The sequence below is a fragment of the Nostoc sp. XA010 genome (assembly GCF_020829625.1).
In the GTDB taxonomy this organism is placed as follows: Bacteria; Cyanobacteriota; Cyanobacteriia; order Cyanobacteriales; family Nostocaceae; genus Nostoc.
The window spans coordinates 115,343-173,013 of sequence record NZ_JAIVFX010000002.1 but is presented as its reverse complement, the minus strand read 5'-3'; the positions used below and the strand labels follow the sequence as shown (position 1 = coordinate 173,013).

General features: G+C 42.1%; 53 protein-coding genes and 2 pseudogenes (1 of these 55 cut by a window edge). 19 read left to right on the top strand and 36 right to left on the bottom strand.

Annotation, left to right across the window (positions count from 1 at the left end; all coding sequences use genetic code 11):
* Positions 1–203: 203 nt before the first annotated feature.
* Positions 204–716, bottom strand: a complete 513-nt coding sequence (locus LC608_RS03650; RefSeq protein WP_229552224.1) for a DUF6174 domain-containing protein — start codon at positions 714–716, stop codon at positions 204–206.
* Between the two features lie 246 nt (positions 717–962).
* On the opposite strand from LC608_RS03650, the gene LC608_RS03645 reads away from it, so the two are divergent.
* Entirely contained in the window at positions 963–1,148 is a 186-nt protein-coding gene (locus LC608_RS03645; RefSeq protein WP_229552223.1) for a DDE transposase family protein, read from the top strand.
* A gap of 78 nt (positions 1,149–1,226) precedes the next feature.
* On the opposite strand, the gene ctpC is transcribed toward LC608_RS03645, so the two are convergent.
* Together ctpC and ispG are read right to left on the bottom strand one after the other, a co-directional pair.
* Positions 1,227–2,510, bottom strand: a complete 1,284-nt coding sequence (gene ctpC / locus LC608_RS03640; protein WP_229552222.1) for a carboxyl-terminal processing protease CtpC — start codon at positions 2,508–2,510, stop codon at positions 1,227–1,229.
* Between the two features lie 252 nt (positions 2,511–2,762).
* Positions 2,763–3,989 carry a (E)-4-hydroxy-3-methylbut-2-enyl-diphosphate synthase gene (ispG, locus tag LC608_RS03635; RefSeq protein WP_229552221.1) on the bottom strand — a complete coding sequence of 409 codons (1,227 nt, stop codon included), beginning with the start codon at positions 3,987–3,989 and terminating at the stop codon, positions 2,763–2,765.
* 382 nt (positions 3,990–4,371) lie between these two features.
* On the opposite strand from ispG, the gene LC608_RS03630 reads away from it, so the two are divergent.
* Complete coding sequence (locus tag LC608_RS03630) at positions 4,372–5,415, top strand: isochorismatase (protein WP_229552220.1); 1,044 nt, start codon at positions 4,372–4,374, stop codon at positions 5,413–5,415.
* A 154-nt stretch (positions 5,416–5,569) separates the two neighbouring features.
* Here LC608_RS03630 and LC608_RS03625 read toward each other — a convergent pair whose 3' ends face one another.
* Positions 5,570–6,463 (bottom strand): M23 family metallopeptidase, encoded by an 894-nt coding sequence (locus LC608_RS03625; protein ID WP_229552219.1) that lies wholly within the window; start codon positions 6,461–6,463, stop codon positions 5,570–5,572.
* A 261-nt stretch (positions 6,464–6,724) separates the two neighbouring features.
* Between LC608_RS03625 and LC608_RS03620 the strand changes: the two genes are divergently transcribed.
* The gene (locus LC608_RS03620) at positions 6,725–7,933 is read left to right on the top strand and encodes an HhoA/HhoB/HtrA family serine endopeptidase (protein WP_229552218.1); all 1,209 of its coding nucleotides are present in this window, start codon (positions 6,725–6,727) and stop codon (positions 7,931–7,933) included.
* A 241-nt stretch (positions 7,934–8,174) separates the two neighbouring features.
* On the opposite strand, the gene LC608_RS03615 is transcribed toward LC608_RS03620, so the two are convergent.
* The 3 genes from LC608_RS03615 to ispD all read right to left on the bottom strand — a co-directional run bounded on the left by LC608_RS03615 (position 8,175) and on the right by ispD (position 10,189).
* Entirely contained in the window at positions 8,175–8,522 is a 348-nt protein-coding gene (locus LC608_RS03615; RefSeq protein ID WP_118162998.1) for a DUF760 domain-containing protein, read from the bottom strand.
* Positions 8,523–8,720: 198 nt separating this feature from the next.
* Entirely contained in the window at positions 8,721–9,257 is a 537-nt protein-coding gene (scpB, locus tag LC608_RS03610; protein WP_229552217.1) for an SMC-Scp complex subunit ScpB, read from the bottom strand.
* A 248-nt stretch (positions 9,258–9,505) separates the two neighbouring features.
* The gene (gene ispD / locus LC608_RS03605) at positions 9,506–10,189 is read right to left on the bottom strand and encodes a 2-C-methyl-D-erythritol 4-phosphate cytidylyltransferase (protein WP_229552216.1); all 684 of its coding nucleotides are present in this window, start codon (positions 10,187–10,189) and stop codon (positions 9,506–9,508) included.
* A gap of 69 nt (positions 10,190–10,258) precedes the next feature.
* Between ispD and LC608_RS03600 the strand changes: the two genes are divergently transcribed.
* Positions 10,259–11,218: a glycosyltransferase family 9 protein gene (locus LC608_RS03600; RefSeq protein WP_229552215.1), complete on the top strand. Its 960-nt coding sequence runs from the start codon at positions 10,259–10,261 to the stop codon at positions 11,216–11,218.
* 235 nt (positions 11,219–11,453) lie between these two features.
* Here LC608_RS03600 and LC608_RS03595 read toward each other — a convergent pair whose 3' ends face one another.
* On the bottom strand, positions 11,454–11,939 hold the full coding sequence (locus LC608_RS03595; protein WP_229552214.1) for a CRR6 family NdhI maturation factor: 486 nt from the start codon (positions 11,937–11,939) through the stop codon (positions 11,454–11,456).
* 647 nt (positions 11,940–12,586) lie between these two features.
* Between LC608_RS03595 and LC608_RS03590 the strand changes: the two genes are divergently transcribed.
* Entirely contained in the window at positions 12,587–13,033 is a 447-nt protein-coding gene (locus tag LC608_RS03590; protein ID WP_229552213.1) for a Fur family transcriptional regulator, read from the top strand.
* Positions 13,034–13,121: 88 nt separating this feature from the next.
* Here the strand turns inward: LC608_RS03590 and LC608_RS03585 are convergent, their stop codons facing one another.
* On the bottom strand, positions 13,122–13,535 hold the full coding sequence (locus LC608_RS03585) for a pentapeptide repeat-containing protein (RefSeq protein ID WP_229552212.1): 414 nt from the start codon (positions 13,533–13,535) through the stop codon (positions 13,122–13,124).
* A 589-nt stretch (positions 13,536–14,124) separates the two neighbouring features.
* On the opposite strand from LC608_RS03585, the gene LC608_RS03580 reads away from it, so the two are divergent.
* Together LC608_RS03580 and LC608_RS03575 are read left to right on the top strand one after the other, a co-directional pair.
* On the top strand, positions 14,125–15,897 hold the full coding sequence (locus LC608_RS03580; RefSeq protein ID WP_229552211.1) for a DUF3685 domain-containing protein: 1,773 nt from the start codon (positions 14,125–14,127) through the stop codon (positions 15,895–15,897).
* Positions 15,898–15,968: 71 nt separating this feature from the next.
* Positions 15,969–16,676, top strand: coding sequence for a diacylglycerol/polyprenol kinase family protein (locus tag LC608_RS03575; RefSeq protein ID WP_229552210.1), 708 nt, complete (start codon positions 15,969–15,971; stop codon positions 16,674–16,676).
* A gap of 364 nt (positions 16,677–17,040) precedes the next feature.
* Here LC608_RS03575 and LC608_RS03570 read toward each other — a convergent pair whose 3' ends face one another.
* The 4 genes from LC608_RS03570 to LC608_RS03555 all read right to left on the bottom strand — a co-directional run bounded on the left by LC608_RS03570 (position 17,041) and on the right by LC608_RS03555 (position 21,573).
* Positions 17,041–18,495, bottom strand: a complete 1,455-nt coding sequence (locus LC608_RS03570; protein ID WP_229552209.1) for an NAD(P)/FAD-dependent oxidoreductase — start codon at positions 18,493–18,495, stop codon at positions 17,041–17,043.
* A 141-nt stretch (positions 18,496–18,636) separates the two neighbouring features.
* Entirely contained in the window at positions 18,637–19,719 is a 1,083-nt protein-coding gene (gene cobD / locus LC608_RS03565) for a threonine-phosphate decarboxylase CobD (protein ID WP_229552208.1), read from the bottom strand.
* A gap of 26 nt (positions 19,720–19,745) precedes the next feature.
* Positions 19,746–20,030 (bottom strand): HU family DNA-binding protein, encoded by a 285-nt coding sequence (locus LC608_RS03560; protein WP_010998076.1) that lies wholly within the window; start codon positions 20,028–20,030, stop codon positions 19,746–19,748.
* An 898-nt stretch (positions 20,031–20,928) separates the two neighbouring features.
* Positions 20,929–21,573: a Uma2 family endonuclease gene (locus tag LC608_RS03555; protein WP_229552207.1), complete on the bottom strand. Its 645-nt coding sequence runs from the start codon at positions 21,571–21,573 to the stop codon at positions 20,929–20,931.
* A gap of 444 nt (positions 21,574–22,017) precedes the next feature.
* On the opposite strand from LC608_RS03555, the gene LC608_RS03550 reads away from it, so the two are divergent.
* Entirely contained in the window at positions 22,018–22,638 is a 621-nt protein-coding gene (locus LC608_RS03550; protein ID WP_229552206.1) for a Uma2 family endonuclease, read from the top strand.
* Positions 22,639–22,664: 26 nt separating this feature from the next.
* On the opposite strand, the pseudogene LC608_RS03545 reads toward LC608_RS03550, so the two are convergent.
* The 6 genes and pseudogenes from LC608_RS03545 to pilM form a co-directional block, all read right to left on the bottom strand.
* Positions 22,665–22,963, bottom strand: a pseudogene (locus tag LC608_RS03545) (Uma2 family endonuclease); the annotation flags it as partial.
* A gap of 211 nt (positions 22,964–23,174) precedes the next feature.
* The gene (locus LC608_RS03540) at positions 23,175–23,417 is read right to left on the bottom strand and encodes a DUF2281 domain-containing protein (RefSeq protein WP_229552205.1); all 243 of its coding nucleotides are present in this window, start codon (positions 23,415–23,417) and stop codon (positions 23,175–23,177) included.
* Positions 23,418–23,582: 165 nt separating this feature from the next.
* Entirely contained in the window at positions 23,583–25,952 is a 2,370-nt protein-coding gene (locus LC608_RS03535; protein WP_229552204.1) for a type IV pilus secretin family protein, read from the bottom strand.
* A 229-nt stretch (positions 25,953–26,181) separates the two neighbouring features.
* On the bottom strand, positions 26,182–26,961 hold the full coding sequence (locus LC608_RS03530; protein WP_229552203.1) for a pilus assembly protein PilO: 780 nt from the start codon (positions 26,959–26,961) through the stop codon (positions 26,182–26,184).
* A complete protein-coding gene (locus LC608_RS03525; RefSeq protein WP_229552202.1) occupies positions 26,958–27,734 on the bottom strand; it encodes a PilN domain-containing protein in 777 nt (258 codons plus the stop codon). Before LC608_RS03525 ends, LC608_RS03530 begins: the two co-directional genes overlap by 4 nt.
* 4 nt (positions 27,735–27,738) lie before the next feature.
* Complete coding sequence (gene pilM / locus LC608_RS03520) at positions 27,739–28,845, bottom strand: type IV pilus assembly protein PilM (RefSeq protein WP_229552201.1); 1,107 nt, start codon at positions 28,843–28,845, stop codon at positions 27,739–27,741.
* A 155-nt stretch (positions 28,846–29,000) separates the two neighbouring features.
* Between pilM and LC608_RS03515 the strand changes: the two genes are divergently transcribed.
* Complete coding sequence (locus LC608_RS03515; RefSeq protein ID WP_229552200.1) at positions 29,001–30,299, top strand: sugar ABC transporter substrate-binding protein; 1,299 nt, start codon at positions 29,001–29,003, stop codon at positions 30,297–30,299.
* A gap of 112 nt (positions 30,300–30,411) precedes the next feature.
* Here the strand turns inward: LC608_RS03515 and LC608_RS03510 are convergent, their stop codons facing one another.
* The 3 genes from LC608_RS03510 to LC608_RS03500 form a co-directional block, all read right to left on the bottom strand.
* Positions 30,412–31,695: a folylpolyglutamate synthase/dihydrofolate synthase family protein gene (locus LC608_RS03510; protein WP_229552199.1), complete on the bottom strand. Its 1,284-nt coding sequence runs from the start codon at positions 31,693–31,695 to the stop codon at positions 30,412–30,414.
* 193 nt (positions 31,696–31,888) lie between these two features.
* A complete protein-coding gene (locus tag LC608_RS03505; protein ID WP_012411301.1) occupies positions 31,889–32,014 on the bottom strand; it encodes a photosystem II protein Y in 126 nt (41 codons plus the stop codon).
* A gap of 270 nt (positions 32,015–32,284) precedes the next feature.
* Positions 32,285–32,812, bottom strand: coding sequence for a gamma carbonic anhydrase family protein (locus tag LC608_RS03500; RefSeq protein WP_229552198.1), 528 nt, complete (start codon positions 32,810–32,812; stop codon positions 32,285–32,287).
* Between the two features lie 239 nt (positions 32,813–33,051).
* On the opposite strand from LC608_RS03500, the gene LC608_RS03495 reads away from it, so the two are divergent.
* The 6 genes and pseudogenes from LC608_RS03495 to LC608_RS03470 all read left to right on the top strand — a co-directional run bounded on the left by LC608_RS03495 (position 33,052) and on the right by LC608_RS03470 (position 39,286).
* Complete coding sequence (locus tag LC608_RS03495) at positions 33,052–33,564, top strand: TIGR02652 family protein (protein ID WP_229552197.1); 513 nt, start codon at positions 33,052–33,054, stop codon at positions 33,562–33,564.
* A gap of 79 nt (positions 33,565–33,643) precedes the next feature.
* Positions 33,644–34,087 carry a VOC family protein gene (locus tag LC608_RS03490; protein ID WP_229552196.1) on the top strand — a complete coding sequence of 148 codons (444 nt, stop codon included), beginning with the start codon at positions 33,644–33,646 and terminating at the stop codon, positions 34,085–34,087.
* 146 nt (positions 34,088–34,233) lie between these two features.
* Positions 34,234–37,098, top strand: a complete 2,865-nt coding sequence (locus LC608_RS03485) for a pitrilysin family protein (RefSeq protein WP_229552195.1) — start codon at positions 34,234–34,236, stop codon at positions 37,096–37,098.
* Between the two features lie 133 nt (positions 37,099–37,231).
* A pseudogene (locus LC608_RS03480) lies at positions 37,232–37,371 on the top strand (copper-binding protein); the annotation flags it as partial.
* Positions 37,372–37,649: 278 nt separating this feature from the next.
* Positions 37,650–38,477: a type I methionyl aminopeptidase gene (gene map / locus LC608_RS03475; protein ID WP_229552194.1), complete on the top strand. Its 828-nt coding sequence runs from the start codon at positions 37,650–37,652 to the stop codon at positions 38,475–38,477.
* Between the two features lie 443 nt (positions 38,478–38,920).
* A complete protein-coding gene (locus tag LC608_RS03470) occupies positions 38,921–39,286 on the top strand; it encodes a hypothetical protein (protein ID WP_229552193.1) in 366 nt (121 codons plus the stop codon).
* A 186-nt stretch (positions 39,287–39,472) separates the two neighbouring features.
* Here LC608_RS03470 and LC608_RS03465 read toward each other — a convergent pair whose 3' ends face one another.
* A complete protein-coding gene (locus LC608_RS03465; protein ID WP_229552192.1) occupies positions 39,473–40,654 on the bottom strand; it encodes a hypothetical protein in 1,182 nt (393 codons plus the stop codon).
* Between the two features lie 356 nt (positions 40,655–41,010).
* Between LC608_RS03465 and LC608_RS03460 the strand changes: the two genes are divergently transcribed.
* Positions 41,011–42,408, top strand: a complete 1,398-nt coding sequence (locus LC608_RS03460; RefSeq protein WP_229552191.1) for an amidase — start codon at positions 41,011–41,013, stop codon at positions 42,406–42,408.
* A gap of 8 nt (positions 42,409–42,416) precedes the next feature.
* Positions 42,417–43,121, top strand: a complete 705-nt coding sequence (locus LC608_RS03455) for a Crp/Fnr family transcriptional regulator (protein WP_229552190.1) — start codon at positions 42,417–42,419, stop codon at positions 43,119–43,121.
* A gap of 75 nt (positions 43,122–43,196) precedes the next feature.
* Here the strand turns inward: LC608_RS03455 and LC608_RS03450 are convergent, their stop codons facing one another.
* From LC608_RS03450 to LC608_RS03430, 5 genes are all read right to left on the bottom strand, one after another.
* Positions 43,197–43,688, bottom strand: a complete 492-nt coding sequence (locus tag LC608_RS03450) for a hypothetical protein (RefSeq protein ID WP_229552189.1) — start codon at positions 43,686–43,688, stop codon at positions 43,197–43,199.
* 21 nt (positions 43,689–43,709) lie between these two features.
* Positions 43,710–44,057 (bottom strand): cupin domain-containing protein, encoded by a 348-nt coding sequence (locus tag LC608_RS03445; protein WP_229552188.1) that lies wholly within the window; start codon positions 44,055–44,057, stop codon positions 43,710–43,712.
* 95 nt (positions 44,058–44,152) lie between these two features.
* Positions 44,153–44,926 carry a cyclopropane-fatty-acyl-phospholipid synthase family protein gene (locus LC608_RS03440; protein ID WP_229552187.1) on the bottom strand — a complete coding sequence of 258 codons (774 nt, stop codon included), beginning with the start codon at positions 44,924–44,926 and terminating at the stop codon, positions 44,153–44,155.
* 83 nt (positions 44,927–45,009) lie between these two features.
* A complete protein-coding gene (locus LC608_RS03435) occupies positions 45,010–45,549 on the bottom strand; it encodes a GNAT family N-acetyltransferase (protein WP_229552186.1) in 540 nt (179 codons plus the stop codon).
* A gap of 40 nt (positions 45,550–45,589) precedes the next feature.
* On the bottom strand, positions 45,590–46,387 hold the full coding sequence (locus tag LC608_RS03430; RefSeq protein WP_229552185.1) for an EndoU domain-containing protein: 798 nt from the start codon (positions 46,385–46,387) through the stop codon (positions 45,590–45,592).
* A gap of 350 nt (positions 46,388–46,737) precedes the next feature.
* Here LC608_RS03430 and LC608_RS03425 point away from each other — a divergent pair, with 350 nt between their 5' ends.
* The gene (locus LC608_RS03425) at positions 46,738–47,184 is read left to right on the top strand and encodes a thioesterase family protein (protein ID WP_229552184.1); all 447 of its coding nucleotides are present in this window, start codon (positions 46,738–46,740) and stop codon (positions 47,182–47,184) included.
* On the opposite strand, the gene LC608_RS03420 is transcribed toward LC608_RS03425, so the two are convergent.
* From LC608_RS03420 to menA, 3 genes are read right to left on the bottom strand one after another with little or no spacing between them, the layout of a single operon-like run.
* A complete protein-coding gene (locus LC608_RS03420; RefSeq protein WP_229552564.1) occupies positions 47,177–48,559 on the bottom strand; it encodes a 2-succinylbenzoate--CoA ligase in 1,383 nt (460 codons plus the stop codon). The two genes, LC608_RS03425 and LC608_RS03420, sit on opposite strands and share 8 nt — an antisense overlap.
* Positions 48,544–49,617, bottom strand: coding sequence for an o-succinylbenzoate synthase (locus LC608_RS03415; RefSeq protein WP_229552183.1), 1,074 nt, complete (start codon positions 49,615–49,617; stop codon positions 48,544–48,546). Before LC608_RS03415 ends, LC608_RS03420 begins: the two co-directional genes overlap by 16 nt.
* A gap of 51 nt (positions 49,618–49,668) precedes the next feature.
* Positions 49,669–50,565, bottom strand: coding sequence for a 2-carboxy-1,4-naphthoquinone phytyltransferase (gene menA, locus LC608_RS03410; protein ID WP_229552182.1), 897 nt, complete (start codon positions 50,563–50,565; stop codon positions 49,669–49,671).
* A 406-nt stretch (positions 50,566–50,971) separates the two neighbouring features.
* Between menA and LC608_RS03405 the strand changes: the two genes are divergently transcribed.
* Complete coding sequence (locus LC608_RS03405) at positions 50,972–52,384, top strand: isochorismate synthase MenF (RefSeq protein WP_229552181.1); 1,413 nt, start codon at positions 50,972–50,974, stop codon at positions 52,382–52,384.
* Positions 52,385–52,453: 69 nt separating this feature from the next.
* On the opposite strand, the gene LC608_RS03400 is transcribed toward LC608_RS03405, so the two are convergent.
* The 5 genes from LC608_RS03400 to LC608_RS03380 all read right to left on the bottom strand — a co-directional run.
* On the bottom strand, positions 52,454–52,627 hold the full coding sequence (locus LC608_RS03400) for a hypothetical protein (RefSeq protein WP_229552180.1): 174 nt from the start codon (positions 52,625–52,627) through the stop codon (positions 52,454–52,456).
* A 2-nt stretch (positions 52,628–52,629) separates the two neighbouring features.
* Positions 52,630–53,103: a type II toxin-antitoxin system VapC family toxin gene (locus tag LC608_RS03395; RefSeq protein WP_229552563.1), complete on the bottom strand. Its 474-nt coding sequence runs from the start codon at positions 53,101–53,103 to the stop codon at positions 52,630–52,632.
* Between the two features lie 281 nt (positions 53,104–53,384).
* The gene (locus tag LC608_RS03390) at positions 53,385–54,692 is read right to left on the bottom strand and encodes a glutamate-5-semialdehyde dehydrogenase (protein WP_229552179.1); all 1,308 of its coding nucleotides are present in this window, start codon (positions 54,690–54,692) and stop codon (positions 53,385–53,387) included.
* A gap of 908 nt (positions 54,693–55,600) precedes the next feature.
* Positions 55,601–55,744, bottom strand: coding sequence for a hypothetical protein (locus LC608_RS03385; protein WP_229552178.1), 144 nt, complete (start codon positions 55,742–55,744; stop codon positions 55,601–55,603).
* Positions 55,745–55,832: 88 nt separating this feature from the next.
* Positions 55,833–57,671, bottom strand: partial view of an ATP-binding protein gene (locus LC608_RS03380; protein ID WP_229552177.1) — the 3' portion only. The gene runs 453 nt beyond the window's last position; 1,839 of the gene's 2,292 nt are visible here — the last part of the coding sequence; its start codon lies beyond the right edge, outside the window — the gene reads right to left on this strand; the stop codon is at positions 55,833–55,835.

The window sequence follows — 57,671 nt, the reverse complement described above, 5'->3', positions numbered from 1 at the left end:
ATAGAAACTTAAACGCTAGCAATTAATAAACCTTTTGCAAAAGTCAAAAAATCAGGAATGTCATTTTGAGCGGAACTCAGGGGAGAGAAAATTTTCACTACATGTTTCGCTCCGCTCAAGATGACAATTTAAGCATTTATGCAAGATAAGGTAAGTATACTTATTGCTTTAATCTCTAATTTTCTGTTTGCAGTGGTAGCTATTTAATTACCTTTAATTACCTTAAAATTCTCAATGGTGAGATATCTTTCTTCATCAGCTATCTGACTGTTGTAATCGATATCAATTTGGGTTGGATAGCCAAATCTTGCATTGTACCGCACATTCAGGCTGAAGGCTTTACGGTTGATAGCATCTTGAATCACATCAAACAGTTTAGGAATTGTGTTGTAATTCTGAAAGTATTCTCGATTAACTGGTTTACCTGTAGCTACAGAAGTGATGGAAGTTGTTTGACCATTACGTACTTTAATTACTACTGGTCCCCTAGCATCGCCTATACAAAAGCAACTATTGCTGAGTTCATAACTATAGTTGTAAATATTTTGCTGATTCCAGAAACGGCGATTAAATTCTAATCGCTGTTCTGCTCGCCTTAAATTCAAGTTATTATTCGGTGGCGATTGTGCTATCTCTATGGGAGATTTAGACATTACTGGTAGGTTCAGTCCGAAAGATAGCAATAACCCGGCACTGATAATCATAGGTAAACGCATATCAATTCCTTAAATTTCAGAAGTATTATATATAATACTTTCTCCACTTATTTAAGTACACTTTATATTTTTATTAAAATTCATTAGTAGGTAGACAAGCGCAAATAGCAAATTTATGACTGTAAAGAACTGGTTGGTGAGTGTAGTCTATAGCTAAATCAGATCCGATGTAATCGCATACACGCGAGAATATTTTCTCTATGCCGTAGAATTTTTACTGGAAAAAACAAATGTTTTATTTCAAGTATGAATGATTCACAAACTTGGTATATTGTCAAGCGCTCTGCTGGTAATTGCGAAATTGCCTCCAGCGATAAAGTTGGAGACGATAATGTAGAGATTATAGAACAGTGGGGGCCTTTTAGTTCGCAAGAAGAAGCGATCGCTCGGCGTGTCGGACTTATTAGGGCTGGAAAGTGCCAACCAGTTTAAGTTAGGAGTTAGGAGTTCACAATGATGGTTTTTATTCCTAACTCCTCACTATTCACTCCTAACTTTATTCCCAACTCTTCATTTTTCTGCTGTGGCTGCGCCCTTAGCAGCTATTTTTTTACCTATTATGTCTACTGCTTTAGCGAATTGGGGATCTGCTAAAGTAGCGAGTTTGTCACGTTCATGAAGCCACAAGTCCTGCATTTGGGCTTTGGTCAAATCTACCTTCACATCTGGACTAATACCTTTATGATTAATATCAGTACCGTTGGGGGTGTAGTAATGAGCAATTGTTACCGCCAATCCTGAGCCATCTTCTAAGGGACGCACCGATTGCACTAGTCCCTTACCAAAGGTTTGAGTACCAACCAAAGTAGCACGCTTGTTGTCCTGCAAAGCCCCTGAGAGGATTTCACTTGCACTGGCTGAACCTTTATCTACCAGCACCACCAACGGTTTATTCGTCAAGGCGCGTCCGTTTGCTTCTTCTTTTTCAGCTTCTCCTTGGCGTTCAACGGTGGAGACAATTTTACCTTTATCTATCCACATCCGAGCAATGTCTATACTGGAGAAGAGTAAGCCGCCTGGATTACCACGCAGATCCAAAATATATCCAGCTACCTGTTTGGTTTCTAAATCCTTGATAGCAGTTTGCATTTCTTTACCAGCATTGGCGCTGAACTGGTTCAGGCGAATGTAGCCAAGATTACCTGCTGGAGTTTTCTTTTGGGAATATTTAACTGGATGAATTTCAATCCGCGCCCGTTTGATGTCAAACTGTTTTGTCTGACCGTCGCGCCCAATCGTTAAGCTGACTTGCGTTCCTGCTTCACCTCGAATCAGGGATACTGCCTGATTAGTATCCATCCCCTTGGTATTTTTGCCGTTGATTTTGAGGATGACATCTTTTGCCAAAACACCAGCTTTATAAGCTGGTGTATCTTCGATTGGCGCAATTACAACCAATTGCTTGGTTTTTTCATCCTGGCTGATCGTGATCCCAATCCCTGTCAATTCCCCAGAGGTATCCACTTGCATATTCTTGAATTCTGCTGGGTCCATAAACCGGGTGTATGGGTCATCTAGCTTTTTGAGCATTTCCCGAATGGACTTATACGCTTCCTGCGGATTACTGTAGGACTTGCTTAAGTATTCTTTACGAACAGCCTGCCAGTCTACTTGATTAAAAGTACCATCTACGTAATTGCGGTATATATTTTGCCAAACTTCGTCTACCAATTGTTTAGGACTTGCTTTAAATAAAGCCTGACCTCGCGAATGAATGCCAAGGCTAGTAACAGCGATCGTGGAGAGTGTCACTGCCGTAGCACCCAAAACAAGCCTACTTTTTGTAATCACCATAATGACAGCTGCGTCAGAGGGAAAATATATAGTCAGTATGCTCAATCTAACACAGGCTACTACTGTGCAGACCGAGTATGTATCCTTAATTTAAACAAAATACTTGACAATCCGGCGAACTTGATGGTTTATACAAAATCTTTGTGAGTGGGGAGTCGGGAATCGGGATAGGCACAGGAGGCAGAAGTTCTTCAGTTTTGAATTTTGAATTGATTTCTCCCCCTACTCCCTACTCCCCACTCTCCCAACCCCTTACGGTTCTACCCAGCGTTCATCTCCCTTAATGAGGTTAATTAATTCCTCTACACCTTTATCTTCTGGGACTTTTTTAATTTCCTCTCTGCCACGATACAGAGAAATATAACCAGGTGTTTTGCCAACATAACCATAGTCGGCATCCGCCATTTCTCCGGGACCATTGACAATACAACCCATAACCGCTATGTCAAGACCAGTTAAGTGTTTAGTGGCTTCCCGAACTTTGTGCAGCACTTCCTCTAAGTTAAACAAAGTGCGTCCACAGGAAGGACAAGCGACGTATTCCACCATCGTTTTTCGCAATCCTAAAGCTTGAAGAATGCTATAACAGACAGGAATTTCTTTTTCTGGCGCTTCTGTAAGTGAGACGCGAATTGTATCGCCAATGCCATCAGCAAGTAAGGTAGCAATACCCGCCGTGGATTTAATTCGCCCGTATTCGCCATCACCGGCTTCGGTAACGCCTAAATGTAGCGGATAATCCATACCCAGTTCATCCATGCGCTTGGCAATCAAGCGATAGGCGGCTAGCATCACTGGTACTCGTGAGGCTTTCATGGAAATTACCAAGTTGCGGAAATCCAAAGATTCACAGATGCGAATGAATTCTATAGCAGATTCCACCATGCCTTCTGGGGTGTCACCGTAGGTAAATAGCATCCTTTCAGCGAGAGAACCATGATTTACCCCAATTCGCATCGATTTACCTTGATCGCGCAAAGAGACGACCAAAGGTTCTAAGGTTTCGCGGATTTTTTCGCCAATTTCGTCAAATTCGGCTTTAGTATACTCGGTTCGATTGACGTTGGGCTTTTCAAAGACATATAACCCCGGATTAATCCGCACTTTTTCTATGTGCTTGGATACTTCCAGAGCGATTTTTAGCCCGTTGTGATGGACATCAGCCACAATGGGCACATCTTGGTAAGTTTTAATTAATTTTTGTTTAATTTCTGCTAATGCTTTAGCATGAGCCATACTCGGCACTGTGACGCGGACAATTTCGCAGCCTATTTCGTGCAGACGACGAATACCAGCTACGGAACCATCAATATCAAGGGTGTCTTCGTTAATCATTGACTGCACTACAACAGGGAAGCCACCGCCAATGGTGACATTTCCCACCTTTACAGGACGGGTTTTACGCCGCTTGATAGTTGTATCAAAGGTAGGTTGGCTGGATGTAGTATTTGAAGTATCTACTATGGGCAGAGTTTGCATAACCTGATTAGGTAAATTTGCTGTCGTTAAAATATCAGATTTGATAAATCTCTGTTTCCCAGATTGCCACAGGTGGTGGCTCTTTGGGGCGATTAATATAGAAAAAAAGGAAAATAAGACAGGCAAAGAAATAAAGAGCAATTTAAAGGTTTTGCTAATTTATAAAGATATATTGCTAAAAAATCTTTTTAATTGAGTAGCTTGAGTGCGATCGCGCAGGTTTCACAGTAAAGCTTAATGAAGCGATCGCTTTATTGCTGAGTCATAAGAGCGATCGCTAAAATTATGTTTTTATAATACAAACATACTATCTAGTGTGGGCTTGAGAAAATTTCGGGATTGAAATCATAGATGTTATTACAGAATAAAAGCGGCTGTAATTATGAACACCCAAATAACCCCTCAACTACTAATTCCCCCACACTTTAACCCTGAAGAAGTGGGCGAAATCTGGCGTGTACCTTATCAAGAACGTGCCGCCGAAGCTGAAATCTGGGCAAAACAACACGATATCAAACCTGCATCTTTAGATAAAAGCCGGATTTGCTTACTATTAATTGATGTCCAAAACACCTTCTGCATCCCTGGATTTGAATTATTTGTAGGTGGAAAATCTGGGAAAGGAGCGGTGGATGATAATGTCAGATTATGTGAGTTTATTTATCGCAACTTGGGAGTAATTACAAAAATTGTACCTACTCTAGATACCCACACAGCAACACAAATTTTCCATCCGATCTTTTGGGTGAATGCCGTCGGAGAACATCCTACTCCAGCAGCTACTAACATTACCCCAAAAGATATCGAGCAAGGTATTTGGAAAGTTAATCCAGCAGTTGCTGACACTGTTACTAATGGGGATTATGAATTATTAAAAAAACATACTTACCATTACGTTAAGCAACTCAGTCAAGACGGTAAATATCCCCTGACAGTTTGGCCTTATCACTCTATGTTGGGTGGTATTGGTCATGCTTTAGTTTCATCAGTAGAAGAAGCCATATTTTTCCACGGGATTGCTCGTCAGAGTCAGACGCAATTTGAAATTAAAGGTGAAAATCCCTTAACAGAAAACTATTCCATCTTGCGTCCAGAGGTGTTAGAAGATTTTCAGCAACGTCCACTTGCTCTAAAGAATACTCGCCTGATTAAACAACTTTTAGAATATGATGCAATAATTATTGGTGGTCAAGCTAAAAGTCATTGCGTCGCTTGGACAATTGACGATTTATTAACAGAAATTAAACAGGTAGATGCCACCCTTGCTCAAAAAATCTATTTGTTAGAAGATTCTACTTCGCCTGTTGTTGTTCCCGGTGTTGTGGACTACACAGAACAGGCAGATGCGGCATTTGCAAGATTTGCAGAGGCAGGAATGCACATTGTAAAATCTAGCGAAAATATAGCATCTTTTTTTAACGCATAGGCGCTTCTCTACGTTCGCGTAGCGTGTCGCAGACAGACGCTACGCGTAGCTTGCTTCCCCGTAGGGGTACGCCTTCCCGCAGGGTAGGATCGCAAAGGTTTCGCAGAGGAACACAGAGATTTCCTTTGCGATCTTCTGCATTTCAAAACAAACCTCATTTTTTGAAATAACCCTTTGGATCTTCTGCTACCCAACCCAGAGATGAGCTAGAACGAACTTCAAAATGGAGGTGCGGTTGACTAGAGGTTGGTTGTCCGCTAGTGCCTACGGTTCCCAGTAAGTCTCCTTTTTTTACTTGTTGACCGACAGTAACCTTGATGCTGTCAAGCTGGGCATAGCGGCTTTGGAGTCCGCCAGTGTGGTTAATAATGACCAACTTGCCATAAGAACCTTGGTCATTAGCAAAGGCTATGGTTCCAGGCGCGATCGCTAGCACATCTCCACCAACTGGTGCTAATAAATCAACACCACTGTGGAAGAAAACTTGACCTGTAGCAGGATTAATTTGCCAGCCGTAAGCTAATCCCACATTTGCCACTTCCCCCAAAGGATATCCAGATAAGGATGCACGGTTTGGCGTACCTGCATCAGTAGGTAAAGGGGACTTAGTTACAACACCATTGGGCGACCAATTTACCCCCGGAACAAACACAATTCTGGGGTTTTGTTGGCAGCCATTCACCTCAAAAAGGCTATCAGCACGAACTTTGTATTGTGCCGCTACTTGTCGCCAAGTTTGACCACGAGGTACTTCGACTACAATCCCATTGTAGGGAGGAATTTGAAGTACACTCCCAACGGCTGCGATTGCACCGCTCTGCAAAGCTGGATTCATGCCGATAATAGTTGTAGGTATGAGATTGTAGCGTTGCGCTATGCTCTCCAAAGTTTCGCCACGAACAACTTTATGGCGTTGGAAGCGAGATAGGGCTGGAGTTGGGCAATCACCCACAGCAGCTTTGGCACTGTTGATGTTTGGCAGTATGGATACTAAGCTCAAGGCGCTAACTAAGCTACAGAGAATCAGTTGACGAAAGGGTAAAGTCATGTATACAGGTCAAGAGCGCATTAACTTTAAATTTTAAATGGGAAAAGTGGGGAGTGGGGGAACGAGGGAGCAGGGGAGCAGTTCTTGCTGGGGGCAAAGGGAAGAATAAAAATTACCTTTTTCCCCTCTGATCCAAGCTTTGTGCCCCTCCGCCTCTTGTGCCCAATCCCTAATTCCTCGTAAATTGATCTGTCCACTTGCCGTTAGCTTGACTACACTTAGAAATTAGCAACTGCATTTCTGTCCTTAAGCAGAATGATTATGAAGTTATCCTTAAAGCAACTGGCGATTTATGTATTTTTACTGCTGTTTGGCTGTGGTGCAGGTTTATTTGGCAGTCGCTATCTCCTGCTCAAAAATTCTTCGTTCCTACAGTTAAAAAATGTAACAATGGCTTCGCCTCCAGAATCTGTAGTGCCAAATTCTTCTAACGGAGCGATTGGGGCTACTGGGGGTGATAATGTGAATTTTATTGCAACGGCAGTGCAAAAAGTTGGTCCGGCTGTGGTGCGAATTAACGCCACTCGCAAAGTCGCCAATCCTATCTCTGACGCTTTGAAAAATCCCCTCTTGCGGCGATTCTTTGGAGAGGATGAGCAACCAATTCCCCAAGAACGCATTGAGCGCGGTACAGGATCGGGATTTATTTTGAGCGAAGATGGAAAATTACTCACCAACGCTCATGTGGTAGCTGATACAGATACAGTACAAGTCACCCTCAAGGATGGTCGGAGTCTAGAGGGGAAGGTGGTAGGAGTTGATTCGGTGACAGATGTGGCGGTGGTAAAAATAAAAGCAAATCATTTACCGACAGTGAAGTTAGGCAATTCGCAAAACTTAATACCAGGACAATGGGCGATCGCTATTGGCAATCCTCTTGGTTTAGATAATACTGTCACTATCGGCATTGTCAGCGCTACAGACCGCACCAGCACTCAAGTTGGTGTTCCAGATAAGCGAGTCAGCTTTATCCAAACTGATGCCGCAATTAATCCTGGTAATTCTGGTGGCCCCTTGTTAAACGCCCAAGGCGAAGTGATTGGTGTTAACACTGCCATCCGCGCTGATGCTCAAGGACTTGGTTTCGCCATCCCGATTGAAACCGCCGCCCGCATTGCTAATGAACTTTTTACCAAAGGGCGTGTGCAACATCCCTTTTTGGGTATTGAAATGGCAGACCTTTCTCCCACTAGAAAACAGCAGATTAATCAAGAAAATCAGATCAATATTCAACAGGATGCTGGGATTGTAATTAAAGGAGTCACAGATGATTCCCCAGCCAAGCGTGGAGGACTGCTTCCAGGAGACGTGATTCAAAAAGTTAACGGTAAACCAGTCAAAATCTCAGCCCAAGTCCAGAAGCTCGTAGAGTCCAGCACAGTTGGCGACATCTTAGTGATCGAAGTCAACCGTAGCGGTAAAATTCAAACCTTCAAAGTCCAATCAGGAGCTTATCCTGAAAGGAAGTAGTCAAAATAATTCGTAATTGCAAGACGCTTTCTAAGATACGCTGCGCCTAGCTCGCTTCTTTGCAGGAGTAAGCGAATTTGCTACCGCTACGTAATCAGTGGAAGCTTTAACTCTCCACAAGTATCTTGTTAACCACTGAATTAAAAATTCAGTGTGGGCTACTGTAACCTTTTGAATTACGAATTACGAACTACAAATTAGTAATTATTTGGTCAATAGTTCCAGAATATTTGACTACTAACTATTGACCATTAGACAAATGCTCTAACTGCATTCTTTGTTCCATCTGGCGCAGAAAATACCCTGTCATCATGGCCGACGCTAGAAGCCCAGCTAAATTCTCCCGATCTGTTGTGATTTGCACATTGAAATTTTCTGGCGGGAGCATTCCCACAAGCCCTTGGACATTTTGCGAGATGATTTGTTTAATTTCGGGGCTGGCGGACTGAGCAATCCTGGCTAAAACATCAGGAGACTGATGCTGTAGATATTTGAGTAACTGATTGGGGTATTGCTCAGAGTGGTCTGAAAGAAGTTGATTAGGGTGTTCCTCAGAGTTGTCATTTAAAAAGTCAGGATTAAACACCATTGGCAGTTTTATTTTAGCTTAATTGCTAACTCCACTTTAAACCATAGTACAAGGGTAGCGCATTCACCACAGGTATAAGTCAAGAGGAGGGGAGTGGGGCAGAAGAGGCAGAGGGGCAGGGGGCAGGGGGCAGGGGAAAGAGGTAATTTTTATTTTCTCCCTTGCCCCCAGAACTGCTCCTGGCTTCCTCCCCAGTCCCTACTCCCCACTCCCCACTCCCTCCAGTTCTAGTTCTAGTTGTTCTTCCTTCTGGCTAGTGGAAAGTATTTGGGGGAGTTGTTCGATTTGGAAATATTGATGAAATTTTGGGGTTACTTGAAGTGAATAGGAGCGAGAATCGCTGTCTCGACGCTTGTGGATGAAACCAAGTTCTACGAGTTCTGGAACGTGCTGATATACTCCTGAACCGCGCAGGTTAATCAAGTCGCTCTGGAGTATGGGACTATTTAGGGCGATCGCAGCTAAAGTCCGCAATGCACCTACACCCAATTCTACTGGTATCATCGTTTGCACTAAGTCATGAAAATCAGACCGTAGTTGCAAACTGTAACCATCTGAAGTTTCTACTACCTCTAAGGCGCTATCTCGGTGGGCATAGTTGTCCATTAGTTCAATTATGCCTTCTTTGACAGTGGCGCGATCGCACGCGGCATACTCGGCAATTTCGCCGAGCGACAAGGGTTTACCCTTTAAATACAGAATTGCTTCTATCTTTGTCGCTGTGGCTGTAATCATTTAGTTATTAGTCATTTTTCATTAGTTATTAGTCATTTTTCATTGGTCATTAGTCATTTGTCATTGGTCATTAGTACATGACAACTAACAATCAACAAGTGTGTGGCATTATATCTTAAATTGTCAAAATATTGTTTGAAACTCTCAAATTGGGAATTGGGCATGGGGCATTAGTTATTCCAACCCTGCCTCCCCTGCCTCCCCTGCCTCCCCTGCTCCCTGCTCCCTGCTCCCCACCCCCCACTTTCTCAAAAGCCTCTAGTTGTGAGAATAAATTCTGCGATCGCTAAATCTTGGGGAGTTGTCACTTTTAAATTTGTCTCTTCTCCCTCGACAATCCGCACTTCAATACCACATTTTTCAAATAAAGCCGCGTCGTCAGTTACTTCCCAGCCTTGACGGACACCTTCAGCGTGGCACTGTTTCAACAATTTGACATCAAATCCTTGGGGGGTTTGTGCCGCCCATAATTGCCGTCTATCAGGTGTTTTTTGAATTATGCCTTGTTCATCGACAACTTTAATGGTGTCTTTAACGGGTACACCAGCAATTAAACCGGGACAGTGGCGAATGGCTTGGGCACAAGAGTTAAATAAATCTGGTGTGGCCAGGCATCTAGCCCCATCATGAATCAACACTTGTTCTGCGGCTACTGGTAACGCCTGCAAGCCATTGTAAACAGATTCTTGGCGGGTGGAACCACCTGTAATCAATTCCACTGGTTTAGTCAGCTTCAAATCGGCGAGAATTGCGTTGAAGTCTGGCCAATCCGTAGGTTGGGAAATAATTCCGATCCAATTGATTGTACTGGCGGCTTCTGCGGCTAATAAAGTCCAGGCAATAATTGGTTGCGATCGCACAAGTAGCAGGAGTTTATTGCGGTTACTCCCCATTCTTTTTCCGGTTCCCGCAGCTGGAATTAGTAAATACACAGAATTCCTCAATCTTTAAGCTATATATTTTCCCCTAAAATAGGGAGCGAGTAAGCGTCAATAAATATTATGCGAGTAGTAGCCCTTGTACCTGGCGGAATTGGCGACCAAATTCTCTTTTTTCCGACTCTAGATGACCTCAAGCGCAATTACCCTAATGCTCAGATAGATGTCGTTGTTGAACCCCGGTCAAAGGCTGCCTATCGAGTGAGCAAGTCAGTTCACGAGGTACTGGCCTTTGATTTTCAAGACCGTAACAGTCTGGCAGATTGGGGTAACTTGGTGGGGACAATTCGCGATCGCGAATACGATGTTGCCATTGCTGTTAAGCAAAATTGGTTGATGGGTCTTTTAGTCTGGTTGACGGGAATTCCCACACGCATTGGCTACCAAGGCAAAGGAGCGGTTTTTCTTACCCATGCTGTGCCATTTAAACCATCCCAGTATGCGGCGGCAGTATATCATGATTTGCTGCAACCATTAACCATAAAAACCCCTGTCCCAGAATTAGCTGTAAATGTGCCAAAAACAGATATTGACTGGGCAGAAAAGGAACAAAAACGCTTAGGCGTGCATGAAACAGGTTATATCTTGATTCATGGCGGTTCTGGCCAGTTATCCCAGGATAAAGAACTGGATAAAATCTACCCTGTCCAGAAGTGGCACCAAATTATTCAAAACTTCCAAGATAAGCAACCCGATCTGCCTGTGGTGGTCATTAAGGGAGTTGACGATGAGCAGTTTGTGCGATCGCTTCTGGGGTCTTCTCCAGATATCAAAGTGACTGCCCCAGATGATATTGGTAAGTTAGCTGCCATAATTGCCGGGGCAAATCTGATGTTGTCTACTGATAGTGCGGCACTACAACTGAGTGTTGCAGTCCAAACCTATACCATCGCCCTATTTGGCCCCACTGATCCAGCGAAGTTGTTGCCGAAAAACGATAAATTCCTGGCCATTGAATCCCCCACGGGAAAAACGGCGGATGTTTCACCAAACGCAGTTTTGGAGAGAATTTGGGGCGGCTAAACCAGCAGTTTGTCTCAACTTCTGCAATCAGTCTATTGGATATCCAATATAGTTATGGGTTTGTTGAATGACCGCAAAACCTGGATGTGACAGCTAGATTTTGCGGTTATTCTGAAGAAGAATACAAAATTCAGAATACAGAAGTCAGAATCAAGACGTTCTTTATGAGACGCTGCGCTATCCACCAGTCGCTTAATCTTCTTCTGAATTCTGGCTCCTGACACCTGAATTCTTATTAAAATATCTCAAAAAAAGCATCCTCTAATTCATAACCCAGCATTTGGGCCATCGACTTCAGCCGTGAGAGGCTAGGGATGTTTTGTTGTTTGAGCCAATCACCTAAAATAAAGATTTTGTGCATCAAGAATATTTCTAAGGCTTCAGGATTGTATTGAATGCCTTCTTTGGAACTGAACTGGTGTGGTACAAGCATGGCGCTATAACGAGCAAATTCTCCAGCTTTCCAATCTAGTAAAAATGGCAACCAAGGATATTTGGCATCTAGGCGCACAAACCACAGCCGCACCTCTGGAATTTCTGAGAGTTCCCGTGGATCGCCAGGTTCGAGTTCATAATTGATATCAAAGCGTAGCTGCTGTTCATGGGATGCGGCCCCCTCTTGCAGCAGTTGTTCAATCACCGTTGACGCAGGCGACAGATCCAGATTGTTAATGAAGTCATTATTGAGTGCGATCGCAATTGTCTTTGATTCAGCAGCCACTTTTTTGATGCTCAACTGTAGGATCGACAATCTACAGTAGCAGCTTTCAGGCATTGACGCTAGATTGACCTTTAGGAATAAATTAGTATTTATCAATACTTTATTTGCTGATAATTGGTCAACCTATACAAGGTCTATACACAAGTCTGACCTCCTCTAATTTATTTGATAGTTTTGCTTAGTTTCCGCTTGTTATCAAAAATATACATCTAGTTGCTAGCCTTGATATGAGGAGATGGCGGTGCCTGGGGCGGGCTACGCCTACGCCACTCACGTATACCGAATTTTTAAAGTTAAATGTTACTTTTGTAATGGCGATAAATACTTGCCTTTAACTAAAAAATTACTACACGATTAATATGGTGTGACATTAAAATTAGCCTACTTGGGGCAGGCGTTACCTTTCCCTAGGTGGACATTTACAGCAATTTTAAGTTAAAGTTGTAATGAGTTTGTTTTAGATTAAGGTCTGACAAAGTAGCCGTCAATAAGCAAAAAAATCATTATCGTAACCTGTAACTTCCGCAGCATCAAAAGCCAAAACACAAGTACAGGTAGAAAAAGTGGTATGCAATATCATTGCATATATTAAATAAGCAATAAACATTTAACTGGGAAAATTCCCTCAACAGTTAAGAAGCTGTAATATGCAAAAACAAACAATTTCTACAAAACCAATTCGTTCCCTAGAAGATGCGCTTGACCAGTGCCAAATTCTGGGTATGCGCGTCAGCCGTCAGCGTCGCTTTATTCTGGAATTACTTTGGCAAGCAAATGAACATCTTTCTGCTAGAGAGATTTACGATCGCTTGAACCACCAAGGCAAAGATATCGGTCATACTTCTGTCTATCAAAATTTAGAAGCATTATCTAGTCAAGGCATCATTGAGTGTATTGAACGCTGTGATGGGCGTTTGTACGGCAATATCAGTGATTCTCACAGTCATGTAAACTGTATAGATACAAATCAAATTCTTGATGTTCATGTGGAATTGCCAGAAGAGTTAATCCGCAAAATTGAAGAAGAAACAGGAGTGCGAATTACTGACTACAGTATTAACTTTGTTGGCTACCGTAATCCGCAAGAGGAGTAGAGAGGAGGGGAGGCAGGGGAAGCAGGGGAAGAAGACTATTGATTGATTCTGAGCAATGCCCAATGCCCAATGCCCTATTCCCTATTCCCTATTCCCCAATAGAATTATTACCAAAAATTGTCTCATCATCGACATCATCATATAAATCTTCTGGTAAAATTGTGCCTTCGGAGCTTTCAATTAGCCCGATCGCAGGGAGTTTGTTCCAATTATTATCTGTATTTGTCGAAATTTTAACGGTGTTTAAGAAAGGCTGCTGCGATGCCTGCGGCGGTAAACTACGCAAATGTTTCAATCTTTGAAACAATTGGGAGAAGAAAGCATCATTATCGCTGGCTAATTTTTTATTAGCCTCAGGGAGAATGCCATCAAATAAGCAGGCGTTAGTGAGATTAGCAGAATTAAGATTTGTTCCCATAAGATTTGCTTGTTGCAGGTTTGCCCCGATTAACTCTGCATTGGATAAGTTTGTCTGCTCAAGATTTACCCCAGTTAAAATCACCTAAACCGTATAGTTTAAAAATCTGGCTCGTATCACGCTCGCGCAAGTCCCTAATGTCAATTTTTTTTACGTAGACGCATACTCCTACGGAGAAGCAAGCTACGCGGAGCGTCTCGTAGAGAAGCGGCTTGCCGCAGGCTACCACAGAGACGCAGAGCAAACACAGAGAAGAAAACAATGCTTAACTGATTGGCACTGAGTTAGCAATTTCAACTCAGCAGTCACAGCCTCAGCACAAAAATATTCTCCTAACTTAATATGCGAAAACTAAATTAAACTTTTCTGCGCGGCAGTTGCTACAACGAGGGGAACCCCCGCAACGCGCTGCCTTGCCTCTTTGGCTGTGGGTGAGGTATCCGAACCCTGAATTTTAAAGTAACTGCCCAAAGTTGACAAAAACTAGTTTTTCTATAACCAGGTTCTGACTCAATCACAGCGCTCGTTTCTAAATCAGCTAGCTGTTGCTGCGCCCATGTCTTTAAATCAACTGGTTTAACAGCGAAAACAGGTAACAATGGGAAAGACAAAGTTTTATGTCAAAGCTGTTTTCTGATTGGTAAAAAACAGTGCTTATGTAATTGAGTAGACTATGAGCGATCGCCCTTTAAAATTATTGTTAATCGACCAAGACCCAATTTTTCGTCTGGGATTACGGGTAGCTCTGGAAGCAATTCCTAACCTAGAAGTAACAGGAGTGGTAGAAACTGATACTGCTGCCTTGCAGATTTTAGCAGAAATTGCCCAAGAAGACCCAAATCAGGTAAATCTGGTGGTTTTGGAATTCGGTAATGGTCGCTCCATCACCAGTCAACAGCTAGGTTTACAATTCTGTCGGCAACTCAGAGCCTTATATCCCAACCTGCCAATTTTGCTTCTCAGTTCTATTCAAGAACAAGGACTGCTATTGGCTGCGAAATCTATTGGTATTAATGGCTACTGCCCCAAAGGTACAGCACTTCCTGAATTAGTCGCCGCCATGCAAAAAGTTGCAAATGGTGGTTGCTATTGGTTCCAGGACACGCAAGCAATAATAACTCCTAACTCCTCACTCCTAACTCCTAACTTCCCACTCCCCACTCCCCACTCCCAACTTCCCTTCTCTAAACTCCGAAATAATTTACGTTTGTCAGGAATTGCACATATTGAAGCTACCCTAGGTGCAGTAACAGCACAATTACAAGTTCCAGGACTACCAGTATTAGATCGAGCAATTCTAGCTGGACAGAGGCGAGAACTGCTAGCGGCTCGTTGGTTGCTAAATCGATTGTTGGTTTCATCACAAGAAAAGCAAGAAGAAGATATTCCCGTTGCAGATGAGCCGCCTATAACTCCTTGGTTGAGTAATGCCATTCAACCAAGGCAAACTGTGCCATCTTTACTTAGTCCGGGAACACTACAATCTGCATTATTTACATCTTGTGTTACTAAACTTCAATTTCCTTTACGAAATGTCACAGATATACCTTTAGAAATCGACATATTTCGTGAAGATAAAAAACGAGAATTACTTTATCTTATCCTGCAAAAACTAGCTGAACAGTTGGATGAATTACGTGCTTCTCAAATAGATATAAATCAATTATATGAGGTCAAAGTTAGCTTATTACGCGAGTTATGGCAAGCAGCAATTACAGATTTTTTTGGAAAGTTTTCTCGGATAGAATTAGAAAATCAAAACATAGAAATTGTTAATTATTTATTACTAAGTATAGAAGTTGTTCAAAGAGATATTCTTAATAAGATTCCGTTAGTTTGCGAGTTGTATTCCTATCTAATGTTTCAAACAGAATTGAACATTGATAATACCTCCTATCCAGTAATCAGTGCCGAAGCTAAGTCCCAAGCATTAATGATTTTAGAGAACTTGTTGATTCAGGTAGCGAATGGGGTAGTGCAACCACTACTCAACTCTTTAGCAGATGCAGAGGTGATTAAGCAAAACTTTTATGGACAGCAATTGATTTCCACAAGAGAGATTGAACGATTTAGAAATGATTTGTCGTGGAAATATAGATTAAAAAAATATATAAATGAGCCAAAAGCTGTTTTTGAAAGCCGCTACGAACTATTTGTAATTGCGCCTCGTGGTATTGCTAATACATCAGTTTATGCTCCTCGAAATCATGAGTTAAAAAAACTTTCTAATATTCCTTTAATAGTGACATTACTTTTAGAATTTAGTGATGCGATCGCACCGCGTTTAAAATCACTATTAGCTTTTGTAGGTAGCGGTATAGTCTTCATTCTCACGCAAATAATCGGTAGAGGTTTAGGTTTAATCGGTCGTGGTATTCTTCAAGGTATTGGTAATGCTTCGTCAATAGAAAAGAATTTTAGACGAAATAGCGATCGATTCAAGTGAAGAGGCAGGGGGCAGGGGGCAGGGGGCAGGGAGCAGGGAGCAGGGGAAGAAGAATTATTGACAAATGACTAATGACTAATGATTTTATCGGACTAGCAATTTCTTATGTTTACGCTATTGGTCTGCTCGTTATTGGCGAGGGACTACGTAGGCTGTTTGGTGTAAAGCCGGATTTGACCCGCAAGGTAATCCATATTGGTGCAGGGATGTGGGTTTTTGGTGCCCTGCTACTGTTTAACCACTGGGAAATCGGAATTATACCTTTTGCTAGCTTTATCGGACTCAACTATTTGTTTTACCGCTACCGAATCATTGGTGCAATGGATACCCAAGATAGCTCACCTGGTACAGTTTATTTCGCTATCTCAGTGACGCTGCTTTTCGGGCTACTGTGGCGACCAGATGGGCCAGTAGATAGCGTTGCGATCGCTGTTGCTGGGATAATGGCGATGACCTGGGGGGATGCACTAGCAGCATTAATCGGTAGACGCTTCGGGCAGCATAAATACCAAGTGGGAAATTCTGTGCGTTCCTGGGAAGGTTCAGCAGCAATGTTTGTAGTGAGTACAGTAGTGATTTTTTTAGTGCTGTTGCTGCTACCGGGTTCCTCGCTGAGTCCGCTAGGAAAACCTTTTAGTTTGGCATGGGCCCTATTGACGGCGGTAATAACTGCTACTTTCGCCACCTTAGCAGAGGCAGTCTCACCCCACGGTACAGATAACCTCAGTGTGCCTCTAGTAGCGGCTGGGGTAGTGTGGGTAATAATGCAGAGGTTTTAAACCAAAATCTAACTTCCGAGTTCAAAGGCTCAACTTCCGAGTTCAAAGGCTCAACGTCCGAGTTCAAAGGCTCAACGTCCGAGTTCAAAGGCTCAACTTCCGAGTTCAGAAGCTCAACTTCCGAGTTCAAAGGCTCAACTTCCGAGTTCAAAGGCTCAACGTCCGAGTTCAAAGGCTCAACGTCCGAGTTCAGAGGCTCAACGTCCGAGTTCAGAGGCTCAACGTCCGAGTTCAGAGGCTCAACGTCCGAGTTCAAAGGCTCAACGTCCGAGTTCAAAGGCTCAACGTCCGAGTTCAGAGCTAGTAATGAATACAAGACTTACCTTGATAGCACTAATTCTAATTCCCCACTCCCCACCCCCACTCATAAATTCCAATTGCGGCGGAAATGGAAGAAGCCTTCTAAGAACTCTTGCAAAGGAATATTGCTATTTAACCTTTGTTTACTCCACTCTCTTACAGCTTGTTCCAGAATTTCTGAAAAACTCGGATAGACGGGAGATAAATTTGCTAAATCTTTGACTTTCATTTTTTGGGACATTGCCAAGGCAATCAAATTAATCAACTCTCCAGCTTCTGCCCCCAATATCGAAGCTCCCAAAATTTCGCCGTTATGTCGCACAATTAATTTACACATACCAGTGGTTTCATCCCGAAGTTGGGCTGCTGCCACTGTTTTAAAATATTGTCGCAAAACTAAAACTTCATCTCGACTAAAGAGGCGTTTTGCCTGCGCCTCTGTTAAACCCACTTGCGCCACCATCGGCACAGAAAACATTGCCCAAGGAATGAAGCGATAATCTACTCGTAACCTGGGGAAAAAGAGGGTATTGTTCAGGGCAATTTTTGCTTCATAATTAGCGATATTGGCAAAGTCGTAACCACCAATTACATCACCACAGGCGTAAATGCGGTGGTTAGTGGTTTGGAGTTTATCATTCACTACCAAGCTACGCCGATGCCATTTCACACCTACTGTTGCCAAATTTAGAGATTCAAGATTCGGCTGTTGTCCAGTTGCTACTAAAATCTCATCAGTTTCAATAGCTTTATCTCCTGCTTGAATCCACTTTTTATCCTCAATTAGCCTCACCTGAGTCACTGGTTTATCAGTGAAGACGCGCACACCTTCGACTTCCAACTGTGCCTGAAGCAATATGGCTATCTCAGGGTCAATATTGGGTAGAACATAAGGGTGTTTGACTACCAGCGTCACACTGCAACCAAACCGCGCTAAAGTTTGAGCAATTTCAATGCTTTGGGGAATTCCGCCGATAATTACCAAATTTTTGGGTAATGTCCCTCGCTGTAAGGATTGCCAAATATTAGATAAAGTTAGGTAGCCAGTGGCTTGCAATCCTTCAATATCTGGAATTTCTGGACGCGAACCACTGGCCAGCAAATAGGCACGGGCGCGTAATAGGCGATTGTTAACGGCAAAAGCCAGTTGAGGTGAAGATTGAAATTGACCACTGCCAACGATGATATCTACCCCTGACGCGGCTAGGATGGCTGGAGAATGCTGTTCTTTGAGATTTGAGGCGACGCATTGAGCATACAGCATAGCTTCTTGCCATGCCATAGATATGTGGCATTCTTCTGAGGTATCAGTGTGTGTGGCATGAATACCAAAACTAGGGGCATCATTCAACTTCTGCGCCAGCTTACCGATTTCGGTAAGAGCATAATGATGAGTAAACCCGTAGTCTACTTTAGGTTCCACCAGGGCAACTGTAGCATGTAGTTGGATTGCAGCAAGGGCAGCGTAGTATCCAGCAAGACTGCCGCCAATAATTACAACATCGTAGTCAACGGTCACATGAATTAAGAGTTAGGAGTTAGGAATTAAGAGTTAGGAGTTAGGAGTTAGGAGTTAGGAGTTAGGAATTAAGAGTTAAGAATTAGGAGTTAGGAATTAAAACCCTTCTTCTTATAACTCCTAACTTATAACTTATAACTCCTAACTCTCTTTTAGCGCTGTTAGTAAGCGTTGGTTATCAGACTCTTCACGTACAGCAACCCGGAAAAAGCGATCGCCTAGTTCTTTAAAACTAAGGCAATCGCGGATTAAAATCTGGTGATGCTTGAGTAATTTTTGCTGTAGCTGCAAAGTGGACTCTTGGGACTCAACCAATAAAAAGTTAGCAGCACTTGGTTGGGGTTGCAATCCTGGTATTTCAGCCAAACCCTGAAAGAGTTGGTTTCGTGCAGGTGGTAGCCATGCCCAGGTTTGCTGCTGAAAATCCGTATCTTGGAGTGCCGCAATTGCCGCCGCCGCCGCTAGCGTGTTTACGGGCCAAGGGTCACGCCATAGCTGCCATTTAGCTAGGCAGTTGGGGTGTGCGATCGCATATCCTAATCGCAGTCCAGGAAGACTGTAAAATTTGGTCAGCGATCGCAATACTACTAAATTCCTATATTCCTGCACCACTGGAATCAGGCTTTGTTCCTCATTGGGCGACACAAAATCCATAAATGCTTCATCCACCACAACCAAAGCAAATTGCTCCAGGTAGGGCAAAATAGACTCCCGTGAAAATAGCTTTCCGGTTGGATTGTGGGGATTATTCAGCAATAGCCCTTTGTCCTTTGTCCTATGTCCTTTGTCAATAACTAATGACGTAGGCACTTCGCCTTCCCGCAGGGTATGACCACTGACTAATGACAAAGGACACTCCAGCACTTTAGCGTTGTACGACTTCAGGGTTCGGTAGTAGTCGCCAAAGGCTGGAGTGATTAAAATTGTCGCGGCTAATTGAGCTAATTCCCTACCTATGAGAGTGAGTAATTCTGCGGAGCCGTTACCCGGCAGAATCCACTCAGGCGGCAATTGATGGAAGTGACTGAGAGCTAGTCTCAGTTCACTATAGTTTGGGTCTGGATAGTGCTTAAGATTACCAAGTTGGGACAGTATAGCAGCGATCGCGCTATTTGGAGGCCCCAACGGGCTGATGCTAGCAGAAAAATCCAGAATAGCATCAGGGGGACAGCCAGCCAGTGCTGCTGCCCAGGCTAAATTTCCCCCGTGTGCAGGTTGCCGCATTAAAAAAGGGTTCCCGAAGACAGAACCTATGCTTTTGGGGGTGCTACCTTTTCTCTAAACAGTTTTCCTGCCGAGAAAGCAGGAACCCTCGTGGCTGGAATTTCCATTTTTTCATTTGTTTTCGGGTTGCGACCTTCGCGGGCTTTACGTTCCCGTGATTCAAATGAGCCAAATCCTACCAATGTTACCTTATCACCAGAGGAAACCGCTTCAATAATCGTTTCCAAAGCGGCAGTTAAGACTGCATCCGCTTGTTTCTTAGTAACACTAGCTTTTTCAGCTACGGCATCAACTAATTCACCTTTGTTCATATCAAACTCCTGAAGGTTTACTTGAGATTCTTTACGGATGCACCCTGATACATCTGTACTAAAATCTTTGTTTGCGAAAATACAAAAATCATCCTTTGGGAGTAGCTTTACTCAAAACGGCTGTACATCCCATCGGCTCGACTTTTCAATGAATCATTCTAAGGTGTTGTAGCCTGATGTGGATAGATGAAACCATTAATTTATATAGATTTCAGGATTTTTTGTAATTTTAGGGTACTTGTTTCACTAAAAACCACCCCAAAAGTAGGAAAAAATACCTAGTAAATACTGCAATTGCAAAGAAAACAGGGTAGTGAGGAGGTGGGAGATGGTCAGCATTTGTTGGGATTTATTACCGATGGTGAAGAGTTATTGCTGAGATTAATTAATATTTATGAAAAATAGTTTGTAGTAAGCACTTTAGTGCTTAAAAAATAAGGACTTCAGTCCTTACCCAACGGGAAAGTTAGTCACTCATGGGGGAAACCCCCAGACGCTCGTGGACTCGCTCTAAGCGCGAGTGCGTCTCTAAGAGTTGCCATGCCGTACCACTTCCGGGACGCTATGCGAACGTGGAAGCAAGCTAGCAAGAGGCTTTACGCTGCGCTATGCGCTAAAGCGTCTCCCTTTGGGCTACGATATAAGTCGAAAAATTTTCTACCCACATTTTTGTCAAAGTGAACCTGTCACACTCACCGACATCCCGCCCAGAACTGAAGTTCAGGGCTGATAGCTAAAGTCCACTTAAGTGGACTAAATGATTAATTCAGTCCACTTGAGTGGACTTTAGCTATCAGACTCGGAATTCATTCCGAGGCGGGATAGAAACGCAGCGCGAGATTTATTAATGATATGGCTTTGTGTAATTCGACTCATTAGGCTAGCTGGAGTCATAATTTTACTGTTTCCCACCAGAAATTTTTTGTTGCACCCAAACCCGAAAAGCGCGGGTAGTAGCAATTTCTCCATTCTTCTTCGCTTCTTGGATAAACCGAGGAATCTCCTTCACCGACACAGGCGCAAAAGTAGGGCTGGTTTCGACTTCTGAATATTGTCCACCTGCAAGGGTGTAAACTCGTAACACACTGCCGTTATAACGCCAAAATTCTGGGGCTCCCATCGCAGCATAAAGCCTCAGCTTGTCTATTGCAGACCTGGAATATTCCACCTCTAGCACCAGGTCAGGGAGTGGGTCAATCGTTATGTCAATATTTTCTTTATCTCGAACTAACGCTTCATTTTGAATATAGTAGCTACTATCTGGCTCTGCTCCCTTCTCTAAATCATCTCGCGTTAAAGTTAATGAACCAGCGCGTTTAATTTCCCAGCCCAAATCTTCGCACAATACACCAACAAAAACTTCTATTAAGCGATTTGAGTTTTCGTGCGGCATTTGTGGGGTCATAATTTCTATCGTCCCATTGTCATAAGCAAATCGGGAATTACGTTCTGAACCCATTTCAGCCAGCATGGTTTTAAATGTCTGCCAACTGATGTTGTGGAGTAAAACCCTATTTTCTGCGGATGTTGTTATTGCCACCATAGTTTAGTTCTCCGCAACAAACTTTTTCGAGTACTGTACCCCTTAATATTACTGTTAAGAGGATGTTTGAAAAGTCCTCTTCTTAGTAGCAAAACGTTCTAGATTCCCCTAAGTCCCCCTTTTTAAGGGGGACTTTGAAGGGTTTTGCCCCCCTTCAAAAGGGGGGTTAGGGGGGATCAATAAGTGCCTAAAATCACAGCCAACCACTTTTCAAATAACCTCTAAGAGGATGTTTTAAAAGTTCTTTGGTCAGTAACAAAACGTTTTAGATCCCCCTAAATCCCCCTTAAAAAGGGGGACTTTGATTCCGGTTCCCCCCTTTTTAAGGGGGGTTAGGGGGGATCTAGAAGTGCCTAAAATTACATCTGACCACTTTTAAAACATCCTCTAAGGCTGAACGTAAGAAAGCGATATGATCGAAACGACTACTAGGGGTGATAAATTATGACTCAAGCCATACCAAAACTAGTAACCTTTGAAGATTTTGCAGCGTGGCGACCCGAAGGTGGAAGATATGAATTACATGATGGCGTGATTGTTGAAATGGCACAACCAGTGGGAGATCATGAAGATGTTGTTGGTTTTGTAGCAAGAAAACTAACAGTAGAATTTGACCGATTAAATTTACCTTATACAATCCCCAAAACTGCGCTCATTAAACCAACTAATTCCGAATCTGCCTATTCCCCAGATGTGCTATTACTGAATCGCCCTAATTTAGTGAATGAGCCGCTATGGAAAAAAGAATCAACTGTAAGCCTTGCAGCATCAATTCCCTTAGTAGTTGAGGTAGTTAGTACCAACTGGGATGATGACTATTACACAAAACAGGGTAAGTATGAGGGTATTGGAATTCCTGAATACTGGGTTGTAGATTATCTCGGTCTAGGCGCTAAAAAGTTCACTGGCAACCCTAAACAGCCTACTATATCTATTTATCAATTAATCGATGGGGAATACCAAGTAACTCAATTTAGAGGCACTGACCGCATCGTCTCACCTACTTTCCCAGAATTGAATTTAACAGCAGAACAGATTTTTCAAGCTGGAGGTCTACCAAAGTAAAGACAACCATACTTGCTGTTCAACTTTCACCAAATTTTTTGTATATTTAGTACAAATCCAGGTAACACATTTTCCCCGGAAATAGTTTGAGAAAATTTTAAAACTTCCACATCTTGTCCTAGACGATAAATTTCTACTTCCTGTTTTTTCGGTTGATCAACCAACCTAGACGACAACCATTTTCGATATATTCTTGCATCTTATTCTGAGTTTTTTTCAAGCTGTCATTGGGCGAAAGGATTTCGATAACAACATCAGGACATAAGGGAATAAATTTTTCTTTTTGTTTTTTAGTCAAAGCATCCCAACGAGATTTTTCTACCCAACGCTAGCCTACGGTGTACACACAAGTCTTTACCCCACCCTAACCCTCCCCTTGTAAAGGGGAGGGAACTAGATTTCTTTTTCCCCCCTTTCTAAGGGGGGATTAAGGGGGGTAATTTGACTTGTGTGTACACTGTAGCCAACGCTAGCAGGGAAGGGGTTGGGGGTTAGGTTTGAGAGTAAAGTTGCACATAGCGTAATATAAGTTATTTTCATTCTTCTCTACTCTGTAGCCCACCTCTGCGACTGGCGAGTTCTTTTTCGATTTGATCTTCATCTAATAAATGTTTACCAGAAGCAACAATCCTAGTACGAATTTGCTGCAAATGTTCTCCCAATGGGGTTTTATTTGCAGAGTTTTTCAAACCAAGAAATTCAACAAAATCTAAAACTTTCTCTTGTTTGTCTGGTGGAAGAGAACGCCACTTTGTTAATAACTCTTGTTCTGGACTCATTAGTATTTACCCACTACTGTTACTACTTGTATTATGATTGAGTATTTTTATTCTAGAATGACATTTAAACTGAATCCTACTCGTAAACAAGAAGATCCCCGACTTCTTAAAGAAGTCGGGGATCTGAGTTTTTGCCAGAGGTAACTTACCTGCTCATTATCTTTATTACCTTGCCGGAACTTTCAACCCCCGACGTTCAAGGATTTGCCGCACCTCTGGGCTAGGGGTGTAATTATAGCCGTAGGAGGAGTTCTCTGTATCATCCATAATTTGAGGTGTGAGTAATACAATTACCTCATTACGCTGGTTCTGTCTGTTTGTACTTCTAAATAGCGAACCAATTAGTGGAATATCGCCCAAAATAGGAATTTTGGAGACAGTCGTCCTGTCTGAATCTTGAATGATTCCTGAGAGAATCAGCGTCTGACCATCTCTCAAGCGAATCAAGCCAGAATTAAGAGAGCGCTCCGATACCAAGAATATTTGTTGGCTACCGCCTCCTCCAACGTTGATAGTAGCTGGAGCTTGGGGTGCTTTGACAACGGGGGCTACCGATAGAGAGACAAAACCATTGTCGTCAATTCGTTCAACTTTAACAGCTAGGGTTAAACCTACTCGCTCTTTTTCTGCTGAAATCGTTTCTGTAGCAAGATTCGCATCGCGAACTATTTCCCTTGTAATATTGCCTACCACTTCCTGAGTCAGGTTGACATTAGCGGTTTGACCTTCTTGGACAATTAAGGTTGGGTCAGTCAAAATCTTGGCGTTGCCATTTTGTACTTGAGCCTGCAAGCTAGCCAGAAGACGTCTAGGGAACTGAAATATGGTGGGCAAGCCGAATGTAGTTGTTGAAGGGGTTGTAATAGTTTGCTGCTGAAACTGAGTCGGTGTACCAGTAACAGGATCAATTGCAGTTGGCACAATTGAAGTTGTACTTGTTCCTGGTGTAAATGCTGTAATACCTGGTTGTAGTGGATTAGAGTTTACGCCAGCGCTAGCTGTTCCTGCATTTGGGTTTAGAAAAATATTTGAGCTTTGAAGTGGATTAACAGTTGTAGGTGTACTAGTCACACTGGTTGATGCTTCAGCTCTTGTAGCTGGTCTGGAACCGCCAAAATTCAAAGATGCTGCACCGCCATCATTTGTAAAGTAGTTGTTACCAACCCCGAAGGAAAAGCTAGTGTTGTAGTCCTGGGTGTTCAAGAGGTTAACATCAATAATCTTTACGTTAACTACCACCTGACGACGACGAATATCAAGCTGAGTTAGTTGACCCATTGCCATCTCAACTAGCCGAGGAGGGCCAATCAAGGTCAGGGAATTGGTGCGCTCATCTCCTAATGCTTGTAAACCTCTAAGTAATGGACTAGAGTCTGTAAAATTAACGCGTTGAGTTTCAACTCTGCTTTCCGTGGTGGTCTGAGTTTGGGTGATAGGCGTAGCTCCAGCCCCAACAGGCACAGCATTAACACTGGTAACTTGTCGTTCGCGGCTGACGGCACTTTCTGCTCCCAAGCCTACCAAAAAGTTCAGGGCAACTCCCACTGACACCTGATTCAGTCGCAGGCTACGCATAACCATGTCACGGGTGGAATTAGGTAGTTTAGGCCCAACAAAAACCGTGCGATTACTGCGGTTAGCTTCCAAACCACTCAGGCGCAAGACGTAGTTAAACACATCTTGCACTGGCTCGTTTTCTATATCTAGGGAGATTGTTTGAGAAGTTGCTGGTGCATTAGCAGCAGCACCAGCACCTTGCTCACCTCCGATATAAGCCAAGTTCAAATTAGCAGCACGGGCAAGCAGTGACAAAACCTCACGCACAGGCGCATCTCGCAGTACTAAGCGGGGTACACGTTCCTGAGTTCCTAAGTCAATACTGCTAGGAGAAGCATCAGTATTAGAAATGGCAATATCTCCCACCGGTGGGGCGACGGCTCTAGGTAAGAAAGCTGGAGCCTGACTTACAGGTTGACCTGACCCAGCCGCTTGTGCAGGTTGTCCGTCAATGGTAATTTCCGGGTTGGGAACGAGAACCCCTGGCTTTTGACCAGGTTGGGCTGGAGTCGCAACAGGCGGTGCTGTGAAAGTTTGCGCTGTTGGCGTTGGTGCTGATGCTATAGTGCCTGCGGATGGACTAAAGCTGAGTGTAATTCCATTTTGCGATCGCACCACAGGTTGACTATTAGGCGTATTGTTGCTGCCCATTACCGTCACCCGAATGCTATTGGCATCAAGCTGATTAACCTCAACAGATGCAATTCCTGGTGCTGGGTTATCTTGACGAAAGCTATTACCTTGTGGTAATCGTAATTGAGTATTGATAATATCTGCGACTAAAGCCTTGCCTCTTTTTGTAGTGAAAACTTGGGGGCGCGACCCTGAAGAAGTTTTCAAAGCAACGCTAATTCCACCATTAACTGGATTTAATTGGACATTAGTAATTTGACTAATTTGTGCCCATACTGGTTGAGCTGCCAAAAATACAAAAGCGGCAGTACCTAATATAAAACTATTACCGTGAAGCTGTTTCACAGTTCATTCCTCACTTTATAAAACCTTGTTTACAAACAATTCTGAGTAAAATCGGCGGTTAGAAACCGCATCTACACAAACAAAACCCACCTCCGTGGGTTTCAAACCCTCAATTTTTCCTTAGTCCGCGGAGGCGGACTTTGCCTGTGCAGCCAAGCCAGTGCGGTCTTGGGGGTTTCCCCCATGAGCAACTGGCGTGCGAATTCTATTCGCCCTGGCTCTAAGTTGACTACTTTTTCGGAGCAGTTTTAGCTGCTGCGGCCGCTGCGGCGGCGGCTATTTCTTCTGGAGTAAGTGGCATCAATACCTGTAACTGGAATGATGTATTAATAGCTGCTGGCCCAACCTGCATCGGCGTTTTATCCAATGGGGATCTTGACTCTACTGGAGCCAAAGTTGCTTGATAATCTTTAACTATTAACAAAGGCTGTAAACGCTCAATGTTACGCATTATCGATTGTGTTTGCTCATAAGTTCCTGTAATTTCGGCATTGATATTGCTGCGTTGCAGCTTACCGTCAACCTGTAGTCCTAGAGTTCCATCGGTAACTGGTTCTGGTTTTTGGGAAACTGGCACAAATTTCTTCAGTTTCGCTCTTACTACATTCATAGAAGTTGAAACATTGCCAGACTCAACTAAGCGGTTCAGATCCAACAGCAATGTATCTAAGCTTTTTTCGTTAGCGAATAAACCTAAAACCTGAACTTTTTGCTGTTTTGCCTGTGCTAGCTCGTCTTTAACTTTGCCTATTTCTTTGATACTGGCTTTTTTTTGCTCAATTTGCCCTTGCAGTTCAGAGCTTTTGGCTTGCTGTTGCTGATAGCTTTCAAAAGCTGGCATCAGCAGGTTTAAAAATATATAACCTGCTCCTGCTAAACCAATTACCCCCACCAATATGCCAATAATTTTTGGTGTGAAGGCAATACCAAATAGCACGGGGAATGCTGGCGTTGCCTGATCGAATTCCCCACCTTGTTCGCCAAAATTTAAATCATCACTCAGCGTCATTTTGAAATGACTCCTGTTTGTTGGATACTACGAATTCGAGTCACTAACCCCACTGTGCCTTTTTTTTCTAACTCCCGGATTAATTCCGAAGCTGGAACATCGTTCATACTCGATTGAATAGTGTATTCAACTACCTGTGGGGGCTTAATTGTTACACCATTAGCAGGTTGACCCACACCTGGTGGTAAGGGAGCATCTACTAACGTTGCCGTCAGAATTCTGCTTTCTGTGGACTTCAAGAATTGAGACTCTTGTAGACTCAATAAAAAATCATTGACATCGTTAAAAGAACGAGCCAATCCGGTAATTTCTAACCCTCCGGCGGGATTGTTTGCTGGCTTCCCTTCCACTGCCGGAATGGGTGGGGTTTGCTTGATGGTCTTAATTTGCACTGCTGCTGGAATGCGATCGCGCAAATCTTGCAGCATTGCTGACCAAGGTCGAATTTGATCAAATACAGTGACTAAAGCTTGGGTTTCCCCTTTAACTGCCTTCGTCTCGTCTTTGATTTTATTAATATTTCCTATTTCTGTATCTAACCTCTTGTTTTCTTGGTCTAGTTGTGCAATTTGACCATCTAATTCAACAATCTTCCCCTGCAACAACCAGCAAGCAATTCCCAATAAAGCTGGAAGGACTACACCTACTGCAACTCCCGCATAAAGTGGTGTTAAATCCCCCGTAGGAAACTTTAGGGATATTCCTCCCGATCTCTTAGGCTTTTTCTGATATGCTGGGCGATCTTTAAGAAAGTTAACATCTAGGCTGTACATTTTGTTACACCTCCCGCATTCCTAGACCAAGTACGATCGCCAAGCCAGAGCGTTCCACCTGTGGATATTTATCAGTGTCAACTTCCAAGGACAAAGCCCCGATTGGATCTATTTGGGTAGTTGGCAAGCTCAATCGTTGGGTAAAGAATTCATCTAGCTGTTGGAGTCCACCTCCTGGGCCAGCTAATATAATCTGCGCTACCTCCAAATTTTCACTTTGATTGAGGTAAAAATCGATGGAACGGCGCAGTTCATCCGTTAGTTCTCCCAATACTCTCAATATGGCTGCCATACCAGGATTGATTTCAGTAACCCCAGTTTTTACGCCGTCTACAGATGTTTGGGGAATTACCATTCCGTGTAACAGTTCCATATCTCGTGATGTGGGTAAGCTCATTGCCCTTGCTAAAGCAGTTTGCATTTGATAAGTCCCAATTGGGACTGTGCGCGAAAATTGCGGCACTCCGTTAACGATGATGGCGATTTCTGTACTGTCGAACTCTATATCAACTAGTACTGCTGCTTCTTGCGGCCCAAATTGTCGCAATTGTTCACGAATAGTCCGAATCAAAGCAAAACTGTTAATTTCTAAAACATCGATTTGTAATCCTGCCTGCTCGAATGTACTGATATATGTATCCGTTATCTCCTTACGGGTGGCAACTAGGAGTACGTGTACTTTTTCAATGCCATCCTCATCTTGAAAGTACCCAAGTTTCTGATAATCTACATCAGCCTCTTCACGAGGATAGGGTAAATATAAACCTGCTTCATGGTTCAGCACCATTTCTCGCAGTTCTTTATCATCTAACTCTGCTGGCACTGGTATAATCCGAACGATGGAATCTCGCCCTGGTACACCAGTGGCAACGCGAGAAGTTTTGATTTTGCTCTCAGCTAGCGCCTGCTGGATTAATTGCGCCATTGCTGCGGGGTCGGTGATTTGACCATCGATAACTACGCCTTCTGGAACTGCTACCGATGTAAAGGTTTCTAGCTTCAAGCCTTGACCCTGCTTGCGTAGCTGAACTACATTCACCCGTTCGGGAGCAAGTTCAATGCCAACCCCTTTTTTTGACTTGCCAAACAGACTTTTGAAGCTTTTTACCACATTTGTGCCCGATGGACTGCTAAATTGAAAATTTAAATTTGTTGTGGGTAGAGGCGTAATATATTTACGTCTCTACGGGTAATTTATTTAGCCTATAATCTCGACAATTCTGATCTAAGCTTTTCACACTGAGCAAGCGTAAAAATACTGGGAAAATGATTCAATTGCGAAAATTTAAACAACTTGTTGCTTTTACACTACTTGGCTTATTAACCAGTTGGATTGTAAGTTGCAGCACAAGTAATGTTGGTACAGGTACAAAACAGGCTGCTTCTGGAGCGGCAACTATTGAGTTTTGGACGATGCAACTCCAACCTCAATTTACCGACTACTTCAAAAACCTAATTACAAATTTTGAATCGCAAAATCCAGGTATAAAGATTAACTGGGTCGATGTACCTTGGGCGGCGATGGAGAACAAAATTTTAACAGCTGTCTCAGCAAAAACGCCACCTGATGTAGTTAACCTAAATCCGGGTTTTGCTTCCCAACTTGCGGGACGAAATGCCTGGTTAGATTTAGATGCGAAAGTCCCAAACGATGTACGTTCCTCCTATCTACCGAATATCTGGGAATCTTGTACGCTTAATGGCAAGAGTTTTGGGATTCCCTGGTATCTCACCACACGGCTAACCATTTATAACACCGATTTATTAAAACAGGCAGGTATCAATAAACCGCCTGCAACCTACGCAGAATTGGCACAAGCAGCCCAACAAATTAAAGATAAAACTGGCAAATATGCCTTTTTTGTGACTTTCGTACCGCAAGATTCTGGTGAAGTGCTGGAATCTTTCGTGCAAATGGGAGTTACTTTAATAGATGCTGAGGGGAAAGCCGCGTTTAATTCAGCACCAGGTAAGGCAGCGTTTCAGTATTGGGTAGACTTGTATAAAAAAGGCTTACTTCCTAAAGAAGCTTTGACGCAAGGACATCGCCACGCGATCGATTTATACCAATCTGGAGAGACTGCGTTTCTAGCTTCTGGGCCAGAGTTTCTGAAAACGATCGCTAATAATGCCCCGAAAATTGCTCAAGCTTCGGGAATAGCACCTCAACTCACTGGTGACACAGGTAAGAAAAATGTCGCGGTTATGAATATGGTTATTCCCCGTGATAGCAAACAACCAGACGCTTCTGTTAAGTTTGCTTTATTTGTCACCAATGACGAAAATCAGTTAGCTTTTGCTAAAGCTGCAAATGTCCTACCTTCTACAATCAAAGCATTGTCTGATAGTTACTTTAAAGATGTTCCAGCTAATGCTTCAACAGTAGAAAAAGCACGAGTTATTACTGCCCAACAACTGCAACAGGCAGAAATATTAACCCCTACTTTGAAGGATTCCAAGAAACTGCAAAAGGCGGTTTACGAAAACTTGCAAGCAGCAATGTTAGGGCAGAAGACTGTAGATAAAGCTGTAGAGGATGCGGCGCAGGAGTGGGATCAAAGATAAATTTGGGGAGTGGGGAGTGGGGAAGAAGCAAGGGAGCAGGGGGCAGGGAGCAGAGGAGAAAGAGGTAGTTTTTATTCTCCCCCCTGCTCCCTGCCCCTTCGCCTCTTGTGCCCTATTCCCTACTCCCCTTTTGTAAAAAATCGCCTACTAGATAAAGGGAACCACATAAAACGGTTAAATAGTCCGTGGTTGAGGTTGCGGTTTCTACTGCTGTGAATAAATCTGGATGGATTTGGCGATCGCTTAATTCGGGACAGAGGTTGTAAGCTAGGTTTGCCAAGTAGTCTAAATCAGCAGAAGTTCTACCTGGCCAAGACTCTGTTGGTATTGGTACTAAAAAAAGGCGATCGCCTGGGCGCAGTAAGGCGGCAAAAATATCAGCATGATCCTTATCGGCAAACATTCCCATAACCCAATTGACTGGCTTAAGGTTAACTGCGTCTAAGCTATCGACATACTGGCGAAGAACTTGGGCGGCGGCGGTATTATGAGCGCCATCAAGTAATAATTTATGGTTTTTCCAGGTAGTCCATTGCATCCGCCCCGGCCATTTAGTTTTTGCCATGCCATTAGTTATGGCTTCTTCGGAAATCTGCCAACCCTGTTGTTGGAGAATTTCTAAAGCAGCTAAAGCTAAAGCTGAATTTGCTAATTGAATTTGTCCCGCTAATGGTAAAGGGTATTTAATTAACTTTGAATTTTGAATATTTTGATATTCTGCCCATCCTGTAGCGATTTGACGGGCGGGTTGAGGCGTAAAAATCGGGCATTGTAATTCTAAGGCACGCGATCGCACAACTTTCTCTGCCTCTGGTGGTAATGCTCCAACCACAACGGCACATCCAGGTTTGAGGATACCAGCTTTTTCTCTAGCTATGTCAGCAACGGTAGGGCCAAGTTGCTGCCAGTGTTCCCGGCTAATGGAAGTGATGATCGTAACGAGGGGTTTTAGACAAACATTGGTAGCATCCAAGCGCCCTCCTAGTCCGACTTCTACCACAGCCACATCAACTTGCTGCTGGGCAAAATATAACCAAGCAGCCGCCGTAATTACTTCAAACTGAGTTGCCGATTCGTCTTCAGGGCGAATAACCGCTTGGACTTGTTGGAATAATTGACTCAATTCCTCAGAAGAAATTGGCTCTTCATTCAAACAAATACGTTCTGTCCAATCGACTAAATGCGGGGAAGTATAACGTCCTGTACGATAACCAGCCTCAGTGAGTACCGAGGAAAGATAGGCACAGACTGAACCTTTACCATTAGTGCCAGCAACATGAATTACTGGAACTTGGTGATGAGGATTACCAAGATTTGCTAAAAGGTTGAGGATGCGATCGAGTCCCAGATGGACACCAAAGCGTTGCAGGGGTTGTATTACAGAATCGATATCCAAGGATGGGGGAGTGGGGAGTGGGGGATGGGGGAGCAGGGGGCAGGGGGCAGGGAGCAGGGGGAAAATTCCTCTTCTCTGCCTCTTTTCAATGCCCAATGCCTCATGCCTAATGCTCAATTAATCATTATGAATAAAACCGACTGCCTCTGTGAAGAGAAACAGCCGGTTGCAGATTGATAATATTGAGCCGAATTTAAGCTTCTCTATCCAAAAAGCCTTGAATTTGTCTTAAAGCCGCAGCGCCAATATTAAACACTGCCCAGCTAGCAGCAATGACCACTGGTGCTAAAACGATTGCTATACGGTAATCGATATCCATATCTAGAACCCCTCTCTTAAGTAGAAATTAAAGTTTTGTCAACTGCTCTCATTTTTATTTTTAGCTGAAGTGGGCAACTTTTCCAAGTAGATATGTAAAGAATGATTAAATTAGTTGGGCATTGGGCATTGGGCATTAGGCATAGGAGGCAGTTCTTGCTGTCTTGCGTTTTGCTGAAGACAGGAGTTCTTTAATTTTGAATTTTGAATTTTGTTAGCGCAGCGTTAGCGAGTCCGCGAGCGTCATTTTGAATTGATTTCTCCCCACTCCCTAAGCCTTGCTAAAACCAATATCAGTACCTTTACCAGCATGAACTAAAGCTAACTTTTGGTAACGTTTAGCGTGTTCAATCAGTTCTGCGGCTTCAGCCTCTGTTACTTGGCGTAATATTTTGCCAGGAATACCGACAACTAGGGACAAAGGCGGTACATTTTTAGTTAGCACTGCACCAGCACCGATAATGCTACCAGCGCCCACTCTTACCCCGTCTAAAATCACTGCGCCTATGCCAATCAAACTTCCACGCTCAATGTAAGCGGAATGTACCACAGCGCGATGTCCTACAGTGACATGATCTTCTAAAATTGTGGGAAAACCAGGATCGCCATGTAAAATTGCACCATCCTGAATATTTGTGCATTCGCCAATTTCAATGCGTTCCACATCTCCCCTAACCACTGCTCCATACCAAATGCTTACCCCTGCTGCTATATTTACCGAACCCATAACAACAGCGTTGGCTGCGATGAAGGCAGCTTGAGAAAAATCAGGAGATGTCCAGTAAGAAGCGGTAGACACGATAGAATATGAATATGGTACCCAGGAACACTGGAAAAACTCCAACCTTTGAGGCTGGTTGCACAACTAGGATATCACAGCGTCAAGCCTCTACAGTGAGGAAAACACTAGTGAGCATTGTTGCTGCTGCAACTCCGTGTCTGTGCAGCAATGACCAAGTAACCCAAAGTGGTGGAGCCAAAGTGTATAATCCAATACACTAGCGCTGGTGAAGACAAAATTATGTTTGTACGCACTTCATGATGAATCCAGGCTTGCAGTACCCGATGTTTGGGCCTGAAATACAGTGTCCCCATTGTCGCCAGACTATTCCGGCGCTGACATTAACAGATACCTATTTGTGTACGCGTCATGGCGCGTTTGAAGCTAATCCCAAAAATGGAGAGTTAATCCATTTGCAATCGGGGCGTCATTGGCGGAGGTGGAATAATGAATGGTATAGACAGCATACTCATCCCGATGGTATTCGCTTTGAAATTCACGAAGCATTAGATAAGCTCTATACCCAAGGCTTTCGAGCAACAAGAGTAATTATTGCTCGACGCTATCAGGAATTGATGAGTGGCTATTTGGAACGCAGCACACCTTGGCGTTCTGGACAACCAGAAGCTACTGCTGCGCGTTTATATGGCTTACCCGTGGAGTTTAGCCCCGATGCCTCAGATGATCCCTGTTGGGAAGTGATTAATTTTGACTTGGAAAAAGAGCCTGGTGTCCCTGTACGCTACCCTTATTTCAGGTTGTTTGAGTAATGGTCATTTGTCATTAGTCATTTGTCATTAGTGAATAACAAAGGACAAATGACTAATGACTAAGGACTAAGGACTAATTATGCACCACGCTTCTATTCGGACTGCCAATATTCATCGAGCGATCGCTTTCTACGAACATTTAGGGTTTACAATTTCAGAACGCTTTACTACAGGCTACACCCTAGCTTGTTGGATGGAAGGATTGGGCGGCAGAATTGAACTGATCCAAATTCCCGAACCAAAACCAGCCCCAGATGCGTTTGCTGACGAGCATTATGTTGGGTATTATCATCTCTCGTTCGATTTAACTGAGATTACACCAGATTTACCTAGCTGGTTGACAAATTTACAAGAGCGTGTGTTGCTGGCGGCTGAGAGTCAAACTGAAGAATTACAACCGTTGAAAGTACTTTTAGAACCGACACAACAGCAAATAGGCGATCGCATTTACGAAGTGGCTTTCATCGCCGATACTGATGGCTTACCTCTGGAATTCATTCGAGTTTTAGCAAAACTCCCATAATTTAGCATTTAACTTTTTTATTACCTTTATTGCTAATATATTGTTTTTCTGTATTGTTACTGAGGCTACAAATTTTTTGGGCAGATTAAACTAACGTCACTTCCCAAAATAACTATGTAATTTAATTTACATAATTTGCTAAATATATGTATGGATTTTCCAGATATTATAAATATCCTTTGCCGTTATTATTTTTAAGCTTATGGCTAGTAACGGTTTTTTTGTTAAGCAATAAACCTGCTCATAGCCAACATCCAGCCATATCTAACAAAGAAAAATATCAATCAACCTTGCTAGCAAAAAGAATAATGCCCTCAACACTGACACAAAATGTCCGTAAGACAGTGCTGGAGAATGGTCTAACTGTCCTGACAAAGGAAGTGCATACTGCGCCAGTAGTGACGGTGCAGGTGTGGTACAAGGTTGGCTCACGCAACGAAGAACCGGGCGTGAATGGCATTGCCCACCAGTTGGAACACATGATGTTTAAAGGTACTCTAAACCGTCCAATTCAATTTGGTCGTTTGTTTAGTGCTTTAGGTAGTGATTCCAATGCTTTCACCAGCTACGATCAAACTGCATATTACGGTACTGTGGAACGAAACAAGCTGAAAGCGCTCTTAGTGCTGGAGGCAGACAGGATGCAAAATTCCCAGATTGAGCCAGAACAACTGGCGAATGAGAAGCGGGTAGTAGTTTCGGAGTTGCAGGGTTACGAAAATAGCCCAGAATATCGCCTCAATCGCGCCGTCATGCAGTCCGTGTTTCCCAACCATGCTTATGGTTTGCCGGTAGGTGGCACTAAAGCTGATGTCGAGAAATTTGAGGTTGAGCAGGTAGAAAAATATTACCGCAATTTTTACAGTCCCGATAATGCCGTCTTAGTAATTGTTGGAGATTTTCAAACTGCAAATACCCTGGAAATAGTTAAAGAGGTATTTGGCAAAGTACCCAGGGGGCAGGGGGCAGGAGTTATTTCTCCATCACTCAGCACTCAGCACGGGCTAAACCTAAGCTATCCGCTAACAGCACGGGCTAAACCTAAGCTATCCGCTAACAGCACTCCCATCGTATTGCGAGAACCGGGAGCAGGGCGGCTGTTACAAGCGGTGTATCCGCTACCGGATGCAAATCAACCAGATGTGCCTGCGCTGGATGTAATGGATTACATCTTGACAGAGGGACGGAATTCTAGACTTTATCAGGCATTGGTGGAATCAGGTTTAGCTAGTGAGGTTACAGCCTCCGTTACCAGTTTGCGAGAATCTGGTTGGTATGAGGTATTGGTGACGGCTAGTTCTAAACAAGATTTGAAAAAAATTGACTCAGTGTTGAGTAGCGCGATCGCTAATGTAGCAGAAAAAGGCGTGACCTATGAGGAAGTAGAACGAGCCAAAACCCAATTAACAGCAGATGTAATTTTGAGTAACCGTGATATCACCTCTCAAGCAATGCGCTTGGGCACTGATGAAACAACAGTTGGTGATTATCGCTACACAGACCGCTATTTGGCTGCTGTCAGTCTGGTAAAGCCCACGGATGTTGTTGCTGTGATTAACAAATACTTGACAAAAGAAGCCAGGACAGTAGGCTTTTTTGAACCAACTCAGAAGCAGATAACAGGAGTTGGTGATAAACCAGACTCAGCCCAAACTACAGAGAATTTTTCTCCTGGCGCACCTGTGCTTCCTTCTGAGGTGATGAAGTACTTACCGCCTGTGGATTTGGCTACAGATGCAATCGCCCAAGTATTACCACAGGAATTTAAATTTACCAACGGTTTGCGGTTATTACTGTTACCCGATCGGAGTACTCCCACTGTTACCCTAAGCGGACACATTAAAGCCGGGACGGAATTTGATCCAGAGGATAAAGCTGGACTGGCTGCTTTTGTGGCAGACAATTTGCTAAATGGCACTAAGAGCAAGGATGACTTAACTATTGCCAAACTCTTGGCAGAACGAGGGGCGAGTTTAGACTTTCACTCCTACCGCGAAGGTGTGCATATCGAGGGTGATAGTTTAGCTCTTGATTTGCCGATACTCCTTGAGATATTGGCAGATGTTGTTAAAAATAGTACCTTTCCAGCCAAAGAGTTGGAACTGCATCGCCAACAAACTTTAACTGACTTACAACAGGAGTTAGATGAGCCATCAGAAGTAGCCAGAAGAGTATTTGTTCAGTCAATTTACCCGAAAAAACATCCCTTACATACTTTTCCCACAGAGGAGAGTTTACAGAAGATTCAGCGCCAAGATGTGATTGATTTCAAAGCTAAACATTATCGTCCAGACACGACAGTGTTGGCGCTAGTGGGAGATTTTGATCTAGACAAAGTGCGATCGCTGATTAAAAATGAGTTTGGTAACTGGGAAGTGAGCGGCCAAGCACCGACATTAAAATATCCTCCGGTGTTAATGCCACAGAAAATAGTTCGTGTCAACCCAGTTTTACCAGGTAAAGCCCAAGCTGTGACATATATGGGTTACACAGGCATTAACCGTTATGATCCTCGGTTTCACGCAGCCTTAGTATTGAACCAGATTTTGGGAGGCGATACCTTATCTAGTAGACTAGGTGCAGAAGTGCGCGATCGCCAAGGTTTGAGCTATGGAATTTATAGCTCCTTCCAAGCCGGGAAGAATGCAGGCACATTTTTGATAGAAATGCAAACTAGTCCTGAAGATAGCAGAAAAGCGATCGCTAGCACCCGCCAAATACTACAGCAAATCCATCAACAAGGTGTCACTGCGCTAGAAGTAGAAACAGCAAAACGCACCCTCATCAGCAACTACAACGTTTTGCTGGCAAACCCAGAGGAATTAACAGATAGAATTCTGATGAATGAGGTGTATGGACTAGATAAAGGAGAATTGCACTCCTTCACTGACAAAATCCAGAAAGTCAGCCTTACTCAAGTTAATCAAGCGGCTCGTGAGTTACTTCACCCAGATCAAATCGTAGTTGTTACTGCTGGGCCATCTGTTTTAGCAGAAAAAAGCATTAGGTAGTACAATGTCCAAGCTATTGAGGGTTTGTAGTAAGGACTAAAGTCCTTACTACAAACTTGCTTACCCATCAATTTAAACTTGACCAGTAGTAGAGATGGGCATTAGGTATGGATAATATAAAGAATAAGTAAGAGCCATTCACGAACTGGAACTCAAGCCGGGTGCTGAGGCAGAATGGGTATTTCCCTGAAATCTAGTACTTATGGCTTACGTTGTCCAATAGCAAGACATACCGAAGCAGGTATGACTGGAGAAATTGCCATCAAGAATTAAAAATTATTCGACTCAGTATTTGACAGCTATCTAATGTTTCAATTAAAGATAGTTTATCTCAGTTTCATAGGTGCTGCAAATAATAAGTTATGGCGATTTTGATTCAATCCCAACATATCAAGAGTAGGCAAATATGTTACTATATATACGTTAGCGGCTAAACTGGAAGAATCCCTATCAGGGATTAAAATAACTTAAATTATAGATATTATTTCTCAAGTAATCTAGAGAAAGCATTAATACTCAGTGTCAGAGCCACCAGTAATTATTAATTTCCCATGAACATTTTCAGTAACTTACTTCCTCAAGCAACTCAGCCTGGAACATCGAAAAAACAGCGCCGAGGAATTGAAATTAAATCGCCGCGTGAAATTGAAATCATGCGGCAATCAGCGACAATTGTGGCAACTGTCCTAAAAGAAATTTCCGAGATAGTAAAGCCAGGAATGACCACGGCTGATTTGGATGTTTATGCAGAAAAACGTATCCGCGAAATGGGTGCAACACCAAGTTTTAAAGGATATCACGGTTTTCCAGGTTCTATTTGCTCCAGCATTAACAATGAAGCAGTGCATGGCATTCCTAGTCCCAAGAAAGTAATTCGCGTGGGGGATGTTTTAAAAGTAGATACGGGCGCTTATTACCAAGGCTTTCATGGTGATTCTTGCATCTCGATTGCTGTTGGTGAAGTGAGCCAAGAAGCCGCTAAACTAATTTGCGTAGCAGAAGAAGCTTTATATAAAGGCATTGAACAAGTTAAGGCGGGTGCATACCTGCTTGACTTAGCTGGAGCAATTGAAGACCATGTTAAAGTTAACGGTTTTAGTATAGTTGAAGAATTCACTGGACACGGTGTCGGTCGTAACTTGCACGAAGAACCTTCAGTATTCAACTACCGTACCCGCGAGATGCCAAATGTTAAACTCCGTGCGGGGATGACGCTAGCAATTGAGCCAATTTTAAATGCAGGTTCTAGACACACCCGGACATTATCTGACCGTTGGACAGCAGTTACTGTGGATAATTCTTTGTCTGCTCAGTTTGAGCATACAGTTTTGGTGACAGAGACTGGTTATGAGATTTTGACTGACCGTTCTAAGCTGTAATTTTTAGTTGTAATTATCTGTTGTTGAGAGAGGTGAAGCGTCAAAAGAAGGCGATTTACCTCTTAATTTTTTTACAAAAATCGAAAGGCTCGGATTCGTGACTTCTTAGAGAAATCATAAATATTGTAATCGTTTTTTAGTTTTGAATTATTTATCTGATCGCCGCATAGTTAGTTTTATAAATAGGAAGTGTTTCTTTAGCTTGTGTAGAGTAATGTTGAACTTAAGTTCATCATATAAATCCTTGGGTTCATATTGCTGATGTAGCAAAAATAAAGTGTGTACTACATAATATGTTTACAAAATGTAATTTGAGGTTGGGGGATTTGGCAGGATTGGAAGATTAGTTTAGGGATTGTAAAAATTAGTAAACAATTTTCGTAATTCTTGGAATTTGTAGTTTATTTTTTAAATTGTAGGTATTAGCTATTGCGAAGAATTTTATGAAACTTTTAAGTTCAATAGGTTCTAGCTTATTGTCTTTGAGCGCTTTGCTGTTGCTCGGTACGACTGCTACATCTCCTGCACAAGCGCAAACTAAATATAAATGCCCATCTGGGTACGTTTGCATTTATGCAGAGAATGCTTACATTGATACTTCTACGCCTAGCAATAAATATTACCGCTACGGTACTTACAAACTCTATAATCAGTACAATTACCACTGGGTGTACAACAACCAGACCGGAGGCGCTTCGGTTCTGCTATGTAAAAACTCGAATGGAACCAATTGTCCGTTTACTCTATATCAGGGTCAGTATGGTTATTACGATTTAACTCCAATCAATTCTATCAAACTCATAGAGTAACTAAGAGGATGTTTTAAAAGGCTCTTTTGCTTTCTTAGTTAGGAGAACAATGTATCTCAATACATCGCTAAAACCTTGATTTATCGTCAAAGTTAACCTAAATGAGAACACCAAAATTATATCTTCTGAGACTTTTAAAACATCCTCTCATAAATCGATTGCCTGTTGCCATTTGTCTTACGCTTCCTACCGAACTAATAGTGAATGAGGCGAATTTTGTACAAATAAATTAGCTTCTATTGCTAGTTTTTGGGCTGACTCTAAGTTTGCTAAGGCTTTCTTTTCAATTAACACTCTTTGACTTATTGATTTATAGTTAATTCGATAGTAAGCCAATTTCTTCTTTGCTCGCTCAGAAACTGATGTTTCATTAGGAATACTACCTAACAAGATTATTGCCTGATGCCATTTAGTTTCTGCTTGTTGCCAGACTTGTAAAGGATGCGGTGGTTTTTGAACCAGAGAAGCAGCTTCCATACCAAGTTTTTGAGCAGATTTAAACTTTGTGATCGCACTCTCTTCTTGAGTTAAGCTTAGACTCATCTGCTGCAATTGTAGACTTTGCTCTTTAATTTTCCAACCACCAAAACCTAAGATTAATAAACTTGAGGCTATGAGCAAAGCTGAACGTACTATTTTTTGTGTCGAAAATGGTACTATTTCTGCATGCTGGCTAATAATTGGCTCTTTAGTACTTTCTTGTTCAATCTTTTTTATGGCTTGTTCTGCCTGTTCCCTTAAAGTATCACCCTGAATAATTAAAGTAGCAATTTGTTCTTGGAAATAATCACAATCATTGAGAATATCTGTTAATTCTTGAAATTTACCATCGCTCGATATAATTAATTCGTGGTCATCATCTAACCACTCTAAGGCGAAACCAGATTTTCCGCAAAAAGCAGATACACCTAATAAAATATTTAATAAACTACGGCTATTTTTAATAGTATCAAAAACATAATTTAACTTCTGTTGTAGTTCTAATAATTCATTTTGATAATTGCTTATTTTTTGAATTTGACGCTCTACAATATTAAAATCTTCAAAAAATAAGTTGTTTTTTAAATTTTCAGCAATAATCTGAAATTTGGTGCGTATGCTTAGATGATTAATATCAGAATTTAGTTGATTTACAAACGGAACATCACTGAGAATATCAGTAGCTATTGCCTGCAAAAAATAACCCCATTCAATCCAGCCATCAATTTTTGATTGTAGTTCAGTTAATGAAATTTTAGTTTTTGAGTGGCCAAATTTTTCTGCGATCGCAGGATCTACTAATCCCACACTAGGCATAAACAAACTAGCTACAGTACCTATTCGAGGAAGTGTAGCGATCGCAGAACCTTTGATATTCTCAAATTTCAATTCCTGAGCAATTAATTTCTTAATATTCCGTAGTTGTTCCTGAGCATTATTGATCAGGATAATTTGCTCCATGATTTGATTAGAATCGCCAATAGTCAGTTTTAGGCTCTGAATCAGTGTTGGTAATTCACTAACAAGTTTTTCTAGGTTAGCCATAAGTACCCCTTAGGGATTTGTCGAAAGTTTATGTGAAACAATTAAAATGGCTTGAGTAAGCAGGCCTGTTGCATCTGAGCATCCTAGTTGAATGACAAATCTCAGGAGCTATAAAATGTATAGTTCCCGTAAATCCACCTAAAGTAACAATTTCCGTTTAAAAATCTCAGAGAAAAACAAAATTACCCATTCACTAACCTATGAATGAAGTTGATTTAGCATTTACCCCAGCGCTAGAGTTGGCGCAATTAATTCGTCGCCGGGAAGTATCACCGCTAGAGTTGGTGGAAATATATTTAGAACGGATTGGGCAGTTGAACCCCCAATTAGGAAGTTATTTTACGGTGACGGCAGAATTAGCGATCGCAGATGCCAAAGCCAAAACAGAATTATTGACAACTACTTCAGAACTACCGCCATTTTTTGGTGTGCCGATTTCCATTAAAGACCTCAATGCTGTAGCAGGTGTTACCTGTACTTACGGAAATCCGGCATTACTGAACAATATCCCTAATTATGATGATGGAATTGTGACGCGGATTAAGCAAGCTGGGTTTACTATTCTCGGTAAAACAGCTACTTCCGAATTAGGTTCGTTTCCATACAGTGAACCTATGGGTTTTCCCCCAGCCAGAAATCCGTGGAATTTAGAATACACTCCTGGCGGTTCCAGTGGTGGGGCGGCGGCGGCGGTAGCAGGGGGATTGTGTGCGATCGCTCAAGGTTCAGATGGCGGTGGCTCAATTCGGGGGCCTGCGGCTTGTTGTGGTTTGGTGGGAATTAAGCCATCCAGGGGCAGGGTTAGTAAAGCACCCGTAGGCGAACGCCTCGCTGGAATTGCCGTCAACGGTCCAATCGCCCGGACTGTGGCTGATGCTGCTGCGCTTTTGGATACCATCTCTGGCTATACAACAGGCGATCCTTACTGGTTGCCAGATCCCGAACCATCATTTCTCGCCGCTACTGAGACAAAACTCGGTGCTTTGCGAATTGCCTTTGACACTAGTATTTCTCCTTTGGGAGAAGCTGACGCTAACTGTCAGCAAGGTGTCCGCCAAACAGTCCAGTTATTAGAACAACTCGGCCACCACGTTGAACAGAAATCTCCAGATTTTAGTGGTTTAGTTGAACCATTTCAAATCGTCTGGCAAGCTGGGATAGCTGCATCAGGACTTCCTGTTGAAGCCATGCAGCCAGTGAATCGCTGGTTATTTGCACGCACAGGTTCTGTTCCTGAGTATTTGCAAGCAGTTTCTCAAATGCAGGTAGTGGCACGGCAAATTGTGGCGTTTTTCGATACTGTGGATGTGCTGGTATTGCCAATTTATTTACATTCACCTATTCGCGTTGGGGAATGGGCTTCTCTGAGTCCAGAAGAGACATTCCAAAATATTATTGAGTGGGTTGCTCCTTGTCCGCCTGCGAATGCAACTGGACAACCTGCGATCGCAATTCCTGTAGGCTTTGATAGTAATGGTTTGCCCATGAGTGTGCAGCTAATTGGTAAACCTGCTGCTGAGGCTACACTGATCAGCCTAGCAGCACAATTAGAAGCAGCTAACCCTTGGATTCATCATCGTCCAGCCTTTGCAATATAGGGCTAATCATGCAGGCATCCCTGGAGCAACTTTCACAAATAATTGTGTTTGCAGGTTTAGAAACAGCAGAAAAGATAAGTTTGCAACCTTATACTCAGGTGCAACGATATCGCAAAGGTGAGATTATTTTACATGAGGGCGATGTCTTACCAGCAAAACTCTATGCTGTTGTCAGTGGAGCAATTCAAGTTACCAAAACAGCAACAACGGGCAAAGAGACGATTCTCCGCGCCCTAGCTGCTGGGGAAATTTTTGCGGCTCCTGCTTTATTGGGAAATGGAATTTCTCCGGCAACTGTGACTGCTGAATTTGATTGTGAAATACTGACTGTAGAGCGAGATACTTTATTAAAAGCTATTGGGCAAAATCCTGAAATTGCATTACGAATGCTGATGGTTTTTAACAGTCGAATTCAGCAATTACATGAGACAGTTCACGGCTTAGTGTCTGAAAGAGCTATTGTTCGCCTTGCCAGATTAATTCAATATTTTGCTGCTGAATCTGGAACTGAATCAACTTCACAAGGCGAGTGTTTAAAAGTCAAATTATCTTATTATCGCATGGCTCGGAGTAGCGGCATTACTTACGAAGAATGCGTGCGGTTAATTAAAAGTCTCAAACCAGTAATTGCCTATAGTCGGGGTGGAACGATTACAATATTTGATGCGGATAAATTGGATGCGATCGCATCTGGAGATATAGATTTGATCTGACGAATACAATTCGCGGTTTCACAGAAAAAACCTGCGGAGGCAGATTTCATAAGGTTAATTTTCCGTAAAGAGTTATCAGACTGCTACAGCTGCTCTATCTTCTTCGCGTGCAGCAACAACTAAAACTAAACATAGAGCTGCGATCGCTTTTTGCCATTCTTGCCGAACTTGCGCGTCTTCGACACCTTCAAACATCCTTATCAAGCGGGGAATAGACGCTTCTAAAGCCGGACGAGGTACTGGACGGTGTAACTCAACTAAATGAGTTAAACTTTCTTGATTATGGAGGAAACCAATTACCCATGTCGTTGTGTGATCAGGACTATCAGGAACCCGCTTAACTCCTAACTCATCTTTTAGCCAGTTGTAGAAAGGTGGTAATTCCTTAGCTAAAACTCCTCCTGCTGTGGGTAAGGTTTCCTTAAGTAAATTAGTATCTAAGCTGCTTAATGCTTGCTGCAACTCAGGCGAATTGAGAACTTTAGTTAGAGGCTGTGATAGTATTTCTTCCAACTGAGTTTCAGAAAAATTCAAGTTTTCAGCAAAACTTAAAAGTAGCGATCGCATTTTTTAAGACTCCATAGATAACTAATTACTATCTGCAACTTTCTCAGAAAGTGTGAGCAGAAATGTCAGGTTTTCTTCAGCTTTTAAAGCATGAGGTGCATTAGCAGGCATAAAGACAAAAACACCAGCTTTAAGTGCAATATCTTCTCCAGATAAAGTAAGTAAACCTCTGCCTTCGATTACGTTGATAGTGGCATTACGAGTGGAGGTATGCTCCGAAATATCAGTGTTAGCTGCTAGACAAAATAAAGTGTATTGACAAGCGTTATCTTTTAGCAGTACTTTGCTGAGAACTCCTGCGCTGGGGTATTCAATTTGTTCTCGTAGTTGGGTAATAAAAGATGTGCTAGTTTTGATTGAATTTGTCATAGTATTTTCGGATTATTAACCGTAAACAAGGGTTGAAAATCATTCAAAAATTATCGGTATTTATCAGGTGATAATTTTGGGAATAAATTATCTTACTAGGCAACAGCACACAAAATGATGTAGCCTAATTCGTGTTGGTATTTATGAAAAACTTGGTGAATTTCTAAAACCCGTTTGCGAATATTTCTCTGCGTCAATATCTTCCACAAAATCCGAATTGTGTTAAGAATACCTTCATCTTGAAACATCCGCTTTAAATTCAATAAATTCATTGAGTCAGTTTGGCATTGCTCTACTTGCAACCCTGCTTTTACAAAAGCCGTAATCCAGTTGGATTCTGAAAGTGGTGTAGAATTAACTCGAATTACTCGTGCTAAGTCAACATGAATTTGTTCTTCTTTGTCAGTGGCTAAGAGTTCATGGGAGAGGAATTTACCTCCCGGTTTGAGCCGATTATGAATTTCAGCTAAAATCTTGGTTTTTCCCAATGGGGATTGCATTGTGAGAATGGCTTCTGCCAATACATAATCAAACTTTCCTGAGATTGCCTCTAGGTTGAAAATATTACCTTCAATTATTTCGACTTGATTTTCTAACCCAGCAGCGCAGATATTAGCACGCGCACAAGCTACACTATCAGGATTTTTTTCAACGCCTACTACTTTGACATGGTAGCTTTTTGCTAAAGCGATCGCACTATATCCAAAGCTAGAACCTAGCTCTAAAACTGTCTCTCCAGGCTGAAAGTTTGCCCACTGAAATAATTTCTCCGTGGCTATTCGTCCACCAGGCCGAAGATATTTTTTACCTGCTGCTGCTAAAATTTCGTGTCCGGTAGCTGTTTGGAAATTGAGGATAGTGTTGGTCATGTCTGTGACCCTCTGAATTTGTCTTACCCTCAATTTCCCAGCAATTTACGATATTGTCTCTGAGGTAGCTCATAGAAGCAGTATTACTTTGCTTTCCACTCGTGGTCAAGGATAGCGTAAAGAAAATTGTCGTACCATTTGCCTTTGATTAATTCTTTTTCTCGCAGATTACCCTCACAACGCATACCAATTTTTTCTAATACCCTTACAGAAGCAACATTCTGTGCAACACACCAAGACCAGATACGATGCATTTCTAGTTCTTCAAAGCCGAACTTTAAAATGGCTTGTGCTGCCTCTGTTGCATAACCGTGTGCCCAATACTGAGTGTTTAATTCATAGCCGATATTTGCTTCCCGCATTTCCGGGTCATTTACACGGATACCACAATTACCAATAAGCTGATTTTCTGATTTTAGGATAATAGCTAACTGAAACTTTGTTCTTGGTTGCTCTTTTTGCTGACCAATAAACATCTGGACAAATTCACAAACATCCTTTTGTGTGCGATGCGTCCAATAGCTGTAACGCAAGTACAAAGGATCAGATTGATAAGTAAAAACCGCCTGCCAGTCTGCCTCTACAAAATCACGCATTAGCAAGCGGTGTGTTTCTAAGATCATGTCTTTTCTCTATACTCTTATTGCAGACAATCTAGAAATTTTAAATTTTACATTTTGCACCTTGAGGAGTAGCATCAGGGTAATAGGTAATGATTGCTTTTTCTTCTCTAACAAAAACTGTAGGAAACGATTGACCCGTTTCTCGGTCACGTACATTATAAATACACGCTCCCTCATTATTACCTTGGAGTTTAAATATTTTGGTGGCATCTAAAAGCATTTCTTCAGCATTGCTGAGGTAGCTATAGCCTTTGATGACATCTGTTACTGTCCTATTTTTCTGCTTAATTACTACACCCATTGTATAAATGACTCCAGGTACAACTTCCTCTCGTCCCTGATTATTTGGCAACCGTCCGCTTATTCTTTCATTTTGTAGTTGTAAATATCTGCCGTTAAAATGTAAGCCACCAATATCATTGGCGTTATATATTTCCCCACAAAATATATGCTCAAACCCTCGACGTTGAAACCAAATATTGGTTAAATCATCGAGAAATTGTGCTTTATTATTACGCCCAGAACGCAGTTCACCGCCGCTAGCTTGCTGAAGTTTCTGCAACACATCTGGGTAATAAGATAACAATTGTTTAAAATTATTATAACTAACTCTTGTACCAATAGGGCCGCAGAGTTTTAGTACAGCCTTGTCAAAAGGATTTAGCAATGGTGGAGGTGGTGTGATATCTGCCTGTTGCCCTGCGGGCAAACGAACAGGAACCAGGTTATCTATATTATCAAAAAACGGCAAAAGTTGCGTATTTGACTGAGACTGCGCCTTCACTGAATTTTGCCAGCAAAATGAGGAAACCAGTAGCAGAACAAACACATTTACCATCTGCTTTGACCTATTGGTTAGAAGATTTGGCTGCATAAATTTTAGATTAATTACTTCGATGGCAAGACTACATCAAGTTTAATTTAAGGGATAGTATACATTAAAAAAAAATCGGCTTTTTTTAATGTACCGGGTTGATGAAGTTGTTTTAAAAGTCTGTTTACTTGAAATTTTAAATTATTGATTACCTTGTCTTAAACTAACTAAAGGTGGCGCGTAATCCCAATTTTGTATGAAGATGCGCTAAATCATAGCGATCGCTTCTGCTAGAATACTTAGTTGCAATATAATTACTTTGTAGAGCAGGCGATAAACCTGCTGTTTTTTTAATACTTAATTAATTGTCAAAAATGTCTTTTACTTATAACCGCACGGTTCGTTTTCAAGATACTGATGCTGCTGGGGTAGTTTATTTTGCTAATGTTTTGAGTTTTTGCCATGAAGCTTATGAAGAATCTCTAGAAGCATCAAGTATTAATCTCAAAGAGTTTTTTACTAATCCATCTGTAGCTTTCCCCATTGTTCATGCTAGTGTCGATTTTTTACGCCCTATGTTTGGCGGGGACAAGTTACTGATTAGTTTAATTCCCCAAAAAATAGGTGGTGATAAGTTTGAAATTACTTACGAAATTACAGTGACTGAGGTGATGGTTGCTAAGGCTATTACTAGGCATGTTTGTATTGATGCAAGTAGTAGAAGTAAGCAGGAATTACCTGATGAGATTATTCAGTGGTTGGGAATGAACCACAGAGACGCAGAGAGCGCAGAGAGAAGAAAGTCTAGAGAGATTATGTGATGGAATTTTGGAGGAATTCTCTGGCTATTTGCTGTAATTGTTGGTGGTTAATTTTACCTTGGGAGTTGCGAGGTAGATTTTGTTGGGGAATCCAATATTTTGGAATTTTAAATTTGCTGAGTTTGTCTTTGAGTAGGGTTTGGATTTTTAAAGCAGAGGTATTTGATTTGTTGGGAATATAAATCGCTGTTAAGGCTTGTCCCCAATGTTTATCTGGGATGCCGATTACACAAATATCAGCAACTAATTGAGTTGCTTGTATAGCTGATTCAATCTCTGCTGGGTAAATATTTTCTCCACCTGTAATAATTTTGTCGCTGTTACGTCCGACAATATTTAAATGACCTTGCTCGTCTAAAAAGCCTAAATCATCTACTTGGAAATCAGCTTGATTTTCTCTGGTTATAGGATAGTACCCAAGGGCTAAAGATTGAGCCTGAATGGTGATATTTCCAATTTCATTTAAATTTAAAATATCGCCTTGCTGATTGCGAATAGTTACTTTTGCATGGGGAAGAATTTTACCACTGCTAATTATACCACTGAGAAAATCATCTGGTTTGAGGGTCGCAATTTGAGAAGCAGTTTCTGTCATGCCATAAGTAAGTGCTAACCGAATGCGATGAGATCTGGCTTTCTCTAATAGTTCGTTCCATGCTGGCGCACCTCCCAGAAGTACAGTGTTAAATTGGGTTAGCCATTCAGTTAATTCGGGATTTTGCAGGAGTCTTTGTAACTGCGTTGGAACTAAAGATATTAAAAATTCTGATTGTTTAATATTGAATATTTTACCTGTTTCTACTGCTTTGAATGGCAGAATAGCTAGTTTACCTCCGGTGGTAAAAGAGCGCATAAATTGCATTAAACCGCTAACGTGATATAGCGGTAATACACAAAATGAATTGACTTGTTTTAGTTGAAAGTATTCTGTAAATCCTTTTACAGATGCGATGAGAGTTTCCCAAGTATGGATGGCAAATTTAATCTGCCCGGATGAACCACCTGTGGGAATCATAATGCAATGGGGCATGGGGCATTGGTAATTATCGTTATTTCTTATTTCCCATTCGCTATTGCCTATTCCCAAAATAATATTTGGCTGTACTAAATCAAAGACTTGCTGCCATTCTTGTGTTCCCCAGTCGGGGTTACAAATAAAAATTGGACAATTAGCTGCACAAGCGGCAATGAAACTTGCTAAAAATCGTACTGGTTTGCGTTCAGCTAAGATGATTTTTGGTGGTATTCCATACGCTGATAATTGTGTTAGTTGTAAATATAATTCTTGAGCTATCTGATTAAATTGATGGCTGTTGTAACCAATAAGCCAATCATCCTGAGTTAGGTTATTAAGACAGTTTAAAGGTCGTTCCATAGACTTTGAAGCCATGTTTCTTCTTGTTCTAAAAAATGGTCGATACCAAAACCAACTGCCCTATTGTTTCGGGATAATTCCGCCGCTAGCTGGAGTGCTGCAAGTCTACCGATCGCAGTTTCAAATACTGATGAAAATACAGTATCAATTTTATGCTGGTGACAAAAGTTTCTCAGACGAGATGGCGATCCAACTATCCCAGGCTTGATCACAAAAATCCCTCGCCAACCTTGTTGATAACAAGCGGCGAGTTGCCTAAGTGTGGCAACAGATTCATCTATTGCGATCGCAGTTTCATAACTCGTACTCAATTCCAATATTTCCTGAAATTGCTCAACGGGTAAGGGTTGTTCGATAAATTCAATTTCTACGGGTAGTTCTGCATTCGCCTTGAGATTGTCGCAAGTCCGCAGCCATAAGTTAGCTTCTTCATAGCTGAGTCCACCGTTGGCATCTAATCGCAGTTTGCTAAAGTCTGGTAAGGTGTCTATCAGTGACTCAAAAATTTCTAGTTCATCAGCGATCGCATACACACCAATTTTCCACTTAAATGTGTGATATCCCTGCTGCCACAACGTTTCCCATTGATTTAAAGCCGCTTCCCCTGCTGGTAATAACGCACTGTAGAAAAGTGAGTGAGGAGTGAGGAGTGAGGAGCTAGGAGTTAGGAGTGAGGAGTTAGGAGTTAGGAGTGAGGAGTTAGGAGTTATAAAATTATCTCCCTCATTTCCCCCACTCCCCATTCCCCACTCCTCACTTCCCATCTCATAAGCTGACTCAAAGCCAAATTGACAAGTAGGTAACTCATCTGGTATTGAGAAAATTATCTCGTCTGTGATTTCTCTTGGGAGTTGGCGACAAAAATCTAAAGCTTCTTCTAGGGTTTCGGAACCGAACCAGCTAATGGGGGCGATTTCTCCCCAGCCGACTTTACCTGATTCATCGGTAAGCCGGAGGATAATACCTTCACGAATATCCCAATTACCATGATTGGTAGTCAGTGTTCGCACAAATCTTCGCTGATAAGGACGAAATTCAAATCTGTAGCCATTAGTCATTAGTCATTCTCCCTCTGCCCCAATGCCCAATGCCCAATGCCCAATGCCCAACTAAAGCACAAATCCCAGTCCAAGTAGCAAGCAAGCCCAGAAATGCACGGCTACGGCAATAAATTTACAGTTACTAACTTTGTCTGGCTGGTTGTGATTTTCTTGAACATGGCGGCATAATTTGACAGCAAACGGTAAACTCACCCAACTCAATAACGTCCAAGCTGGAGAAATTCCCAATAGCACAAATAGCAAGGTGAGGGGATAAATGCTAGCAGTAAACCAAACTAGGAGTTGGGCCCCTTTTTGGGTTCCTAGACGGACGATAGGCGATCGCTTGCCTGCGGCTATGTCATCCTTAACTTGGTGAAAGTGTGAGCAAAACAAAATTAAGGTTGTGGCAATCCCGACAATGACTGAGACTGCTAAACTTGTCATTGACCAAGTTTGGGTTTGGCTGTAGTATGCTGCCTCCACTGCTAAGGGGCCAAAGGCAAAAAAGCAAAGGATCTCACCTAAACCCTGATATCCTAAGCGAAAAGGAGGCCCTTGGTACATATAACCCAAACCACAGCATAGTAAAATTATGCCGATAACAGTTAGGTCTTGTTGCCAAAGAGCGATCGCTAGTATGCCCAGCAACCCCAAACCTAAACACAAATTTCCTATCCAAAATATTAATGGCTTATTATCTGTTAAGTTAACCAGAGAATGGTGCTTATTTTGATCGATACCTGTTTCAGAATCAAAGACATCATTACTGATATTTTCCCAGGCTAGAATTAAGATTGCCGAAGCTACAAAAGTAGAAAATACCGCACCATTAAGATTTTTAGTTTCGGCAAATGCTACTGCTGTTCCTACCCAAATAGGCATAATGGCAACACTGTACATTGGCGGTTTAATCGCTGCCATCCATAACTTAGTGTTGGGATATAAAATCTGCTTAGTTGTCATCAGTGGTGATTAATCAAATTACTGGAAAATTACTTACACTTGAGATTTTATAATTTAAATAGACGCACCGCTACGCGGAAGTCAAAAGTTAAAAGTCAAAAGTCAAAAAAATTATGATTTGGGTTTTTGAACTGTTGGACTGGTCGCTTTTGTACCCGTGCTGTACTAGATATTTATGGGCTAAAAACAACTGCTACTTTGACTGTGGCTCATTAACCTTGTGTTGTTTACACTCTACTCTCATGTTCCAGCTTGGGCTGGAACTGGCTTGTCAGGGTCTGGGAACACCATAGACAATGCAATTCCTACGCTGGTGAAATGATAACTTAATATGTTACCTGTAGAAATACGACCACGATTAATTACACTTTAGGAAGTTAACTTAAAAAAAATTTACTATAGATCCATGACAGTTTCACCATGTCGTAACAACCTCTCTGTACACAAAGATTTATATCAATTTTTGGTAGCAGTGCAAGAAAAGTGCGTCAAAAGTAATTGCAAGCAAATTGTCAGTATCTCTCAGGAGATCGATTTAGTTGACCCTTTACTTGTATTAGATAAACTAACACAAGCAAATGAAATAAATTTTTACTTTGAGGATAAAGGTAAAGGAGAAGCGATCGCAGCAATTGATTCTGTAGCAAAATTACAGATTGATGGTGCAGAACGTTTTACTCAAGCTGAATATTTTATCAAATCTCGTCTAAAAAATATAATTAATTTTGGTAACGCTAATCAACCTTTTTCTGGGCCTCACTTTTTTTGTTATTTCAGCTTTTTTGATAAAAATGCCCAAGTAGATTATCCATTTCCATCTGCGACCATCTTTCTTCCACGTTGGCAAGTAGCTGTTAAAAATCAGCGTTGCATATTAGTAACAAATATAATTATCAAAGAAAGTGTAAATATTCAAAGGTTATTAGAGAATGTCCAAAATAAAATTAAATTTATCCAATCTTTAGAATATTACTCTGCTAATATTGATTGTTTCCCAGCAACCTTCTACAAGAAATCTGTCACAAATGCTACTCAATTTAAACGTTCAGTAGTATCTGTTTTAGAAAAAATTAGGTCTAGTCATTTAAGCAAGATTGTCCTCGCAGATATATTAGATGTAAAATCAAGCAACCACTTTAACTTAGTTAAATCTTTAAATAATCTTAGGCAAATACATCCTAATTGTTATATTTTTTCTACAAGTAATGGCAAAGGACAAAACTTTATTGGTGCAAGTCCAGAAAGATTAATTAGTATTAATAATCAGCAGTTAATCACTGATGCTTTAGCTGGTTCTGCACCACGAGGTAAAACCCCTGCTGAAGATGCAGCTAATGCCAATCGCTTGCTTAATAGTGAAAAAGAAAAGCACGAACATTCACTGGTGCTTGATTTCATTACACAACGCCTATGCCAGCTAGGTTTATTACCGCAAATATTAGCACCACGCCTGCGACAATTATCGAATATCCAGCATTTATGGACACCAATCAGTGCTACAGTTCCCGCTAATATACATCCATTAAAGATTGTCGCCCAATTGCATCCTACACCAGCCGTTGCTGGTGCAGCACGAGATGTAGCCTGTGCAGAAATTCGGCGTTATGAAAACTTTGAAAGAGGTTTGTATGCTGCACCTCTGGGTTGGATAGATTCTCAGGGAAACTGCGAGTTTATTGTGGGAATTCGTTCAGCATTAATTGATGGCGATCGCGCGAGATTGTATGCTGGTGCTGGTATCGTGGCGGGATCTGATCCTGACAAGGAGTTTGCAGAGGTGCAACTTAAACTTCAGGCATTACTCAAAGCATTAGTTTAATAGCTAATTTATCAGCCACCGATGATTTTGCAACACTCAATCACTAAAATTTGCTTGGTTAGGGTGCAGCTATTTGTTAGACTGCTGACTTGGTTGTTTGAGTGGTACTGAGATTATTTTCCTTCCACTAACAGCTTGCTTCTTTTGCAAATCATCACAAATTGCTTGTAAATCGTAGTTAAACAACTTGGCGTGTTCTTCTCGAATTCTGTAAATCTCTTCCAGAACTTCATCTTTCCACATTTTTATTCTCCCATTAATTCATAAGGTGTACAAATTGTTGGTAGCTCGTACCCAGCTTCAAGACTAATCTGTAATAATTTTTTCTGCATCTGAGCATTAGCAATATGTTTACAATTCCACGTTAACAGATAGTTCAAACCGTAAACTGTAGTCACAGCAATATGAAGTGCATCATCAGCAGCTTTGGGTGGAAGATTGCTTCTTGTGAGAAATTGCGCTGCTAAATCTTGTACAGCTTTATTTACTTCGAGTAATGGAAAATCAGAGAGTATCTCAAGTCGCCTAGTCGCCATCTCAATATCACCTCGCGCCACCTCATCCAAAACCACTTGAGAGATATAGAGGTTGAAATGATTTCGGCGAGTGTCCCACCATTCGCGCGTAGCTTCCAAATTTGCCATGAGAATCAAGTTGTTGCTGGGCCTAGCAGTTAGATATCCTACTATGCTGGTTTCAATATAGACAGTTTCACTCATAACGGTCATAAAGAATTCTCTGTAAGATGCAACCGCTAATACCCACTTTTTTTAGTTATGTAGTATTTGTGATATAGCAATCCGATAGCGAAGCGGTAGCGAGTCAGACGCTCCTGCGTCGCTCTAAGCGAAGCCATGCCGTAGGCTTTACGCTGCGCTATCGAGCGTCTTTGATTTCTGAATCACTCGTGGAGGTAAGGGACTGGGGACTGGGAAGAAGGAATAAAGGTGTACTGAGTTTTGTTCAAAAATCAAATATGGGTCCTATATCTGAGAATACTTTACCCCAAATCCTCATGAGTAAAAGCTTTAGCATTCCCCCCGGTGTAAGTAGCTACAATATGACCATCGCCAGTCATTTGATATTTATATGTAACTAATCCTTCTAACCCAACAGGCCCACGGGGAGGCATTTGTTGCGTACTAATTCCTACTTCTGCACCGAAACCATAGCGGAAACCATCAGCAAATCTGGTAGAACAATTGTGGAATATATTGGCTGAATTTACCAACCCAAAGAAAGTTTCCACAGATGCTGAATCTTCAGTAATAATCGCGTCAGTATGACGAGAACCATATTCGTTAATATGCGCGATCGCACGTTCTAAAGAATCTACAATTTTAATAGACAAAATAAAATCGCTGTATTCTGTTTCCCAATCTATTTCTGTTGCAGCTAGGATATTTGGTAAAATTTCCAATGTGCGTTTATCACCTCTTAATTCCACATGGCGTTCTTGCAAAGCCTCAGCAACTTTTGGTAAAAACTCTCTAGCAATTGATTGGTGAACTAGCAAAGTTTCAATTGCATTACAAACAGCCGGATATTGCGCTTTGGCATCTACTGTAATCGGAACTGCTTTAGAAATATCTGCCACTTTATCTATATAAAGATGACAAACACCATCGGCGTGACCTAATACAGGAATTCGTGTATTTTCTTGCACAAAGCGCACAAAGGAATTAGAACCTCTGGGAATAATTAAATCTACATATTTATCTAACTTCAAAAGTTCTAAAGTTTCTTCCCTAGTTGTGAGTAACTGCACTGCATCAGGGTTAACAGCAGTTTGAGATAATCCTTGTTTAATTGCCTTAACTATCGCTTCACAAGAACGTACCGCTTCTTTTCCACATTTGAGAATCACGCCATTACCCGATTTAATCGCTAAGGAAACAATTTGAATCGCCGCCTCTGGACGTGCTTCAAAAATAATTCCCAAAACACCTAAAGGACAAGTAATTCGCTTGAGAATTAAACCAGTGTCAAGTTCGCGGTGAATCTGCACTTTACCGATAGGATCAGCTAGCTTACCAACATCTCGTACCCCAGCGATCGCATCTCTTAATTTATGTTCATCCAACTGCAAGCGTTTATAAAGTGGCTTGGGAATTCCTTCGGCAGTAGCAGCTTCACAATCAGCAATATTTGCATGTAAAATGTCATCTCTAGCTGATTCTAAAGCTTGAGCGATCGCTTCAATCGCTTGATTTTTTGCTTCAGTGGAGAGAATTGCTAGTTTACTTGCAGCTTGGCGGGTTTGTCCTGCGATCGCAATTAGGGGAGAAACAATGTTAACAATAGTCATAGTACAAATCTTTACTTTTTCCTCATCTTATCAATGTCAGTTCATCATTGCTTATCGTCTTCCCCCAATCGGGTGAACCATTTGGGTAATTAATGATTACTCTGATCGGGTGAAGCAAAACTTGGTTTAAAACATTTACTCTATGATTATCGAACACAGGTAAATTAAAGGTAGTAAAATTACAGCCATAAAAACATTATAAGTATTATTACATAGCTTATTTGAAAGTCTTAAAAATGATTTATGCGTACCGGAGACTAGAGAGACATCGTAATTTATGTTTCTCTAGTCTTTTCCTTAAGTAAATAATTTATACTGCCAATATTTGAATTTTTACAAAATTGTGATCACGAACCCTGGATCTATTGAGTAGTGATGGATCAAATACCACTCCTATGTTAAGGAGATGCTATGTCATTGCAATCACGATTAGAGGTCATTCATCCTTGGTCGTGGATCGATATATCCTGGGAGTGGTTTTGATTATCTTCTTGAGCAGCTAGCTGAGTTTCTAGCCTGCTTGTTAAAGCATTTCTCAGTCCATCCAAGCTTTAATTTGTTGGGAGGTAGTAAGAAACTGCCTCCTTTTTTTAATGCAGCTTATAAATTATACCAATTCACGAAAACCCTGGTATATAGATTTACCATAGGGGCTTGTCTTTGCCCATGCGTGTCAACTTAACGTGAAACTCTTGTCAAAACGTGATATTCAGTTCTCTGGCTTCCCATTACGATCCGCGTTACCCCACCCTAACCCTCCCCGTATGTATTGGGGAGGGAACTAAATTTCCTGTTTCCCCCCTTTCTAAGGGGGGATTAAGGGGGGTAAAACGCCGTCTTTGCGATTAGCGGCGCGACAACATTTGCTACATCAGCGACAACATTTGCTACATCAGCGATCGCATTTGCTACATCAGCGACAACATTTGCTTGATCGGCGACAGCATTTGCTTGATCAGCGACATCATTTGCTTGATCAGCGACAGCATTTGTTTGATTAGCGACATCATTTGCTTGATCAGCGACATCATTTGCTTGATCAGCGATCGCATTTGTTAGATCAGCGACAACATTTGCTTGATCAGCGATCGCATTTGCTTGATCAGCGACAACATTTGCTACCGAGAGCTTACTTATGCATTAAACTTGTTGGCTGCCTTTAACCAGGTTCGCCACCACAGTCACTAACTTATCTGGCTCGATTGGCTTGGATAGGTGAACGTGGAATCCAGCTTGCAGAGCCAGCTTGCACTCTTCATCTCTCGCAAAGGCCGTCAGTGCTACAGCTGGAATTTTTTTTCCTCGAGCTGCTTCGCTGATTCGCACTTTGCGAATCAGCGCATAACCATCTTCATCTGGCATTCCGATATCACTGACTAAAACATCTGGCTTTAATCGTACCAGCGCTTCTAAAGCTTCAGCTACTGAGCTAACCGATGTCACATCTGCTCCAGACTGTTGCAAAATAAAGGAAACTAACTCACGAGTATCAGCATTGTCATCTACAACGAGTATTTGCAAACCTATCAGCGCTGAGAGATGATCGGTTTCTACTTCACTCTCTTGAATTTGCTGTTGTTGCAATTCTATAGTTGGCAACAACATTGTAAATGCTGCTCCCCGTCCTTCCCCTTCGCTAGCTGCGTGGACAGTGCCTGAGTGCATTTCTACTATGTAGCGCACAATTGACAGTCCCAGCCCCAAACCACCCTCTGCTCTAGTAGTTGTGCTATCAGCTTGACGAAAGCGCTCAAATATAAAAGGTAGAAAGTCAGCACTAATTCCCTTACCTGTATCTGAAACAGTTATCTGGGCATTTGAGTTTACCTGCTTTAGATGTACTTCAACTCGCCCTCCACTGGGTGTAAATTTGACAGCGTTAGAGAGCAAATTCCAGACCACTTGTTGCAAGCGTTCTGAATCACCCATAACCTCACCTACTGAAGAATCAAGGTTAGACTCAATTTGAATATCCTTAATTTCAGATGTGGGATATATAGCTTCAATGGCCGCGTTAATTACAAGTACAAGATCAACTTTACGGAGATTTAAACGGACTTTACCTTGTATAATGCGTGAAACATCCAGGATATCTTCAATCAGTTTGCCCTGAAGTTTAGCATTCCGCTCGATTGTTCCTAGTGCCTTAAAGGTACTTGCCTCGTCCAATCTTCGATTACGGATTATTTGAACCCAACCCAGCATAGAGTTGAGAGGTGTACGAAGTTCGTGAGAAACGATCGCCAAAAATTCGTCTTTAATTCGGTTAGCTTCCTGGGCTTGGCGATAAAGCTGTGCATTTTCAATGGCGGAGGCTGCACGTTGGGCAACTTCTTCAGCCATTGCCAGGTCTACAATAGTGTAATGCCGTCCTAGTTGTGCAGATGCAAATATAATTGTTCCCAGCTTGCGTTCACGCACCACCAATGGCACAGTCATTTGAGACTTAAGTTGGAGTTCGTGCAGCAGACTGAGGTGTTCTTGGTTTGACGCATTTCTATGTAATGACGACTCAAAAATATTTGTAGCAAGTTCCGACTTACCACTTCGTAAAACCTTCGCTGGCCCATAATCAGCATCAACAGGAATTGGATAGCGTTGTCGCAATTCTCTTACTAGTGCTTCCTTTTGCGGTTCAGATGCAGCTATCACTGGGTTATTGAAGACCGTCAAATTATTTTCAACGACATCTACAATACACCAATCGGCTAGGGTAGGCACTGCCAATTGCGCGACACTGGTTAAAGTGGTACGGTAGTCTAAAGAAGATGCCAGGACACGACTTGCTTCAGCCAAAAAATTAGAACGCCTCTGTGCTTCTTGGGCTGCAATCCGGGCGGCTTGTTCACTGGCAAATAACCGTTCGCGTTCCGACTCTAAACGCTTACGCTTGGTAATGTCGCGCATTAGCCAGCGTAGAGCAACTGCCTTACCTTGCTCGTTACGGACGGTAACTACTGTCAAAGCAACATCAAAACA

Coding starts and splice junctions, on each gene's coding strand:
- LC608_RS03650 (WP_229552224.1), bottom strand. CDS start 716: ATGCGTTTACCTATGATTATCAGTGCCGGGTTATTGCTATCTTTCGGA.
- LC608_RS03645 (WP_229552223.1), top strand. CDS start 963: ATGAATGATTCACAAACTTGGTATATTGTCAAGCGCTCTGCTGGTAAT.
- ctpC (WP_229552222.1), bottom strand. CDS start 2,510: ATGGTGATTACAAAAAGTAGGCTTGTTTTGGGTGCTACGGCAGTGACA.
- ispG (WP_229552221.1), bottom strand. CDS start 3,989: ATGCAAACTCTGCCCATAGTAGATACTTCAAATACTACATCCAGCCAA.
- LC608_RS03630 (WP_229552220.1), top strand. CDS start 4,372: ATGAACACCCAAATAACCCCTCAACTACTAATTCCCCCACACTTTAAC.
- LC608_RS03625 (WP_229552219.1), bottom strand. CDS start 6,463: ATGACTTTACCCTTTCGTCAACTGATTCTCTGTAGCTTAGTTAGCGCC.
- LC608_RS03620 (WP_229552218.1), top strand. CDS start 6,725: ATGAAGTTATCCTTAAAGCAACTGGCGATTTATGTATTTTTACTGCTG.
- LC608_RS03615 (WP_118162998.1), bottom strand. CDS start 8,522: ATGGTGTTTAATCCTGACTTTTTAAATGACAACTCTGAGGAACACCCT.
- scpB (WP_229552217.1), bottom strand. CDS start 9,257: ATGATTACAGCCACAGCGACAAAGATAGAAGCAATTCTGTATTTAAAG.
- LC608_RS03600 (WP_229552215.1), top strand. CDS start 10,259: ATGCGAGTAGTAGCCCTTGTACCTGGCGGAATTGGCGACCAAATTCTC.
- LC608_RS03590 (WP_229552213.1), top strand. CDS start 12,587: ATGCAAAAACAAACAATTTCTACAAAACCAATTCGTTCCCTAGAAGAT.
- LC608_RS03580 (WP_229552211.1), top strand. CDS start 14,125: ATGAGCGATCGCCCTTTAAAATTATTGTTAATCGACCAAGACCCAATT.
- LC608_RS03575 (WP_229552210.1), top strand. CDS start 15,969: ATGACTAATGATTTTATCGGACTAGCAATTTCTTATGTTTACGCTATT.
- cobD (WP_229552208.1), bottom strand. CDS start 19,719: ATGCGGCAACCTGCACACGGGGGAAATTTAGCCTGGGCAGCAGCACTG.
- LC608_RS03560 (WP_010998076.1), bottom strand. CDS start 20,030: ATGAACAAAGGTGAATTAGTTGATGCCGTAGCTGAAAAAGCTAGTGTT.
- LC608_RS03555 (WP_229552207.1), bottom strand. CDS start 21,573: ATGGTGGCAATAACAACATCCGCAGAAAATAGGGTTTTACTCCACAAC.
- LC608_RS03550 (WP_229552206.1), top strand. CDS start 22,018: ATGACTCAAGCCATACCAAAACTAGTAACCTTTGAAGATTTTGCAGCG.
- LC608_RS03540 (WP_229552205.1), bottom strand. CDS start 23,417: ATGAGTCCAGAACAAGAGTTATTAACAAAGTGGCGTTCTCTTCCACCA.
- LC608_RS03530 (WP_229552203.1), bottom strand. CDS start 26,961: ATGACGCTGAGTGATGATTTAAATTTTGGCGAACAAGGTGGGGAATTC.
- LC608_RS03525 (WP_229552202.1), bottom strand. CDS start 27,734: ATGTACAGCCTAGATGTTAACTTTCTTAAAGATCGCCCAGCATATCAG.
- LC608_RS03515 (WP_229552200.1), top strand. CDS start 29,001: ATGATTCAATTGCGAAAATTTAAACAACTTGTTGCTTTTACACTACTT.
- LC608_RS03505 (WP_012411301.1), bottom strand. CDS start 32,014: ATGGATATCGATTACCGTATAGCAATCGTTTTAGCACCAGTGGTCATT.
- LC608_RS03495 (WP_229552197.1), top strand. CDS start 33,052: ATGATGAATCCAGGCTTGCAGTACCCGATGTTTGGGCCTGAAATACAG.
- LC608_RS03490 (WP_229552196.1), top strand. CDS start 33,644: ATGCACCACGCTTCTATTCGGACTGCCAATATTCATCGAGCGATCGCT.
- LC608_RS03485 (WP_229552195.1), top strand. CDS start 34,234: ATGTATGGATTTTCCAGATATTATAAATATCCTTTGCCGTTATTATTT.
- map (WP_229552194.1), top strand. CDS start 37,650: ATGAACATTTTCAGTAACTTACTTCCTCAAGCAACTCAGCCTGGAACA.
- LC608_RS03470 (WP_229552193.1), top strand. CDS start 38,921: ATGAAACTTTTAAGTTCAATAGGTTCTAGCTTATTGTCTTTGAGCGCT.
- LC608_RS03460 (WP_229552191.1), top strand. CDS start 41,011: ATGAATGAAGTTGATTTAGCATTTACCCCAGCGCTAGAGTTGGCGCAA.
- LC608_RS03455 (WP_229552190.1), top strand. CDS start 42,417: ATGCAGGCATCCCTGGAGCAACTTTCACAAATAATTGTGTTTGCAGGT.
- LC608_RS03450 (WP_229552189.1), bottom strand. CDS start 43,688: ATGCGATCGCTACTTTTAAGTTTTGCTGAAAACTTGAATTTTTCTGAA.
- LC608_RS03445 (WP_229552188.1), bottom strand. CDS start 44,057: ATGACAAATTCAATCAAAACTAGCACATCTTTTATTACCCAACTACGA.
- LC608_RS03440 (WP_229552187.1), bottom strand. CDS start 44,926: ATGACCAACACTATCCTCAATTTCCAAACAGCTACCGGACACGAAATT.
- LC608_RS03435 (WP_229552186.1), bottom strand. CDS start 45,549: ATGATCTTAGAAACACACCGCTTGCTAATGCGTGATTTTGTAGAGGCA.
- LC608_RS03430 (WP_229552185.1), bottom strand. CDS start 46,387: ATGGTAAATGTGTTTGTTCTGCTACTGGTTTCCTCATTTTGCTGGCAA.
- LC608_RS03425 (WP_229552184.1), top strand. CDS start 46,738: ATGTCTTTTACTTATAACCGCACGGTTCGTTTTCAAGATACTGATGCT.
- LC608_RS03420 (WP_229552564.1), bottom strand. CDS start 48,559: ATGGAACGACCTTTAAACTGTCTTAATAACCTAACTCAGGATGATTGG.
- LC608_RS03415 (WP_229552183.1), bottom strand. CDS start 49,617: ATGACTAATGGCTACAGATTTGAATTTCGTCCTTATCAGCGAAGATTT.
- menA (WP_229552182.1), bottom strand. CDS start 50,565: ATGACAACTAAGCAGATTTTATATCCCAACACTAAGTTATGGATGGCA.
- LC608_RS03405 (WP_229552181.1), top strand. CDS start 50,972: ATGACAGTTTCACCATGTCGTAACAACCTCTCTGTACACAAAGATTTA.
- LC608_RS03400 (WP_229552180.1), bottom strand. CDS start 52,627: ATGTGGAAAGATGAAGTTCTGGAAGAGATTTACAGAATTCGAGAAGAA.
- LC608_RS03395 (WP_229552563.1), bottom strand. CDS start 53,103: ATGAGTGAAACTGTCTATATTGAAACCAGCATAGTAGGATATCTAACT.
- LC608_RS03390 (WP_229552179.1), bottom strand. CDS start 54,692: ATGACTATTGTTAACATTGTTTCTCCCCTAATTGCGATCGCAGGACAA.
- LC608_RS03385 (WP_229552178.1), bottom strand. CDS start 55,744: ATGCGATCGCTGATCAAGCAAATGATGTCGCTGATCAAGCAAATGATG.